Genomic DNA, 53,937 nt, shown 5'->3' on the forward strand with positions numbered 1-53,937 from the left:
GATCATCGAAACCCTCGCTGCCTACTGCACACGAATTAACGACTCAGGACACTAGAGACCTTGGAAGATCTCCAGCGCTATCGGTTGCTCTACGACCACGTTCAAGCATCGGCGCTGTCCGTCGCTCAGTCTCATGAGTACCTGAAAGACCTCGCCTCGAAGATCTAGAGGAGTGCTCTCCCGTGGAACTCAACTTCCGTAAGTCCAGCTTCAGCCAGGCGGAGTCGCAGGACTGCGTCGAGGTCGCGGATGCTCCTCGTGTGAGCGCCGTGCGTGACACCAAGCACCGTGAGCTCGGTGCCCTGTTCTTCGGCTCCCCTGAGTGGAGAGCCTTCGTCGACGCCGCCAAGGAGGACGCCTTCTAACGGAAGGGGCGCCATGAGACAGCGCCATTGGAGAGACTGGTTCACCTCGAGTTACAGCGGCTCGTACGGTGAATGCGTCGAGGTCGCCTACCTGGCCTCCCGTTCGCGTTTTCGCACGTCTAGCCATAGTGCGACCGAGAGCCACTGCGTCGAGGTCGCCGACGCCCCCGGTGCCAGTGCCGTGCGTGACACCAAGCACCGTGAGCTCGGTGCCCTGTTCTTCGGCTCCCCTGAGTGGAGAGCCTTCGTCGACGCCGCCAAGAGAGACCGGTTCTGACCTCTGCCGCTCCCCACCTTCCCTTCTCCACGGCCGGTGCGGCCGCCCCGAGGCGGCCGCACTGATGCGGACCTTGAAGATCTCGCAATGACCTGCGGTGCGTCGGTCAGGTCCGGTAAGAGAGAACGGGGCCACCGACCGGCCCCTCTGAGCCGCGAAACGTGCCGGAGATCTGCGGAGGAATCGGAATGGCCTACTCCCACGCCGCCGTCGAAGCAGTGGACGAGGTCCACTATCGCGGTGAGGACGGGCGTGCGGTCGTCCACACCACGCCTGCCGCAGTGATCGCCCGGCACCTTCGTGTGCTCGATGTCCGGCCGGGGATGCGTGTTCTGGAGATCGGGACCGGCTCAGGGATGTCCGCCGCGCTGCTGGCCGAACTCGTCGGGCCTGACGGCTCCGTGGTCATCATGGACATCCGTAGCTCGCTCATCGACCGTGCCGACGTGCTCCACCAGGAGGTCGGCTACGCCAACATCAGTTTCATCAGCGGCGACGGGATCACCGGCGCCCCCCGAGTACGCGCCGTTCGACCGCATCGTCGCCTGGACCACCCCCGACCGCATCCCCCGGACGTGGGTCGGGCAGGCGGCGGAAGGCGGCCGCGTCCTCCACCCCCTCGCCATGGCGGCCATGACCTACTCCACGGCGATGGTCTCCTTCGTCGTCGAAGAGGGGTGGCCCGCCCACCTGCGCTTGCACCGGGGCGCATACGTCCGAATGGCCGAGCCGGGCAATGAGCGCTTCGAGGCCGACGACGCCGCTGCGCGGGACACCGAGGCCGACGCCTACCTCTCGGCGCCGTGGTTGCACGACCACCCCGACCGCGCCGCCGAGCTACTCGGCACCCTCGTTCGCTCGCCTTTGTACGAGGCCGTTGACGGCTTGGACTGGCCGACCACCGACCATCTGCGCATGTGGCTCATCGCCCGCAACCCGGAGGGGCTGGTCTCCGCCGGTGTCGGGGACCGGGTCGGATACGGGGTCGTCGACGGCGACCACATCGCGGTCATGGGGGTGCTCCCGGACGCCCGGATCATCGCCGACGCCCCCGACTCACCGGCGTTGAAGCGCCTGCGCGACCTCGTGGAGGAGTGGAACCAGGCGGGCAGGCCGGAGACGGAGAACCTTTCTGTCGACGCCGTTCCTGAGGAGGGAGGATGGCGGGCGACGATTCGTGGCGCGTGCTGAGTTCTTCAGCGGGGTCGGGTGTGCGGAGGCTGCGCCGTGTCGCCGGATCACCGGTACCCGCGACACCGCGACCGGTGAACCGTGCTGGAGCGGGCAGGGCGGCAGGACCGCGCGAAGGGCGGCGACCTGTCCTCGTTGCCGCCATATCCCCCCGGCGGGCCGGGGAGCGTTCTCGTTCAGAGGCCGATGACCGTGCCTTCCGATTCCGGGGCGTGGAAGGCGAGAAAGCGGGCGGCCTCCGTGGCCAGGGCGTCGTGTTGTGGGCCGCTCAGCTCCACGAACGGGGAGACCTCAAGCGTCGCGCATGCCTGCTTCGTGTCGGTCGTCAGGGCCCACGTCCCCCCGACGAACCCGTCGATCAGGAGTGCGCTCCGGACGATGTTCCTCCCCGGCCACAGGTGCCCGCCGGCCTCGTCGGGGAGGATTCGCCGACGGTCCTTGTAACCGAGCACCACGTTGTCGAACTCGGGCAGGAAGCGAGGCGGCGCGGGGGTGTCGGGGTTCGGCCGCGGTGCGTCCGGGAGGTCGAACAGCTCGCTCCCGTCCTCGTCACGGAACACGACCAGCTCGTCCCGGTGGCGGTCGACGACCTCCCGCAGGCGGGTCAGTCCGCACCACGCCTGGACGTCCTTCACCGACGCCGGACCGAAGGCGGCGAGGTACCGCATCACCAGGCCGTCCGGGGCGTCGTCCCGCTCGATCGGGGCGGAGAGCCAGTGCTCGGCCGTGGTGTGCCGGGCCGCACCGCCCTGCCGCCACAGCCCCCGGGGCGGTACCTGCACCATCGGCAGCCGGTGCCGAGCCACCATTCCGAGCGACCGCGCGTCGCTCCCGGGCCATTCCGCGAGCAGCTCCTCGCCGATCTCGGCGAACGTCATCGGCCGCTCCCGGACCATTTCCCGCGCGCGCTCGGCGGCCTTGTCGACGTCCACCCCCTGCAGGTTCCGGCCGAAAGCGGACTTGAGCGTCCGGTCCTGTGGAACCTGGAGGACGGGACGCAGCGCGAGGCAGTCGCGCGCGGTCACCGTGTGGATCGTAGAGCGCTGCAGGCTGATCCGCACGATGCTCCGCTCCTCCATCTGCCGGGAGAACGCGTCGGCGTCGAAGTCCTCCACGCGCGACCACAGCGCCGTATACGGGTTCTGCGGAAGCTGCGCGTGCAATCCGACCAGGTGTTCCACGGCCTCGGCCGGGGACGCCGCCGCTCGTTCGAGGAGGAGCTGGCGCGAGAGCGCCGCCCTGTTGAGTTCGCGTCGGGTCAGGGTCCGGGGCAGGACCACGGCGGCCTCCTCATGGCTCTCCTGAGCTGTGGACGGGACCACCGTAGGACGTAACGCGGTCGGAAGGTGTCCGCGATCTCTGTCCGCGGCACCGGGGCGGCGAATCCGCTACTTCAGTTCCATGTACACGTCGGCGCGGTCGTAGTACCCGTCGTCCAGCGGCAGCCGGTCGCGGGTGGTGTGGACGAATCCGGCCTCCTCGTAGAGGTGGATGGCCGGGGCCAGTGAGCTGTGCGAGCCGAGGAACAGGCGTGCGCAGCCGAGCTCCCGGGCGCGGGCGATGGCCGCCGACAGGAGGCGGCGGCCCACGCCCCGCCCCTGCGCGGACGGGAGCACGCCCATCTTGGTCAGCTCGAACACGTCGTCCGGGTAGCGCAGCAGGGCCACGCCCCCGAGGACGGTGCCGTCGTCCGCGTCGCGTGCCAGGAGGACGTCCCCTCCCGGTTCGACGACGTGGCCGAACGGGTCTCCGAGGAGGACCCGGTCCCCTTCCTCCATGCTGAACAGGCGCGTGATCCATTCCTCGTTCAGCTCGCGGAAGGCGTCGGCGTCGTGCTGCGAGGCGATCGAGGAGATCTCGACCGCGGCGGTGGTGTGCGGCATCAGGCGGTCCCTTTTCATCTGCGTCGGCGGTGCCGCCAGCTTCGCCCCTCCGTCACTCATATGTCCAATACAGTGTTCGTGCGTGATCGATAAGCTGTGGCAATGGATCAGCGCGTCGAACTCCGCCACCTCCGGTACTTCCTGGCCGTCGCCGACGAGCTGCACTTCGGCCGCGCCGCCGAGCGGCTGCACATCGCCCAGCCCGCCCTCTCGCAGCAGATCAGGCAGCTCGAAAAGCTCATCGGCGTCGAACTGTTCAAACGCACCTCGCGGAGCGTGCGCCTGACCGACGCCGGGGCGGCGTTCCTGCCCCGGGCCCGGGACCTGCTCGGGCGCCTGGCGGCCGACCTGCACGAGGCGGGCCGGGTCGGCCGCGGCGAGGCGGGCCGCCTCGACATCGGCTTCATCTCCTCGGCCGTCGTCATCCTCAGCGAACGCCTCCGCGCCTTCGCCCGGCGCCGCCCCGATGTGCACGTCAAGCTGCACGACGGCTTCACGGTCGATGTGCTGTCGTCCCTGGAGCACGGCACCGTCGACGTGGGAATCGTGCGCGACGCCGAAGAGCGGGACGACATGGACCTGATCCCCTTGGAGTCGGAGCGGTTCGTCGCCGTCGTCCCCGCGGACCACCCGGTCGCCGGGCGGGAGCCGGTGGAGGCGGCGGACCTGGCGGCCGACCCGCTCATCCTGTTCCCGCGCTCCTACGGCCCCCACGCGTTCGACGTGAACACGGCCCCGCTGCGTGAGGCGGGCGTGGACGTCCAGGTCGCGCAGGAGTGCTCGAACTGGCACACGATCATCATGTTCGTGGCGACCGGGCTCGGCGTGACGATCGCCCCGTACAGCGTGACGAACCGGCTCCCCGAGGGCGCCCGCCGCCTGGAACTGGCCGGGCCTCCGGCACAGAGCCGCATCCTGATGGCGACGCGGCGGTCCGACGACCGCCCGCTGGTGGAGGCCTTCACCGGCGGCCGGTGACCGAGGGGGCCGGGCGCGGGACACCGAGCCGGACGGCTTCAGCCCATCGGGATCACGCTCGCCCCGACCAAGGTCACCAGCAGGGCGAACACCGACGCGGTCGACCATGTCGTCCATGACCTCGTGCGAGGCCTCCAACAGGATCCGGTGCCCCTGGTAGGCGTGGCCGACCTGCCAGGCACGCAGGCCGAGCCGGTACCGGCGGGTGCGGGGGGAGTGTTCGAGCCACCCGAAGTCGACGAGGGGCGCCGGCAGGCCGTGCGCGCTCGACTTGGGCGGCCCGGAGTCGACGACGTCCTGGAAGGAGACGCTGCCCTCCGCGACCACGAGGTCGATGATCTCCAGGGCCCTGCCTGCGGACTTCACCCTCGCCGGGGTGTTCTCCTCCGCGGCCATCGCCGTCCTCCCTTCGCGCCCGTCGCCGTGCGAACACTTCGGGAGGCGCGGCAGGACCGATGAGTCCGTCCCCCGCCGGGAGTCCCATCAGTGTCATCGCCCGGCGGTACCGTCACCGGGCACGCGGGCCGGCCACCGAGGAGGAGCACATGGGACAGCTGCTGAAAGTCCAGAACTTCACCGTCTCCAGCGACGGGATCGCCGCGGGCGAGGACCAGAGCCTTGAGCGCCCCTTCGGCGCGGACATCGAGCCGCAGAAGCTGTTCACCTGGGCGGGGGCCACGGCCAGCTGGCCGAACCGCACCGACCCGGGCGGCACCCGGGGCCTGGACGACTACTTCACGCGCGACTTCTCCCGCAACATCGGCGCCGAGATCATGGGGCGCAACAAGTTCGGCCCCCAGCGCGGCCCCTGGGAGGACCACGAGTGGCAGGGGTGGTGGGGCGACGAGCCGCCGTTCCACACCCCCGTGTTCGTCCTGACCCACCACCCGCGCCCGTCGTTCACCCTGTCCGACACCGCGTTCCACTTCGTCGGCGGCGAACCGGCCGAGGTCCTGGAGCAGGCGAGGGAGGCCGCCCAGGGCAAGGACGTCCGCCTCGGCGGCGGGGTCACCACCGTCAAGGAGTTCCTGGAGGCGGGCCTCGTCGATACCCTGCACGTGGTCGTCAACCCGGTGAAGATCGGGGAGGGCCTGCGCCTGTGGAACTCCCCGGAGGAGCTGGAGGACCGCTTCCACCACGAGGCCGTCCCCAGCCCGAGCGGGGTCACCCACCACATCTTCTGGCGCGACTGAGGGGCGCGCCCCTGCCCGGAGGGCACAGAGGCCCACTGCCCGGAGGGGTCAGAGGTCCACGCCCAGAACGGATGTCCTCCCGGGCTCGCGCTGCCCGGGCAGGGAGCCGACCTCCCCCTGAAGGCCCTGCGGGGTCACCTCGAAGACCTCGCCGTCGGCCGGGAAGACGATGTTCGCGTGCTCCGCGCGCACCACGTCGTCGTCCCGGTGCGTGGTCATCAGGGCCGCCTCCGGCCACCGCTCCGCGATCGCCTCGACGTCCTCCAGGCCCATGTGGCCGAAACGCCCCTCCCGGGGGAACGACGTGTCCAGAACCACCACCGGGCACTCGGACACCAGGCGGTCCACGGACGGGCAGCGGACCGTGTCGCCGGTGTAGCCCAGCCGGGCGCCGTCGGCGGCGGTGATCCGGTAGCCCATGGTCGGCACCGTGTGCTCCATGGGCAGCGCCTCGATGCCGTAGCCGCCCTCCGTGCACTCCCCGCCCCCGGACGGGTCGAACTCGACGAACCGGGGCCGCACCTTGTCCCGCAGGCCGTCGAGGACTCCCGGGTAGGCCTCCTCGAACAGCCGCTCCAGGCGCTCCTCGAACCCGGAGGGGCCGATCAGCACCAGGTCCTCGTCCCGGGACCGCCGCAGGCCCTGTTCCAGGAGGAGGAAGACGGCGTCGAAGAAGTGGTCGGCGTGGAAGTGCGTGATGAGGCACAGGTCGACCGTGCCCGGGTCGACCCCGGAGCGCCGCATCGCCTTCATGCTCCCGTTGGGGGTGTCGATGAGGAGCCTGCCGTCGACGAGCGCCGATGCGCTCATCCGCTCTGACAGGATCGACCCGGTGCCGATGAACTGCAGCTTCACTGATCAGGTCCTTTCGTCGCCGACGTCCTCGGGCTCACCGTAGACGGATCATCACTCTGTGCGCATGAAAAACGGCGATCCGTCGCTGGGAGCGGCGGAACGCGGCCGGAGCGTTCGCCGACCGGTGGTGGAGCCTGCACCCCCGCCGACCGGCGGGCGTGCGCCATATCGCCGGGGTCTGGCCTGCGCATAGATTTGTCCTGTCATGAGAACTCCACCCCGGAACCTGGGAGCCGCACATGTCCGTGACCCGAACGGGGACGGCGACGGCGGCGGGAGGGCAGCGGCGGGGCAGCGACTTCGCTCGGCTCTCCCGCCGTATCGAGCAGGCAGGACTGATGGAGCGCACCCCGCGCTACTTCGCGATCCGCCTGGGCCTGACCGGTGCCGCCTATGCCGCCGCCTGGGCCGCGTTCGCGCTGCTCGGTGACTCCTGGTGGCAGCTGGCCACGGCGGTGGCCCTGGCGGCGGTGTTCGGCCAGGTCGGCCTGGTCGCCCACGAGCTGGCGCACCGGCAGATCTTCGCCGGCCGCCGGCTGAGCGAGAACGTCGGCCTGGCCGTCGGCAACCTCGGCATCGGCCTGGGGTACGCCTGGTGGCAGGACAAGCACACCCGCCACCACGCCAACCCCAACCACGAGGAGCTGGACCCCGACGTCCAGCCCGACCTCCTCGTCTGGTCCCAGGACCAGGCGCGCGCCGCGAAGGGGCTGCCGCGGTTCCTCGGGCGCTCCCAGGCCGTCCTCTTCTATCCGCTGCTCCTCCTCGAAGGCCTGAACCTGCACATCGGCAGCGTGCGCGCGCTCTTCCGGCCGTCGACCAAGCGCAAGGGCACCGAGGCGACCCTGCTCGCCGCGCACTTCGTCCTCTACCTGGGTGCGGTGTTCACCGTGCTCGACCCGGTCAAGGCCATCGCCTTCATCGCCGTCCAGCAGGGCCTGTTCGGCGTGTACCTCGGGTGCATCTTCGCCCCCAACCACAAGGGGATGCCCACGCTGAAGAAGGGCGAGAAGCTCGACTTCCTCCGCAAGCAGGTGCTGACCTCGCGCAACGTGCGCGGCGGGTGGTTCACCGACATCGCCCTGGGCGGCCTGAACTACCAGATCGAGCACCACCTCTTCCCGAGCATGCCCAGCCCCAGCCTGCGGCGCGCCCAGCCGATCGTGCGGGCCTACTGCGAGGAGATCGGCGTCCCGTACCACGAGACCGGGTTCATCCGCTCGCACGCCGAGGCCCTCGCCCACCTCCACCGCGCCGGGGCCCCGATCCGGGAGGCGGCCTGACGGCACCGGCGACCGCCGCCGGCGCCGATGCGACCGGGTGGGGGGCGGGGAGGGCGGTCCCGCCGGCCCCGCCCCCCCCGGGGTCCGCCCCTCCTACCCCGCGGCGCGGCGGTAGACGTCGACCGTCGCCCCCTTCGGGCTGGTCGTGGTCGACACCAGCTCGAACTCCTGCTTGCCCCCGTCCTCGGGGAAGACGCCCTTCCCGCCGCCGAGGACCACCGGCATCCGCACCAGGCGCAGCTCGTCCACCAGGCCCTCGCCCATCAGGGCGCGCACGAGGCTCGCGCTGCCCATGACGACCAGGTCGCGGCCCTCGGCCTCGCGGAGCGCGCGGATGTCCGCCATCGCCTCCGCCCCCGGGATGCGGGTGGTGTTGTTCCAGGTGAGGTCGGACTCGCCCAGGGTGTCGGTGACGACGTACTTCTTGATGGAGTTGAGCGTGTCGGCGAGCGGGTCGCCGGCCCGCTGCGGCCAGGCGGCGGCCATCGTCTGCCAGGTAAGGCGGCCGTAGAGCAGGGCGTCGGCCTCGGCCGTCGCGTTCGCGAACGAGCCGCCGACCACCTCCTCGTCGAAGAAGGGGAAGGTCCACCCGCCGTGGGCGAAGCCGCCGTCGGTGTCCTCCTTGGGGCCGCCGGGGGCCTGCACGACGCCGTCGAGGCTGATGAATTCGATGACCAGGATGCGCATGGGGATCGCCTCTCTTCCGTTCGGAGTCTCGACAGTGAAGACCGGGGGACGGGCCGGAACTCATCGCGGCCGGCGGGCCCGATTCGCGGGAATTCTCCCGGTGACTCCGTCATGACCTGGGGTGATGTGGATCCGTGCGGTGGTGGGAGAGACTATGGGGATCCCGGCGGCCGTGGGAAGCCCTGCCGCCCTCGCCGCTCTCGGCGGCGCGGGGGTACCGTTCCCGCATGGTCCCCTCCACGGAACGGCACCGGCCGTTCACCCCCCTTCCCGAGCCCGCTGAGGCCTTCATCCGCGAGTTGCCCAAGGTCGAGCTCCATGTGCACCTCGAAGGCTCCATGAAGCCCGAGACGCTGCTGGAGCTGGCGCGGCGCAACGGGGTCGACGGGCTGCCCGGCTCGCTGGACGCCATCCGGGACTGGTACGCCTTCACCGACTTCCCGCACTTCATCGACGTCTACCTCGCCTCCGTCGCGGCCCTGCTGACCGAGGACGACTTCGCCCTGCTCGCCGGGGACGTGGCCGACACGCTGGCCGCCCAGAACGTCCGCTACGCCGAAGTGCACGTCAGCCTGTACGCGCACCTGATGCGGGGCGTCTCCGCCGGGACGGTGTTCGCCGGGATCGAGCGCGGGCGCGTGCGGGCCGCCCGCGACCACGGCATCGAGCTGCGCTGGATCCCCGATTTCCCCGGGGACTTCGGGGTGGAGAGCGGAGAGGCGACCCTGGAGGCGACGCTCGCCCACGGCCCGGACAGCGTCGTCGGGTTCGGCGTCGGCGGCATGGAGGTCGCCCGCGCCCCCTTCGCCGACCTGTTCGCCCGCGCGCGCAAGGCCGGTCTGCACAGCCTCCCCCACGCCGGTGAGGTCGGCGGCGTCCAGCGCGTCCACGAAGCGCTCGACGACCTGGCGGCGGAGCGCATCGGGCACGGCATCCAGGCGATGGCCGACCCGGAGCTGGTGGCGCGCCTGCGCGACGAGCGCGTCCCGGTCGACGTGTCACCGACCTCCAACCTGCGCACGCGCGCCGTCGACGCCATCGGCGACCACCCGCTGCCCCGGATGCTCGACGCCGGGCTGCTGACCACGCTCAACAGCGACGACCCCACGATGTTCGGCACCGACCTCACCGGTGAGTACCGCACCGCCCACCGCCTGGGGCTGGACCTGTCCACCCTCGCGCTCCTGGCCCGCAACGGCGTGGACGCCTCCTACACGGACGACACTGCAAAGGCGGGACTGAAGGCGGAGATCGACGCGGTGCTCGCGCGCTATACGGCCTGAGGGGGAGCCCCTCACCCGGAGGGGACGGCGGACAGCCCCACCATGCAGGTGTTCCGCAGCTCCTCCCACTGGGCGACGGCGGTGTCGGCCGCATCGCCCTCATAGGGAATGGGGATTCCGCCCTCCAAGCGCGCGGGCGCCCACTCGTCGCCGATCACCTCTCCGTCCTGCAGGGTCAGGGTGAGCACCCCGCTCTGCGCCGTCGGGCCGCGGTGGTTGTAGAAGACGAAGTTCCCCAGGCCGTAGTGGACATAGCCGCCGGGTGCGTACCCGCCGGGGGACAGCACGTGCGCGTGCCCGCCGACCACGGCGTCGGCGCCCGCGTCCAGGAGCCGCTGGGCCAGGTCGGGGGCGTGCGGGAGGGGGCAGTGGTCGGCTTCCAGCCCCCAGTGCAGGTAGACGACGACGGCGTCCGCCGTCTCCGCCGTGTCGGAGACGGCGCGCACCAGCCGGTCCTGCATGGCGTTCTTCGCCGACGCCAGGCCGGGACGGTCGCCGTCGGCCGTCCACTGCTCCATCAGGTGCGCGTCCAGCACGTCCGTCGCACCGAGCAGGGCGACGGTGTCGCCGCCGAGTTCCACGGTGTGCGGCGCGTACGCCGCGTCCTCATCGCTGCCCGCCCCCACCAGGGGGAACCCGGCGGAGTCGGCGTTGGCCAGGGTGTCCTGCAGCCCGTCCGGGCCGAAGTCCATGCCGTGGTTGTTGGCGACGGTCGCCACGTCCACCCCGGCCGATTCCAGGGCGTCGAAGGCGGTGGCCGGGGCGCGGAACCGGAACTGCTTGCCGGGGGCGGGGGTGCCGCCCCCGGTGACGGCGGTCTCCAGGTTCACCATCGCCAGGTCGGCTTCGGACAGCCGGGCGGCGATCGGCCCGAGCGCCGTGCCGGGGGAGGTGTCCAGCCGCTGCCGGAGCCCCCCTTCGAAGTGCACATCGCCGCCGAAGGCGATGGTGTAGGGCTCCTTGGCCGGTTCCTCGGGCTCGGCCGAGGGGGCGGAGTCGGCGCGTTCCAGGTCACCGGTCGCCGGGCTGCACGAAGCGGTGAGGGAGGCGGACAGGAGGAGGAGGGCAGTTGCCGTCGTGCGCTTCATAAGCGGTCCACACTTCGCGAATCTCGGGTGGGACGCCGATGGGGCCCGCGTTCACCGCCCACCGGCCTTCGTCCGGTGGGACGTGTTCGGACGGGGCGGGGTGTACGGCCGGTCGCGGCCACCGGCGGTCCGAGAACCGTACGCGCGGGGTAATGACGCGATCACGAAGGGTGCCGTTTCGTGTTCAACTCTTCACGGGGCGGAGTGCCGACCGTTATCGGGCGGGGTTGTCTGGATGCATTCGTTTTATTGAATTGATCAAGATCATGCCCTAGGGTGGAGCCTCCGGCGCTCCGCCCCTCCACCTGCACCTGGGGCGGCCGGGTCGGCCCCGGGGCACGGATCCGCGTCCGCGTCCCGGGGCCTTCGTGTGCGCGCGGAGCGGCTTCACCCGGCGGGCACGGCGCGCGGGGCGTAGGCGCGCAGGAACGCGTCGACGCCGTCCTCCACGCTGGCCCTGACCTCCTCCCGGTCCATGGGCACCGCCCCGTGCAGGGTGCGGTTCACCGTCTCGGAGGTGGCCAGCACCAGCAGGTGCACCGCGGCCCGGCGGCCGTCGCGCAGGTCCAGCAGCCCCTCCCCGGCCAACTCCTCCAGCCGCCGCCGCAGGTCCGCCTGGACCGTGCCCGGCCCCTCGCGCTGCCACTCGGCGAGCACGTCGGCGGGCAGGTGCCCGGCCTCGGCCTGGATCTGGCGCACCAGCGCGAAGTGGTCGGTGAACCGGTTCGGCAGCAGGCACCAGTCGTAGGCCAGGTCCACCAGGTCGGTGCACAGGTCGGCGACCTTGCGCAGGTGGGTGTCGAGCAGCGCGAGCTGGGCGTCGCGCACGCGCACCGTGCTGGGGTCCCCGGCCGGGGCCGCGCCGCTGGCCGTCCTGCTGGCCGCCTCCACCTTCACCGTGATGGCCGGGGCGATCATCAGCCCGGTGGTCGAGGTCATCCGCGGCGGCCTCGGGGTCTCCGGGACCGCCGCCGGGCTGGTGATCACCGGCCACGCCCTGGGCATCGCCCTGGCCAGCCCGCTCATCGGGCGCGCGATCGACCGCTGGGGCGCGCGCCGCGTCCTGGCGGCCGGGCCGGCCCTGTTCGGCGCGGCCGGCGGCGCGGGCATGGCCACGGGCGACTCCTACGCCGCCCTGCTCGTCACCCGGCTGGTCTTCGGCGTCGGGGCGGCCGCGGTGTTCAGCGGCACCACGGTCGGCCTGCTCGCGCTCTACCAGGGCGCCGCGCGCGACCGGGCGATGGGCTGGCGCGGCACCGCCAGCAGCCTGGGCGGGGTGGTCTGGCCGCTGCCGGGAGGCGCGCTCGGCGGGCTGAGCTGGCACGCGCCCTTCGCCATCTACCTGCTCGGCATCCCGCTGGGCCTGGCGGTGCTGTACGTCCTGCCCGACGACGCCCGGGGCGCGCGGGAGCGCGCCGGGGCCCAGCGCACGGGGGCGTTCGCGCTGCTCGCCCGCCATCCGGTGCTGCTGGCCCACTACGGCCTGCTCGCCTCCTCGGCCGTGCTGCTGTACGTGATGATGGTCTTCCTGCCGCAGCGCCTGGCGCAGATCGGCGTGGAGGCGCCGCTGGCGGTCTCGCTGTACTCGGTCTCCATGACCGTGGCGATGAGCGTGGTCGGGCTCGCCTGCGCCCGGGTGCGGGCGCGGTCGGGGTACGTCCGGATGCTGCGGCTGGCCGTGGCGAGCTGGGCGGCGGCGTTCGTGCTGATGGCGCTGGTCGACGTCCCGGCGGCGCTGGTGGCGGCACTGGTCCTGCTCGGGTTCGGGCAGGGCGTGGTCAGCCCGGCGGTCACCGTGATGATCGGCGAGGCGGTCCCCGAAGGACTGCGCGGGCAGGCCACGGCGCTGTCCGGGACGGCGGTCTTCGCCGGGCAGTTCGCCTCTCCGCTGATGCTGGGGCCCGTGGTCGAGGCGGCCTCCGTCCAGACGGGCTTCCTCGTCTCGGCGGGGTTCGCGGCCCTGGTGCTCGCCGCCCTCGCCGCCACCCGCTTCGGCGCGGGGGCCGACGCGGCGGCGCGGCGCTGACGCGATTCCCCCCGGAATGCGGATCCCATTCGCATTCCGGGGGCTTTTCCTGTTCTCGATCGATGAGGGTCGTTCGTCGGGAAGGTCTGTTTCGGGGAACAGGGGCCCAGGGAAAGCGGAGGTAAAGAACCGTGTTCCCGACGGATTCGGATCGGCCCGAAAATCAGGGCCGTACCCTGCACTTAGTTGCTCAGAGTAGTAACGGACATACGGTGTGCACACGCGGCAACCTCATCAATTTCCGAAAACCCCCGGCGGCCGCCGAGTACCTCCTCTAGCGTTGCCACGCAACGGAAAGGGCGGCCCCGCCCGCCGTTCGCGGCCCCGCATCCACCCCGCACGGCGGATGCGCCGCGAGGTGGGCCCCCGGGGACCGTCGTGTCGACGGTTCATCGCACCCGCTACTGCGTGCACTGCGGCAAGGAACGATCACTCTGTGTAATCACTCGTGAAAGGCCATCCCTCGATATGCGCAAGCGGCTGACCACCACGACCACCCTCGCGCTGCTCACCGCCGGATTCGCGGCCGTCCCGTTCGCGGCCGCGTGGGCCGGCCCGGTGACCGACGGCTCCGGCGGCGTGGCCTCGGGCAACCAGATCAACGTCCCCGCCGACGTGGAGGCCGAGCTCTGCGGCAACGCGCTGGCGGTGCTGGGCATCTCCAAGGCGGACTGCACCGAGGTCGCCAAGGCGGTCTACGCCGGGTCCGAGGAGGGCTCCGGTGGGCCGAGCACGGACGGGTCGGGCGGCGTGGCCTCGGGCAACCAGATCAACATCCCGGTCGACGCGGCCATCACGGTCTGCGGCAACTCGGTCGCGGTGCTGGGCACCTCGAAGGCGGAGTGCACCACCGTCGTCAACGTGATCAACACGTCGCCGGACAACGAGGAGGCGCCGCAGACCGACGGGTCGGGCGGCGTGGCCTCGGGCAACCAGATCAACATCCCGGTCGACGCCGCCGTGGAGATCTGCGGCAACGCCGTCTCCGTCCTCGGCGTCGCCAAGGCCGAGTGCCTGGAGAAGGTCGGCCACGGGGACCACGGCGACGACGGGTCCGACGGATCGGACGGCGGCGACGGGTCCGACGGCGGCGACGGCGACGACGGCAAGGACCACCAGAACGGCGACGACGGGTCCGACGGATCGGACGGCGGCGACGGGTCCGACGGCGGCGGCGGCAAGGACGGCGGGAAGGACGGCGGTGACGGCGGCTCCGGCAAGGACGGCGGCGACGGCTCCGGCGACGACCCGAAGAAGGAGCTGGCCTCGCAGGTCTCGGCCGAGGAGGACGACCTGCTGCCCGTGACCGGTGTCGCACTCGGCGGCCTGGTGGCCGCCGCGGTCGCGGCCCTCGGCGGCGGCGGGGCCGCGATGGCGCTGGCGCGCAAGAAGCGCCGCGCCGCCGCGCACGCCGCCGAATAGCCGCCTTGGACGGGCGACCGTCCGCGGCATGAGGTGTGGGCCCGCCCCGGGGGCGGGCCCACACGCGTATCCCCGGGCCGATGCGAGGCGGCCCGGGGCGTCTCATAGCCTCGAAGACGTGCACCGAGTCCTGTTGTCCAAGCGCATGCTGGCGTTCCACGCGCTGGTACTGGTCGTCGTGCCCTCCTTCGTCTGGCTCGGGTTCTGGCAGCTGGACCGGTGGGAGGAGAAGGCGGCCGCGGCTCGGCTCCAGGAGGAGAACCTCGCGGCCGACCCCGTTCCGGTGGAGGAGCTGGACGCGGTCGGTGCGCAGGTCGACCCGCAGGACCGGTGGCGCCGCGTGACCGTGGTCGGCACCTACGACTCCGACAACGAGCTGCTGGTGCGCAACCGGGACGGCTCCCAGGGAGTGGGGCTGCACGTGCTGACCCCCCTGGTGGCCGAGGACGGCACGGCGCTGCTGGTGAATCGGGGATGGATCGACCAGCCCCCGTCGTCGAAGGCGGAGCCCGAGGTGCCGCCCGCCCCGGAGGGCGAGGTCACCGTCACCGCGCGGCTGCACTACAGCGAGACCCCGGAGAACACCGGCGTCCGCCGGCGGGAGGGCCTTCCCGAGGGGCAGATCATGCTCATCGACGTCGACGCGATCGCCGAGGACCTGCCCTACCCGGTCTACGGCGGGTACGGGGATCTGACCGAGCAGGACCCAGCGTCCGACCCGGCACCCGAACCCGTGGCGGCCCCGGAGACGAACACCGGGATGAACCTGTCGTACGCGGTGCAGTGGTGGGTGTTCACCCTGACGGCGATCGTGGGATGGGTGTTCCTGATGCGCCGCGAGATCCGCGACGCGGCTCAGGGCGGCACGGCGGAGGGTCCCCAGGCGGAGAGCCCCAGGGAGCCGATCGGCCACCCCAGCGGGAGCTGATCGTCCGACCACCACGACAGCCAACGTAGCGCCCCTCCCTCCCCGGACGGGGCCCGGCGGTCCGGCACGTCCGCGGTCTCGGGGCGGTCCGAAACCTCCGATCGGGGGGAATGCATGGGAGCACTTGCCCCGGACATGCCCACGTGGGGACGGCCGCCCGATTAGAGTGTCCGCGTACCTGCGGCTTCGACGGAGGAGTGCCATGGGCGAGACGCACGCTCCCGGGACGGTGCGCCCCGGAGGCCGGACCGCCCGTACCCGTGCCGCCGCCCTCAGAGCCGCCGCCGACATCCTGGTCGAAAAGGGCTTCGCCGGGCTCGACCTGGCGGAGGTCGCCGGGCGCGCGAAGGTGGGGCGGACCACCGTGTACCGGCGCTGGGGCAGTGCCGCCGGGCTGGTCGTCGACCTGCTGGCCGACCTGCCCGTGCCGCCCCTGCCCGACGAGGCCGCCGACACCTTCGAGGGCGACCTGCGCGCCAACGCCCTCACCGTGCGCGAGCGCCTCGCCGACGCCCGGCAGGGGCCACTGTTCAAAGCCGTCGTCGCCGCCGCGACCTGCGACGCGCGCGCCGCCGAGGCGCTGCGCCGGTTCCACCGCGTGCGTGTGGCGGAGTGGGGGCCGTGCGTGACGCGGGCCGCCGAGCGGGGTGAGGTGCCGCACGGCACCGACCCCGGGGAAGTGGCGCTCGCGGTGTCGGCGCCCCTGTACCAGCGCCTGCTGGCGGGTTTGGGGCCGGTGGACGAGGCGGCGGCGGACCGCTCCGCGCGGGCCGCGGCCGCCGCGGCCAGGGCGGGGGCCTACGTACGATGAACCGGTGACGCATGACCCGTTCGTCCGAGTCCGCGGCGCGCGCGTGCACAACCTGCGCTCCGTCGACGTCGCCGTCCCGCGCGACGGCCTGGCCGCCTTCACCGGGGTGTCCGGGTCGGGCAAGTCCTCGCTCGCCTTCGGCACGCTCTACGCCGAGGCCCAGCAGCGCTACCTGGAGTCGGTCGCGCCGTACGCGCGCCGCCTCCTGCAGCAGGTCGGCGCCCCCGACGCGGACGCGATCACCGGGCTGCCGCCGGCGGTGGCCCTGAGCCAGCGCCGCGCCGCGCCCTCGGCCCGGTCGTCGGTCGGCACCATCGCGCTGCTGTCCAACTCGCTGCGGATGCTGCTCTCCCGCGCGGGCACCTACCCGGCGGGCGCCGAGCGCCTGGACTCCGACGCCTTCTCGCCCAACACCGCCGCGGGGGCCTGCCCGGACTGCGAGGGCATGGGCGAAGTGCTGGACGCCACCGAGCGCTCCCTCGTGCCCGACGCGTCGCTGAGCATCCGCCAGGGGGCGGTCGCCGCCTGGCCCGGCGGCTGGATGGGCAAGAACCTCCGGGAGATCCTGGAGGCGCTCGGGTACGACGCCGACGCGCCGTGGCGGGACCTTCCGCAGGAGGCGCGCGACTGGATCCTCTTCACCGACGAGCAGCCGGTGGTCACCGTGCACCCGGTCCGGGAGGCGCACCGCATCCAGCGCCCCTACCAGGGCACCTTCTCCAGTGCGAAGCGCCTGGTGATGAAGGCCTACGCGGCCTCCAAGAGCGAGGCGCGGCGGGAGAAGGCCGCGCGGTACCTCACCCGGTCGGCGTGCCCGGCGTGCGGGGGCCTCCGCCTCCGGGCCGAGGCGCTGGCGGTGACGTTCGCCGGGCGCACCATGCCCGAACTCGCGGGGCTCGCGCTGTCCGAGCTGGCCGACGTGCTCGATCCCTACGCGCGCGGGGACGAGGGCGCGGTCGCGGTCCTGGCGGGGGACGTGGTCGCGCGCATCCGCGTGCTGGAGCGGCTGGGGCTGGGCTACCTGAGCGTCGGCCGCCCCGCGCCGTCGCTGTCCGCAGGGGAACTGCAGCGCCTCCGCCTGGGGACGCAGCTGCGGTCCGGGCTGTTCGGCGTCGTCTACGTGCTCGACGAGCCGTCGGCGGGGCTGCACCCGGCCGACACCGAGGCGCTCATGGAGGTGCTCGCGGGGCTCAAGGAGTCGGGCAACAGCGTCTTCCTCGTCGAGCACGACATGGACGTGGTGCGCCGGGCCGACTGGGTCGTGGACGTGGGGCCGGGCGCGGGGAGCCGCGGCGGCCGCGTGCTCTATAGCGGGCCGGTGGAAGGGCTGGCCGGGGCCGAGGCGTCGGAGACCCGGCCCTACCTGTTCGCGCCGGTGCGCTCGGCGTCGCGCGGGCGGGCGCCGTCGGGCTGGTTGAAGCTGCGCGGCGTGCACCGCAACAACCTGCGCGGGCTCGACGCCGACGTGCCGCTGGGCGTGTTCACCGCGGTCACGGGGGTGTCCGGTGCGGGCAAGACGTCGCTGCTGCGCGAGCTGGCCGACGGCGTCGAGGGGTTCGAGGGCGTCGACCGGGTCGTGGAGGTCGACCAGCGGCCCATCGGGCGCACACCACGGTCGAACCCGGCCACCTACACGGGCATGTTCGACGTGGTGCGCAAGCTGTTCGCGGCGACGGAGCAGGCGCGTGAACGGGGGTACGGGGCCGGGCGGTTCTCGTTCAACGTGGACGGCGGCCGGTGCGCCACCTGCCAGGGCGAAGGGCTCGTCTCCGTCGAACTGCTGTTCCTGCCGAGCAGCTACGCGCCGTGCCCGGAGTGCAAGGGGGCGCGCTACAACCCGGACACGCTCGGCGTCACCTACAGGGGCAGGAGCATCGCCCAGGTGCTGGAGATGACCGTGGAGGAGGCGGCCGGCTTCTTCGCCGACGTGCCCGCCGCGGCGCGCCCGCTGCGCGCGCTCGACGAGGTGGGGGTCGGCTATCTGAGGCTGGGCCAGCCCGCCACGGAGCTGTCGGGCGGGGAGGCACAGCGGATCAAGCTGGCGTCGGAACTGCAGCGCGCGCGGCGCGGGAACACGCTGTACCTGCTGGACGAGCCGACCACCGGGCTTCACCCGAAGGACCGGGACCTGCTGGTCGCGCGGCTGCACGAGCTGGTGGACGGCGGGGCGACGGTGGTCGTCGCCGAGCACGACATGTCTGTGGCGGCCGGGGCGGATCACGTGATCGACCTGGGCCCCGGCGGCGGGGACGCGGGCGGGACGGTCACCGGCCAGGGGACGCCCCGGGAGGTCGCGGAGACGGGTGAGGGGAGGACGCCTCCCTTCCTGAGGGCCCACCTCTCTCCCGTCGCGCCCTCCGCTCTGTGAGGATGGCGCCATGAGCGACGAGGCGAGCCGGGTGACGCGGAGGACGGCGGGGCCTGAGGAGAGCGCCCGTGCCAGCCGGATCTGGTGGGAGGGGGCGGCCGACGAGTACCAGGGAGAGCACGGGGACTTCCTGGGGGACAGCGTGTTCGTGTGGGGGCCGGAGGGCCTCACGGAGGACGAGGCGGGACTCCTCGGCCCCCGGGAGGAGCTGAAGGGCGCGCGCGTCCTGGAGGTGGGCTGCGGTGCGGCCCAATGCGCGCGGTGGCTGCGGGCGCAGGGGGCGCACGTGGTCGGCGTGGACGTGGCGTTCAGGCAGTTGCAGCACTCCCACCGCATCGACGAGAACGAGGGGACGGCGCGGGTTCCGGTCGCCCAGGCCGATGTGCAGTACCTCCCTTTCGCCGATGCCTCCTTCGACGCGGTCGTCTCGGCCTTCGGGGGCTTCCCCTTCATCCCCGACGCGACGGCCGCCGTGGCCGAGAGCGCGCGCGTGCTGCGCCCCGGGGGAAGGCTGGTGTTCTCGGTGACGCACCCGGTGCGGTGGATGTTCCCGGACGACCCGACACGGGCGGGGATGACGGTGGTGCAGTCCTACTTCGACCGGAGGGCCTACATCGAGGAGGACCGCTCGGGGCGCGCGGTGTACGTGGAGCACCACCACACGATGGGCGACTGGATCGGGGCGATCGCCGGGGCCGGGCTGCGCCTGACGGCCCTGACCGAACCCGAATGGCCCGAGCACAACACCTCGATCTGGGGAGGGTGGGGCCCCTACCGCGGCCGCTACGTCCCGGGCACCGCGGTCTTCACCGCCGAGAAGTGACGAACAGGAGGCCCTTCGTGACCGACGTCCGGATCCGGGCCGCCCACCCGTCCGACCACGCACGCATCGTGGCGGTCTGCGACGAGTGGTGGGGGCGCCCGATGACGCACCTGCTGCCGCGCCTGTTCCTTGACCACTTCCACACCACGAGTCTCACGGCCGAGGCGGGGGAGGATCTGGCGGGCTTCCTCATCGGGTTCGCGTCGCCTTCGGACCCCGAGGCGGCCTACGTGCACTTCATCGCGGTGGGCCCCGAGCACCGGCGTTCGGGGCTGGCCGGTGAGCTGTACCTCCGTTTCACCTCCACGGCGCGCGAACAGGGGCGTTCGGTGGTCCGCGCGATCACGTCCCCGTCCAACGAGCGATCGATCGCCTTCCACCGGTCGATCGGCTTCACGGTCACGGGCCCGCACAAGGACTACGACGGCCCGGGCGTGGACCGGATGGTGTTCGAGCTGCGGTTGTGATCCCGGGCCCCTATCATCCGAAACCCGTCGGGCGGGAGGAGACGCGATGCGGCTGAAGCTGGACCTGCACGACATCTTCAACAAGGGCCGGGACATCGACCGGGCCCTCAACGAGATCATCGACGAGGCCGTCCGCAAGAAGGCCAAGACGGTCGAGATCATCCCGGGCAAGGGCTCGGGCCAACTGAAGAAGCGCGTCCTGAGGTTCCTCGACCAGAAGGAGATCAAGGCCAAATACCACCGCGTGGAGAAGGACGGAAAGAACTTCGGCCGGTTGTTCGTCCATTTCAAGCACTGACGGTGCCGTGCGGTTCATCGGTGATCGGCGGCCCTGAAATCCCGGAGGTCCTCCTCGGTGTAGGCGATCGGCTCGTCCTCGGCCAGACGTGCCATCACGTCGTCGAGTCCCGGGAGCGACGCCTCGTCCAGGATCAGCTCGCGAAGGTAGGCGGCGAGGGACAGGCTTCTGCGCTCAGCCCTCGCCCTGAGGATTTCCAGCGCTTCGGGCGGGACATCCCGGATTTCGAGTACCGACGTCTCGTCACTCATGTGAACAGCGTGACATGAGCCTGGTCTACGGCACCGAGTATGCGGCTCCGCTGTGCGGCGGTCCCGGGCGGTGCCAGTGCGGCCGGGACCGCCGCACACGTTCGTGACTCCTACTCCGCCAAGAAGTCGACCAGCGCGCCCGCCACCTCGTCCGGGGCGTTCTCCATGGGGATGTGGCCTGCCCCCGGTACGCGTACGAGAGTCGTCTCCGGCACCTCCGAGTCGAAGCGCTCCGCGTACTCCACCCTCTGGAACTCGTCGTCCTCGCCCCAGACCAGCAGCTTGGTCACCGGGGAGTCCTTCAGCGCCGGGAGCAGGTCGAGGGTGTACCGGCTGTCCGCCGCGCCCGCCAGGGCCATCCACGAGCGGCGCACGCGCGCCTCCGCCCAGGGGGACAGGTACTCGTCGATCAGCCCCTCGGTCGCGGCGCTCCCCAGTGCCGCCGTCACGACCCGCCGACGCGCGGACAGGAACTCCTCCGCCGTGGTCGACGCGACCACCTCCGGGTCCCGGAACCGCGCCACTGCCGGAACCGGCCACGAGTCGTAGGTGACCGAGTTGACCAGCGCCAGGCGGGACACCTCCAACGGCCCGTGCACCAGCAGGTGCTGTGCGACCGCGCCCCCGATGTCGTGGCCCGCCACGGCGACGGGGCCGGACACTCCCAGGGCCGACGCCGCCTCCGCCACCCGCTCGGCGAGGTCGGGCACCGACGCGGTCTCAAGGGTCGGCTCACCGCCCGACCTCCCCAGACCGGGGAGGTCGAGTGCCAATGGCCGCAGCCCCGCCCCCGCGAGCCGCGGCAGCACCGGGCGCCACACCCGGCTCCAGTACGTGCCGTGCAGCAGGAGCACCGGAACGCCGTCGTCCCGTCCCGCGGTCAGGTAGCTGACCACGGCATCCCCGACCCGGACCTCCGCCCGGCGCACGCCCGCTTCCGCACCCGTCGTCTCCGTGTTCGCGTTCATGCCCCCACTGTGGCCGCGCGGCCCACCTTCCGCCGAGAGTCCGGAAAGACACCTACAGGTACATTCGCGCCATGAGCCTGCACCGGGTGGTGGCCCTGATCAGTCCGCCGCAGTCGCCCTTCGAGCTCGCCTGTGCCTCGGAGGTCTTCGGCACCGTGCCGCCCGACGCCGAGCCCCGCTACGACTTCTCGGTCTGCGCCGAACGGCCCGGCCCCGTGCCGACCACCGTCGGCTACGCGATCCACGTCGACGCCGGGCTGGAGGCCCTCCAGGACGCGGACACCGTCGTCGTGGCGGCGTGGAACCCGGTAGGCGCGCCGGTGCCGCCCGGCGTCGCCGACGCCCTGCGCGCCGCCCACCGGCGCGGGGCGCGGGTCGCCGCCATCTGCACGGGCGCCTTCGCCCTCGCCCGCGCGGGCCTCCTCGACGGCCGCCGCGCCACCACCCACTGGCGCCGCACCGACCGCCTCGCCTCGGAGTTCCCGGAGGTGCAGGTGGACCCCGACGTGCTCTACGTGGACCACGGCGACGTCGCGACCAGCGCCGGAACCGGCGCCGGCATCGACCTGTGCCTGCACCTGGTCCGCAGCGACCACGGCGCGGCCTACGCCGACCAGATCGCCCGGATCATGGTGCTGCCCCCGCACCGGGAGGGCAGCCAGCGCCAGTTCGCCGTGCGGCCCGCCCCGCCCCGGCCGGACACGTCGCTGGCGCCGCTGCTGGAGTGGGCCGAGGGCCGGATGGACGCCCGGCTGACCGTGGAGCGGTTGGCCGAGCGCGCGGGGGTGTCCGGCCGCACCCTCGCCCGCCGGTTCACCGAGCAGCTCGGCACCAGCCCCGGCCAGTGGCTGCTCACCCGGCGCCTCGACGCGGCGCGCGTGCTGCTGGAGGAGACCGACCTCCCGGTCGAGGCGGTCGCCGCCCGGGTCGGCCTCGCCTCCGCCGTCAACCTGCGCCGCCGCTTCCGGGCCCGGTTCGGCACCACCCCCGGCGCCTACCGCCGCGCCTTCGGCCGGGCCAGGTAGCCGTCAGGCGTTGGCGGGGGCGCTGGGCCGTGTGGCGCAGCGCCCCCGCCCCTGTGCGCGGGGTCATGCGCACATCAGGACTTCCCGCGCCCCCTCCTGGCGTTGTCAAGGTTTCGTGCGCCCATTTCTCTGGGCTGACCTGCGCTTTACCGCACCGCTCCCGCCCCCGGCGCACCGGACCCGACCGTCTTGCGGCCGCTCCCCGCCTCTCTTCGGCGTGCGGTCGCGCATGTCCCCGCGAAGGAGGGCACCTTGCCCGTCGCCCTGTGGGCGCTCACTCTGGGCGCTTTCGGTATCGGCACGACCGAGTTCGTCATCATGGGCATCCTGCCCGAGGTCGCGGCGGACGTCGGGGTCTCCGTCCCGACCGCCGGGCACCTCATCTCCGGGTACGCCGCCGGCGTGGTCATCGGCGCCCCGCTGCTGGCCGTCGCCGGGTCCCGGCTGCCCCGCAGGACCTTCCTGCTGGCCCTCCTCGGGCTGTTCGCCGGGGCCAACGCCCTGTCCGCGGCCGCCCCCGGGTACGAGGCGCTGCTGGCCACCCGCGTGCTCGCCGGGCTGCCGCACGGCGCCTTCCTCGGCATCGGGTCGGTCGTGGCCGCCGACATGGTGGCCGGGCACCGGCGCGGCCAGGCCGTCGCCCGGGTGCTGCTGGGCCTGACCCTCGCCAACGTCGCCGGGGTGCCGCTGGGCTCCCTCATGGGCCAGGAGCTCGGCTGGCGCTGGGCGTTCGCCGCCGTGGCGGTGATCGGCGCCGTCGCCGCGGTGGTGCTGCGCGCGGCCCTGCCCGAGCAGCCGCGCCCCGCCCCCGTCCCGGTCCGCCGCGAGGTCAGGGTCTTCGCCCGGCCCCAGGTGCTGCTCGCCTTCGCGGTCGTGGTCTTCGGGTTCGGCGGCAGCTTCGCCGCCTACAGCTACATCAGCCCGGTGCTGACCGACGTGACCGGGTACGGGGCCACCGGCGTCGCCCTGATGCTGGCCCTGTTCGGTGTCGGCACCACCGCGGGCGCGGTGGCCGGAGGGCGCCTGGCCGACGCCGCGCCCATGCCGACCCTCTACCTCTTCACCGGAGCCCTCGCCGCCTCCCTGGGGCTGTTCGCGTTCACGGCGGGCGACCCCGTCCTCGCGCCGATCGCGGTCTTCCTCATCGGCGCGACCGGCTTCGTGGCCGTCACCAGCCTGCAGACGACCATCCTGGAGAAGGCCAAGGAGGCGCCGGGCCTCGCCGCCGCAGGGATCCACTCGGCGTTCAACATCGCCAACGCCCTGGGAGCGCTGCTCGGCGGTGCGGCGATCTCGGCGGGACTGGGCCTGACCTCGCCCGCCCTGGTCGGTGCGGTCCTGTCCGCCATCGGGCTCGGGCTCGCCCTGCTGCTCGGGCTGTCGGAGCGGCGCGCCGCACTCGTCCGGCGGACGGCGGTCGCGGAGCCGGCGCCGGCCGCGGTGGCCGCTCCGGTCCTCGGGGAGGCCGACGACGCGGTGCGGGAGGTCCCTGCCGCCGTGTGATGCGGCCCGGGCCGCGTTCAGACCGAGAACAGCCGGGCGCCGTTGCCGTACAGCACCGACCGCATCCACCCGTCCCCCAGTCCCAGGCCGGCGAGGGACCGGAGCTGGTGGACGTACGGGTAGGGGATGTTCGGGAAGTCGGTGCCGAGGAGGATGCGGTCCTCCAGGGCCTTGAGGCGGGGGACCTCCTCCGGGGGGAACGGCGCCATCCGCTCGGTGAAGTCGGTGAACACCATCGTCGTGTCGAGGTGGACGCCGTCGTACTGCTCCGCCAGGCCGAGGAACTCCGTGTACTCGGGCGACCCCGCGTGCGCGATGACCGCCTTCAGGTCCGGGTGGGCCCTCAGCACCTCGCCGAAGGGCCCCGGGCCGGTGAAGGGCCCCTCCAACGGGCCGGACCCGCAGTGCACGACGGCGGGGACCCCCGCGTCGGCCAGAGCCCCCCAGACCCGGTCGAGCAGCGGGTCGCGCGGGTCGTAGCCGCCCACCTGGAGGTGGGCCTTGAAGACGCGCGCCCCTGAGGAGAGCGCGTCCGCCACGTACCGCTCCGCCTCAGGCTCGGGGAAGAACGTGGCGCTGTGCAGGCAGTCGTCATGGGCGGCCGCGAACTCCGCCGCCCACCCGTTCAGCCACTCGGCCATCCCCGGCTTGTGCGGGTACAGCAGCGACGTATAGCGGACGACGCCGAACCGCCTCAGCAGGTCGGCCCTCTCGGCCTCGTCCTGCCGGTAGGTGATCGGCCAGACGCCCTCGCCCAAGGCGTCGAAGTACGCCCAGACCTTGCCGAGCACGCGCTGCGGCATGAAGTGCGTGTGCACGTCGATCAGGCCGGGGAGGCCGAGTCCCTCCCAGAACGCCCGGACGTCGGCGGTTTCGTCGGCTGATGCGGCGTATGTCACGCGGTCACTCTACGGAAGTGCGCTGCGCTCGCGCAGGTCCGGGGCACCGCTCCTGTGGAGCCGAGGGGGCACCGGATCACTCCGTTGGAGCACGCTCGCTCTCGCGGCTCCGCCGCCAGTACTCGTAGTCCCACGAGGCCGAGAGCGCTGCGAAGCGGTCCAGCGCGGCGGCGCGGGAGCGGCGTGCCACGTACTCGCGGAGAGCCAGGTCCACGGCGTCCGTCTCGGTCGCCGCGCCGGTCATCCTCATCACAACGCTGAGGACATCAGGGACGATGTCGATCCGAGTCACGGCCATCATCCACCTCCTTCACGATCACGCACGAGACGGCTGTTCGTGACCCGTCTTTCGCGGATCACACCGCCCCAGGAGCACCCGCTGCCAGGCCTGCGACCGGGGCCCTGGCCGCGCGGGCGGCGGGGGCCAGGGACGCCAGCAGACCGGCGGGGACGCCCGCCAGCAGCAGGACGGCCACCCGCGCCACCGGTACCGCGGGCACCATGTCGTCCATCGCCGCCCCTGCCGCCGCCAGGCCGAACAGCACGCCCAGGGCCGCCCCGACCGCCGTTCCGGCCGCGCCGACCAGGGCCGCCTCGGACGCGACCAGCCCGCGGAGCTGCCCGCGGGTCAGCCCCAGCGCGCGCATGAGGGAGAACTCGCGCCCGCGTTCCAGCACCGACAGCGCCAGCGTGTTCGCGATGCCCAGCACCGCGATCACGACCGCCACCGCCAGCATCCCGACCACCACCGCGAAGATCGTGTCGAACAGCCGCCCGTACTGTTCGCGCTGCTCCGCGCCGCTGACCACCTCCAAACCCGGGTGGGCGGCGGACGCGGCGTCCACGGCCTCCCGAACCCTCTCCGCCGGGGCGCCGTCGGCCCCCACCACCAGCAGGCCGGCGTCCGGCGTGTCCGGGAAGAGCTCCGTGAAGTCCTCCGGCGCCACCACCAGGCCCGGCATGCCCCCTTCCGACGCGGTCACCGCCGCCACCGTCAGGCCCAGGTCGGCCCCGTCCCCGGGCACCCGGACCGTGTCGCCGACGCCGACCCCCAGCCGCTCGGCGTCGTCCGCGTGCAGGGCCGCCCGCCCCGGCGCGACGTCGGCGAGGTCGCCTTCCGCGGTCTCCATCGCCAGGTCGGTGCCCAGGCGCGCGCCGTAGAAGGACGCCACCGGGGTCGGCTCGCCCCCCACGCGGGCGGCCGCGCGCCGGTCCCGCATCACCAGGCCGACCGCCGGGTCCTCCCCCAACTCGCGGGCGAGGGAGGCGGGGAGCGCGGACGCCTGGGCGTCCGTGTCGCCACCGTCTTGAGAGGTCAGGGGGCGCAGCGCGTAGTCGGCGGGCATCTCGCGCGCCATCACCACGGTGAGCGTGGACTGGATCGACGCGCTCGCCACCGCGTACCCCGACATCAGCGCCGCCCCGACGGCCAGCGCCGTCATCGCGGTCGCCGTGCGGTGCGGGGTGCGCAGAACGCCTTCCACCGCCAGACCCGGCGCCGTCCCCAGCCGCCGCATAGGGGTGCGCACCACCGCCGCGAACGCCCGCACCAGCCACGGCGCCGCCGCCATCGCCCCAGCGAACGCCGCCATGCCCGCGCCCGCCACGACCACCATCGGCAGCGGTCCCGGCTCAAGGGTCATCCCCGTCCACGCACCGGCGGCGGCGAGGGCGAACAGCGCGGCCGCCGCCAGGGCGCGCAGCCGCGCCCCGCGCCCGGCGCCCTCCTCGGAGCCGCCGTCCCCTCCGCTCTCCCGGAGTGCCGCCAGCGGGGCCGTGCGCATCGCCGCCGCCGGGCGCGCGGCCGCGGCGACGGTGGTCACCACCCCCGCCCCCGCCCCCAGCGCGAGCGAGACGGGGGACACCACCAGCGGCATCCCTTCGGCGCCGCCGGTCCCGAAGAAGGAGGCCGCCCCCGCCGACCGGCCGGCCAGCTCCACCGCCGCCGCGGCCACGCCCACCCCCAGCGCCGCCCCGGCCGCCGAGGCCGCCAGCCCGACGGCCAGCGCCTCGGCCAGCACCCCGCGCAGGATCTGTCCGCGGTCGGCCCCCAGGCAGCGCAGCAGCGCCGTGGAGCGCCGCCGCTGGGCCACCAGCACCGCGTAGGTGTTGCCGATGACCAGCGCGGCGGTGAACAGCGCCACCGCCGCGAACAGCGACAGCCCGACGGTGACCGACCGCGCCTGCACCCCCGCGTCCTCGGCGAGCACGGCGCCGTACCCGGGGCCGGTCATGGTCTGGGCCCCGTCGCCGAGCGCCGTCCGGACCGCCGCCGCGACCTCCTCGGGGTCCGTGCCGTCGGCGCCGAGCACGCGCAGCTCCGCGTACCCGTCGACCCCGGTGACCTCCGCGGCGGTCTCCGGGTCGAAGGCGATCGCGCCCGCGGCCGAGGCGGTGCGGTCCAGCCCGAAGCCGACCAGGCCGGTGACGGTGAACTCCCGCCGCCGCCCGTCCGCGCCCACGGCGGCCACGGGGTCGCCGGTCTCCAGCCCCCTCGTGCGGGCGGTGGCCGTTGACAGCGCCGCCTCGCCGGCGCCCTCCGGCGCGCGCCCCTCCTCGATCCGCAGGCGCTCGGTGGGCCCGCCCACGGACACGGCCATCGCCGGCGCACCGCCGAGCGGCCGCCCGTCCGGGCCGAGCAGCACGGCCGACCCGCGCACCGCGCCGTCGGCCTCCGCCACCTGCGGCAGCTCCCGCACCCGCGGGACCAGGTCGCGGGGGAGCACGCCGCCGTCCTCGGGCGGGAGGGCGACCGCGTCGAGCCGGTCGGCACCTCCCATGGCGGAGTCGGCGAAGCTCTGGCGGACGCCGTCGGTGAAGACCAGCGTGGCGGTGGCGAACATGGCGCCCAGGGCGATCGCCAGGGCGGTGGTCGCCAGCCGGGACAGCGGGCCGGTGCGCGCGCGTCTCAACGGAGGGTCTCCTGCCGGTGCGGAGCGGGCGGCGGGGTGGTCAGCAGCGGGCGCAGCCGGGTGTCCGCGGCCATCCGCACCACCAGCGCCTCGGCCGGGCCCCGCGCCGCGATGGCCACGGCGGCGGCGACCGCCGCCCCGACCAGCAGCCCAACCGCGACGTCGTGCGGGTAGTGCACGCCCACGAAGACCCGGGAGAAGGCCTCCAGCAGGGCCAGGGGCGCTGCGAACGCCGCCGACCAGCGCCACGCGATGAACGCCGCCGCCAGCGCCGCGCCCGCGATGGCGGCGTGGTTGCTGGGGAAGGACCAGTCCCCGTGCGGCGGGCACGCCGCGATCGTGACCGCGTCCGCCACCGCCCGGCAGGGGCGCTCCTCCTGCACGAGCGTCTTGGCGCCCTCGCTCACCAGATAGCCCGCCACCGTCGCGACGGGGGCCAGCAGCGCCGCGGCCATGGCGCGCGCGCCATGGCCGCGTGCCCTCCACCACAGGGCCAGGAAGAGCACGGCGAAGCCCAGCAGCAGCAGGTCGGTGGCGGCCTCGGCGAAGGACTGCAGCCAGGCGGGCAGGTCCTGTGCGAAGGAGGTGACGGCCCGGTACGCGTCGGTGCTGGGCTCGGGGATCAGGGTCATGGGGTGGTGGGGTCCCTTCCGGGGTCGTGGCGGTGGTCGTCGGTGGCGTTCATCGTTCTCCGGGTGGTCGCCCGGAGGACACCGTTGCGATGGCGCCCCGCAGGGTTTCGAGGCTAGAGGCGGACAAAGGCCCGCACATCGCCCTGTCGTGGCAGGCGCACCGGCACTTTCGGGGGAGGCCGCACGGCCGTCCGCGGGCTAAGGTCCACAGCGTGGGCAGAACGGAGGAGCGGCGCATCGCCGCAGGCCGGTGGGGCGGCTGGGCGCGTGAGGCGGTGCTCCTCGTGCTGCTCGCCTGGACCGTGCACGGGTCGGTGACCACCACCGGGCCGATCGGTCCGATATCGGTGTTCCTGCCGCTCCTGGCCGGTGCGGCCTTCGCCGCCGGGCGCCTGTCCGCCCACCGCTACCCCGCCCCGGCCGTGCTCGCGGTGGCCGTCGGGGAGAGCCTGCTGCGCGTGGTGGTCCCCCTCGCTATCGGCGCGGAGCCCTGGTCGGGCATGGCCGACGCGATCGTCACCCTCCTGTTCGGCGTATTCCCCTGGTTCACCGGCCGCTACATGCGCCAGCGGTCGGAGCTGCTGGACTCGGGATGGGAGCGGGTCGCCGCCCTCGAACGCGAGCGCGACGCCGTCGCCGAGCAGGAGCGCCTGCGCGAACGGGCCCGCATCGCCGAGGAGATGCACGACTCCCTCGGCCACGACCTCAGCCTCATCGCCGTCCGGGCGGGCGGCCTGGAGGTCGCCCCGGGGCTGTCGGAGGAGGACTACCGGGAGGGCGTCGGTGAGCTGCGGGCGCGGGCCTCCGAGGCCATCGGCCGCCTGCACGAGGTCATCGGCCTCCTGGAGCGCTCGCGCGGGCAGGACGGCGCCGGTGCGCCGCTCGGCCGCCTCATCGGGCGTGCACGCTCCTCGGGCATGGAGATCGCCTGGGACGGGACCGAGCCGCCCGGCGACCACGCCGCGCGGACGCTGCTCTTCGCGGTCGTCCGGGAGGCGCTGACCAACGCCGCCAAGCACGCCCCGGGCGCGGCGGTCACGGTGGAGGTCGGCGCGCGGCGGCGCGGCAGGACCGCCTTCGTGCGGGTGGCCAACGGCCCCGCGGACGCGGGCCTGCCGGTGTCCGCCGGGGGCGGGCGGGGGCTGAGCTCGCTGCGCGACCGGGTGGAGCGGGCCGGGGGCGCCCTGGAGTCCGGCCCGACCGGCGGGGGCGGCTTCGCCGTCGCGGCCCACCTCTCGGCCACCGCCGCCGCGGCGGCGCGCGAGCGCCCCGTCCGCGCCCGCCGGGAACTGGCGGTCGCGGTCGCCACGGCCACGGCCGTGCTCCTGCCGCTGGTCGTCGGCTGGTACGCCTACGGCGCCTATCTGACCGAGAACGCCGTGCTCACCCGGGAGGAGTTCTCCCGGCTGGCCATCGGGCAGGACCGGGCGGCCGTGGAGGAGCGGCTGCCCGCGGCCCGGCTGCCCACCGCGGTCGTCGACCCCGGTCTGGAGCTGCTGATGCCCGAGGACGCCGACGAGTGCCGCTACTACCGCTCCCCGCGGGGTCCGGAGTGGTCGCCCGACCAGGCGTTCCAGGTGTGCTTCTCTGGGGGCGAACTGGTGTCGGCGTGCGTCTACGACCGCCGTCCGACACCCGACCTGCACTGCAAGGAGGACGGGGACGCGTGATCAGGGTGGTGCTCGCCGACGACGAGGCGCTCATCCGGGCTGGGGTGCGGACGATCCTGACCGCCGACCCGGGCATCGAGGTCGCCGGAGAGGCCCAGGACGCCGCGGGGCTGGTGGAGCTGGTCGGCCGGGAGCGACCCGACGTGGCCCTCGTCGACATCCAGATGCCGGGCGGCGGCGGCCTGGACGCGGTGCGCGAGGTGCGCCGCGCCTCTCCGGGGACGGCCGTGGCGATGCTGACGACGTTCGGCCGTGAGGAGTACATGGTGCGCGCCCTGAGCGACGGCGCCAACGGGTTCCTCCTCAAGGCGGGCGACCCGCGGGAGCTGATCGCCGGGGTGAAGGCGGTGGCCGCGGGCGGCGCCTTCCTCTCCCCGGAGATGGCCCGCGGCCTGGCCGGGCGGTTGCGGGAGGAGGACGGCGGCCCCGATCCCCGGGCGGCCGCGGCGGCACGGGCCGAGGCGCTCTCCCCGCGTGAGCGCGAGGTGCTGGCGCTGCTGGGCCAGGGGCTGTCCAACGCCGAGATCGCGCGGCGCCTGCACCTGGTCGAGGACACGGTCAAGACGCACGTCAGTTCGGCGTTCACCCGGCTGGGCGTGTCCAACAGGGTCCAGGCTGCGGTGCTCGCCTATGAGGCGGGCCTCGTCCGCATGTGATCCCGGGCTCGGGTGTCGCCCCCCGCGCACCGGCTCCGAATGAAGGGGGCACGATCCGGCGACAGGGAGGGCGACATGGGCAAGTGGGTGCGGCATCCGCTGGTGTGGGGGGCGGCGGCGATCGCGGTCGTACTGGTGGCCGTGGGGCTGTGGGCGTTCCAGCCCTGGCGCCTGTACACGAGCACGACCGTGGACGAGGACCTGCCCGCGGTGGAGCAGAGCGACGGTGCGCAGGGCGCGCCGGATGCGGCGGAGGAGCCGGAGGGCGCAGAGGGCGCGGAGGGGTCGGCCGAGGCCGAGACCGGGGAACCGGCCGAGCCCGTCGTCCTCGCGGAGGGGGAGTTCGTCTCCCAGGAGCACGACACGACCGGCACGGCGCGTGTGCTGGAGCTCGCCGACGGGTCCCGCCACGTGCGGCTGGAGGGGCTGGCCTCCAGCGACGGGCCGGACCTGTACGTCTGGCTCACCGACCAGGAGGCGGGCGGCGACTGGTTCAAGTACCGGGACGGCCGCTACGTCGACCTCGGTGCGCTCAAGGGGACGCACGGCGACGCCAATTACGAGATTCCGGAGGACGCCGATATCGAAGGCATGACCAGCGTGGTCATCTGGTGCGACCGCTTCTCGGTGGCGTTCGGCTCGGCGCCGCTCGACCTCTGAGGCGCAGCCGAAGGCGGGCGACTCGCGCCACGTCCGGCATATCCCATTACACTGAGCGCTTCCGCGACCACTCTTTTCAATGGGGCGCCCGGCTCCCAGAATGACGGAAGTCCGGACGATCCGTGCCGAACAGGGGCGGGGTGCATGACCGAAACCGATCCCGGGCCCGCGCGCGACGCCGGGTCCGACGGCGCGCTCGCGGCCGGGCTCCGCGACGGCGGGACCGCCGGTACGCAGGCCCTCGACGAGCTGTACCGCCGCCACTGGAAGCCGGTGCTGGCCTACGCCCTCACCTGCTGCCGCGACCCGCACACCGCCGAGGACCTCGCCTCGGAGGCCTTCACCCGCACCCTGGAGGCGGTGCGCGCGGGGCACGGCCCGGGCGAGGCCTGGCGCCCCTACCTGTTGGCGGTGGTGCGCCGTACCGCCGCCGACTGGGCGGGCACCGAGCGGCGCACCGAGCTCTCCGACGACTTCGAGCGCTGGCTGGGCGCGGCCCCGGAGGAGAGCGGCGAGGAGCGGGTGCTCCGCCTGGAGGACGGCGGCCTGGTGCGCAGGGCCTTCCACTCCCTGCCCGAACGCTGGCAGGCGGTGCTCTGGCACACCGAGGTCGAGGGGGAGGCGGCCGAACGGGTGGCGCCGCTCCTGGGCATCGGCCGCAGCGGCGTGGGGTCGCTGGCCTCGCGCGCGCGGGAGGGGCTGCGGGAGGCGTACCTGTCCGCGCACATCGCCGGGGCCGAGGGGGAGTGCCGCCGCTTCGCCCCGATGATCGGTGCGCAGGCGCGCCGCGGCGGTCGCAGGACCCGGCGCGACCTGGGGCGCCACCTGGCCGAGTGCGAGCGGTGCCGGTCGGCCTTCGCCGAGCTGAGCGGGCTGAGCAGGCGCATGCGGACGGTGCTGCCCGCCGCCCTGCTGATGTGGGCGGGGCCGTTCACCGGTGTGGCCGGGCTGCAGACGGGGCTGTTGGCCGGGGCGACCGGCGGGTCGGCACCGCTGGCCGCGGGTGCCGCCGCCGTCGGGGCCGCCGCGGTGATCGGCGGCGCGGCCGTCCTGGGGGGAGTGCCCGCACCCGAGCAGGGGCGGTCCCAGGACACGGCCACCGCCGCCGTTCCGCGGGCGCCCCAGGAGCCGGTGCAGGATCCGCCCCGGCCGCCCGAAGAGCCGGTTCCGGGCCCCACCGTCGCGCCCGATCCCGCGCAGCAGGCCGAGGACGACACCGCCGAGGAACCGGAGGAGGAGCCGGAGGACGACGGAGAGGACGGGGACGGCGGCGGAGGGGGCGAAGAGGACACGGTGCGGGAGCGCGGCGACGACATCGGGCCGCGCGCGCAGTCGGCGCGCCTGATGAACGCGGGGACGGGCGCCTGCGTCGTGCCGGAGGGCGGGCATGTGGTCGTCGGGTACTGCAGCGGGGAGGAGGATGAGGTGTGGGAGACGTTCGCCCCTGCGCCCGGGGACGACCGCACCTGGCTGCGCAACGTCGGGACCGGCGGCTGCCTCGGCTACGAGCCGGAGGCGCATGAGGGCGACGCGGTCAGCCACGAGCCCTGCCGCGCGGACCGGCAGGGGCAGATGTTCCGCTTCCTGATGCACCCGGACGGCAGCTACTACCTGGTCACCGACGCGGCGGGGCCGCAGGGCGGCGAGTTCCAGCTCGGGGTGGAGGAGTGGAGCGAGTTCGCCCCGCCGCCGGAGGAGGGGGATCCGCTGGTGACGATCTACAACTACTACGACGCCTCCCGACTGCGATTCCTCGCCGCCGCCGAATGACGGCCGACGGGTGGTTCCGCAGGTGGCGGGGGACGCCTCCGGAAAATCAGGTAACGAAACGATAAACCTGCGGGACGCCGGGGCCCGTGGGGACTCATTGAGGGGTGACCGCCGCGGCGGCGGTAACCCCGCTCGATCGCCGCCGCGGCGGTCGCCACAATGGTGGTCATGGGCATCCCTCACGCGCTGGACCACATCGTGTACGCCGCCCCCGACCTCCCCGCCGCGGGTGCCGCGTTCGCCCGCCTCGCCGGGGTCGAACCCGCCGTGGGCGGTTCGCATCCGGGGTGGGGGACCCACAACCTGCTCGTCGGGCTGGGCCACGGCGCCTACCTGGAGCTGGTCGGTCCCGACCCCTCCCAGATCCCGCCCGCCGGGCCGCGGCCGTTCCGCATCGACGGGCTCTCCGCCCCCGGCGCCGTCACCTGGGCCGTGCGCCGCGACGGCCTGGACGCGCACGCGCGCCGCGCGCGCGGCGCCGGGTACGACCCGGGCCGCGTCCTGGCCATGAGCCGGTACCGGCCCGACGGCGCACTCGTCGGCTGGACTCTCACCGACCCGCTGGGCGCCCACCCGTCCGGCGCGGTCCCCTTCCTCATCGATTGGGGCCGCACCCCGCACCCGACCGCGTCGGGGCTCCCGGAGGTGCGCCTGGCCGGGATGCGCGTCCAGGCCCCCGACCCGGACGCGGTCGCGGGGCCGCTGGACGCGGTCGGCGCCGGGGTCCGCGCCGACCCCGGACCGGCCGGACTCGTCGTCGCCCTGGACACCCCGAACGGCCGCGTCGAGCTCACTCCCCCGCCGTGATCCGGTTGCGGCTCTGACCCCATCGGGTCTCCGGTCGGTCACAAGGGGATCTGTCGGACGTCCAGAGATCGCAGGATTGTCGGATGCCGCACCGGTTCGCCCACGCGGCGATCCCCCCCCCGATGGAATGAGGCCGAGAGATGACCTTTGTTCTGTTCGTTCTTCCCGTGCTCATCATCGCCGCGGCGGTCGCCGCCTATGTGTTCATGGGGCGGCGTGACGGGTCCGCGCCGCAGGACGGGGCGTCCGACTGACCCGGGGGCCGGTCAGCGGGGCCGGTCCGGCGTGCGGGCGATCCGTTCGGCCGTCCGCCGCAGGGCGTCCGCGTCCACCCCGGCCCGCTCAAGGGCCCAGACCGCCGTTCCGTCCGTGCGCAGCACCCCCAGCAGGATGTGGGCGCCGTCGATCCAGCGGCGGTCGAAGCGCAGGGCCTCGCGCAGGGACAGCTCCAACGCCTTCTTGGCCCGCTTCGAGAAGGGGATGTGCGTGCCGAAGAGCCGTCCCGGCCGGGGGTGCCGCCCGGGGGCGGGGGCGCCCTCCCGGGCCGCCCGGCGCACGGTGTCGGTGGTCGCGCCGTGTTCGCGCAGGGCGCGGGCGGCGGGCGCGGTCGGGGGCTCGTCCCCTGGGTCCAGCAGGCCCAGGAGCAGGTGGACGGTGCCGATCCGGCCGTGGCCGAGGCCGCGGGCCTCGTGCTGGGCCTGGACGACGGTGCGGCGGGCGTCGCCGCTGAAGCGCTCGAACATGGTGCTCACCCCGGTTCGCTCGACGGGTCGTCTACCGATCGCCAACGACCGTCAACCGATGTTGACGGTCAACTCATGTTGACGATAGGCGGTGCGGCGCGAGGTTGTCAATCAAAGTTGACGGACCGGGGGTGAAGAGGGCGCGGGCCCGGTACGGGCCCGCGCCTCCGTTCTCAGGGCCGTGCGCCGCCGACCCGGTCCAGCGGCTCAGTCCAGCGGCTTGCGCAGGTGGTGGATCCACGCCGGCGGGACGTTGGCGACGACCTTCTCCGTGGCCGTTCCGTAGCGGTTGACGTACTCCTCCACGACCCAGCCCGAGCGGGCCTGGCGCAGGTAGTCCTCCCGCGGGGCGATGACCGCCTTGACCTCCTTGGTGTACAGGTAGCCGAAGAACGACAGCCGCCCGCCCGGCTTGAGCACGTCGAAGTAGTGCTCGAAGACGCCCCGGACCTCCTCGGCGGTGAAGTTGGCGAACGGCAGGCCGGAGATGATCAGGTCGTAGCCGCCGTCGCGGGAGACCTCCTCCACCGGTGCGGCGTGCACGCGGATGCGGTCGCGGGCCCCGTCGAAGACGGCGTCGGACTCCACCAGGCCCTGCAGGTGGGCTGCCATCTCCGCGTTGGTCTCGACCAGGTCCGCGGTGTCCTCCGGCCCCATGTGCCGGGCGATGGCCCGGGAGACGGGGCCGGTTCCGGCCCCGCCCTCCATGATCGCCATGGGGGCGGGGCCGGGGCGGTCGGAAAGGTGGCGGGTCAGGGCCGCAGCCAGGGCCGGGCTGCTCGGCACGACCGATCCGGTCGCGCGGAACGTGCGCACCGCCTCCCTGAGGAAGAGCTGGGCGTCACGCAGCCGGGAGTCGAATCGGAGGGTGTGGGTAGGACTCTGTGTCGCTGCCATGCCTGCACGCTAGCGTGTGCGTGCTTAAGACACGGGTGAAGCGACCGCCCGTGTCCCCGCCCGGTTCACCGCACGATTCACGGCGCTACCGTTCCCGATCCCCCTCCACCGTGGCGAAGGCGTCCCTCAGTGCGGCGGCCACCGCCTCCTCCGCGCGCTTGGCCGACGGCAGGAACTGCCCGAACCCGAAGAGCCCGTGGAAGCCGTCGTTCACCCGCAGCGTCGCCGTCGGCACACCGGCGCCCGCCAGCCGCCGCGCGTACTCCTCGCCCTCGTCGCGCAGCGGGTCGAAGTCGGCCGTCAGCACCAGTGCGGGCGGCAGGTCCGCGAACGAGTCGGCGAACAGGGGCGAGGCGCCGGGCTCGCGCTCCTGTCCGTCGGACAGGTACTGATCGTTGAACCAGGCCATCGCCGTGCTGGTGAGGAAGTAGCCGTCGCCGTTCTCGGCACGGGAGGGGTAGGGGGCGCCCGAACCGTACCCGGTGAAGTCGGTGACGGGGTAGATCAGCGCCTGGTAGCAGAGCGCGGGGCCGCCTTCGTCGCGCGCCTTCTGCGTGACCACCGCCGCCAGGTTGCCCCCGGCGCTGTCCCCGGCCACCGCCAGCCGTGCCGGGTCGATCCCCAGGTCGGCCGCGTTGTCGGCGGTCCACCGCGCCGCGGCGAAGGCGTCGTCGACGGCCGCCGGGTAGCGGTGCTCGGGGGCCAGCCGGTAGTCCACCGCCACCACGACGGCGCCGGCGGAGGCGGCCAGGATGCGGCAGATGTGGTCGTGCGTGGCGAGGTCGCCCAGCACGAACCCGCCGCCGTGGAAGAAGACGATGCCCGGCGCCGACGGGTCCGCGGGGTCGGGCCGGTACTGGCGCAGCGGGATGTCGCCGGCGGGGCCGGGCGCCGCCAGGTCCCGGACCCGGGCGATCTCGGGCCCTTCGATGGGCGTGCGCTGCTCGCGCGCCGCGCGCAGCTCTGCGGGGTCGGCGCCGGGGCCGATCTCGGGCGTGGCGGCGGTCACCGCCTCGATGAACCGCCGGGTGTGGGGCGTCAATGCCATGGGGGGACCAGACCTTTCCCGGAGAACGATCGGGAGAGCGACCCTACCGGTCGGTCGGCCGGTTCCGGGGAGACGGGGTAGCATGCGTCACATGAGCGCCCCACCCCGTTCCAGGACCGCGCTCGTCACCGGGGCCTCCTCCGGGATCGGCGAGCAGTTCGCCCGCGACCTGGCCGAGCGCGGCTACGCCCTGGTCCTCGTCGCGCGCCGCGCGGACCGGCTGGACGCGCTCGCGGCCGAGCTGGCCGACCGGTTCGGGACGGCGGCCGAGGTCCTCTCCGCCGACCTGGGGGCGCCGGACGGCACCGCCGCCGTCGAGGAGCGGCTGCGCGCCGACGGCCCGGACGGCCCCGCCCCGGTGGACCTGCTGGTCAACAACGCCGGGCGCGGCGACGGCGGCGCGTTCGCCGAGCAGGACCCCGACGACGTCGAGCACATGCTGGACGTGAACGTGCGCGCGGTGCTGCGCCTCGCGCGCGCCGTGCTGCCCGTCCAGATCGCGCGCCGGGAGCGGGGGGAGCGCGACCCCATGGGGATCATCAACGTCTCCTCCATGGCGGGCGAGATGACGGTTAACCCCGGCGGATCGGTCTACGGCGCAACGAAGAAGTTCGTGACCCTGTGGAGCGAGAGCGTGGCCCTGGAGGCCGCGCCGCACGGCGTACACGTCACCGCCGTGCTCCCCGGCTTCGTACGCACCGACATGACCCGCGCCGTGCAGGAGAGCGGCACGCCCGACGCGGCGTTCGTCCCCAAGGAGCGCATCACCCGCGACGCCCTGCGCGCCTGGGCCGCCGGCCGCACGAGCGTCGTCCCGGGCGCACAGTACAAGCTGGCGGACGGCCTCCTGCGGGCCATCCCGCGCACCCTCTACAAGGCGGTGGCCGGAAGGCGCACGGTGCTGTAGACCCCCACCGTGCGGAACCCGAGCCGCTCGTAGGAGCGGACCGCCGGGTTGCCCTCGGTGACGGCGAGCCCCACCTCCGGGACGCCCTGCTCTGCCGCCCGCCCCAGCGCGCGGCGCAGCAGCAGCCCGCCCAGTCCCGCGTACCGCGGGTCCGGGCGCCGGAACACCTCGCCGATCCACGGCACCTCGTCGGGCCGGTCGTTCACCACGAGGGCCGCGCCGACGCGCACCGCGCCGCCGCCGCCGTCGTCGTCGACCACCAATCCGCTCAGGTCCATCGCCGGCCCCAGTGCCCTCCCGCCCACCAGGGCGGCGAGCAGCGCGAACTCGTCGGCTTCCGAGCGCTCCGGGCGGCGGTCGGGGTGGTCCTCGGGGAAGGCCGCCAGGAAGGTGGAGAACAGCTCGCCCAGCCCGTCCCCGCCGGTGCCGAGGGCGGCCAGCCGCAGTCCCGGGCCGGGCTCCTCGTCCGCCCACCCCTCCGGGGGCGGGTCGGCGGCCAGGTCGCGGCGCATCTCCCGGGCGCGGCGCACCTGCTGGCCGCCGCCCGCGACGAGCTCCCCGGCCAGGCCGTCGACGGCGGTCACCGTCCACCCCGCCAGGTGTTCCAGGGCCGCCCGCGCCGCGCCGGGGCCGTGCGCCCGCGCGTCGGCCGCCGTCGGCGCACCGGGCCGGGAGCGGTCCACATAGCTCATCACCGGCGTGCCGTCCGCACCGGTGAGAACCGTGCGCCCCGCCGTCGCTGCAGTGTCCACCGGTCCACGGTAGAGGGCCCGCGGTCACGACCGGGGTCCGGGTGCGCCTACCCTGGTGGGGCGAGTCGCCTGAGGAAAGTGATCATGAAGACCTTCGATGAGCTGTTCGCCGAGCTGACCGAGAAGGCCCGCACCCGGCCCGAGGGATCGGGGACCGTCGCGGCGCTGGACGCCGGCGTCCATGCCATCGGCAAGAAGGTCGTGGAGGAGGCCGCCGAGGTCTGGATGGCCGCCGAGTACGAGTCCGACGAGGCCGCCGCCGAAGAGGTCTCGCAGCTGCTCTACCACCTGCAGGTGCTGATGCTGGCGCGCGGTCTGCGCCTGGAGGACGTCTACCGCCATCTGTAGGCGGCCCCGGCCGCCCGTCCCCGACGCAGCAGACCGCGACCCGAAGGGGGATCCTCCATGTCCGACCAGCTCCGCATCGCCGTGCCCAACAAGGGCCAGCTCTCCGAACCGGCCAGCGCCATGCTGCGCGAGGCCGGGTACCGCCAGCGCAAGGACTCGCGCGACCTCGTCATGGTCGACCCGGACAACGGGGCCGAGTTCTTCTTCCTCCGCCCCAAGGACATCGCCGTCTACGTCGGCGAGGGCATCCTGCAGGCCGGGATCACCGGCCGCGACATGCTGCTCGACTCCGGCGCTCCGGTGGAGGAGGTCCTGCCGCTGGGCTTCGGCCACTCCACCTTCCGCTTCGCCGCCCGCGGGGGCGCCTCCATGGCGCTGGAGGACCTGGACGGCAAGCGCGTGGCCACCTCCTTCGAGGGGCTGCTCAAGCACTACCTGGACGACAAGGGCGTGGGCGCGCGCGTCATCCACCTGGACGGGGCGGTCGAGAGCTCCATCCAGCTGGGGGTGGCCGACGCCGTCGCCGACGTGGTCTCGACCGGGACCACGCTGCGCAACGCCGGGCTGGAGATGTTCGGCGACCCGATCCTGGAGTCCGAGGCGGTCCTCATCCGCCCGCAGGGCGCCGAGGACGACCCGCTGGTCGAGCGCCTGGTACGGCGCCTGCGCGGGGTGCTCGTCGCCCGCGACTACGTGATGATGGACTACGACGTGCACGCCGAGAAGCTCGACGGCGCCGTCGCCCTGACCCCCGGCATGGAGGGGCCGACGGTCTCCCCGCTGCACCGCGAGGGCTGGGTGGCCGTGCGCGCCATGGTCCCGCGCCGCTCCGCCCAGCAGATCATGGACGACCTGTGGCAGATCGGCGCCCGGGCGATCCTCGTGACCGACATCTACGCCTGCCGCCTGTGAGCCTGCCGGGCGAGGACCCCGGCGCCCCGGCGGTCGTGGAGCGGGTCGTCGGAGAGACCGGCGGTGAGCTGGTGCTCCGGCGCACCCAGGCGCACTGGGAGGTCTTCAGCAACGGCGTCTTCCTCATGGACACCCGCGACGGTGCCTCCGAGCGCGAGATGGTGCGGGCGGCCCTGGGCGGGCTGCCCGGGGGCCACCGCGGTGCCCGCGTGCTCATCGGCGGGCTCGGGGTCGGCTTCTCGGCGCGGGAGGCGCTGGACGACCCGCGGGTCGGCCTGGTCCGTGTCGTGGAGCTGGAGCCAAAGGTGGTCGAGTGGCACTCCGGCCCCCTCGGGGAGGTCGCCGGGCGGCTCCCCGAGGAGCACCGGTGCGACCTGGTCCGGGCCGACCTGGCCGACTGGCTGGAGGAGGCGGCGCGTTCGGCCGCCGCGGGCGGCGAGCGCTACGACGCCGTCTGCCTGGACACCGACAACGGGCCGGACTGGACGGTCCGGGAGGAGAACGGGCGGCTGTACGGCGCCCGGGCGCTGGACCTGCTCGCGTCGGTGACCGCCCCGGGAGGGGCGGTGGCGTTCTGGAGCGCCATGCGGTCCCCGGCTTTCGAGGACCTGCTGCGCGGGCGCTTCGGCGGGGTGCGCACGGTCGAGGTCCCGGCGCGCGCGGGCGGGCCGGACCTGGTCTACCTGGTGCGCGTGCCCGCGTGATCCGTGCCCGCCCAGGCGGGCGGTGCGTCCCCGTATTCCCAGGCCGGGGCCCTGGTATCTCACCTAGCGCATGCTCGATAATGCCCATATCCGACACTAGTATTCCTATTAGGAACACTTGCCCCCGCCCTGCGGGGCGGGGCCGGACGGAAGGGGAAGGCCATGGACACCGAGGTGATCGGACGCCGGTTCGCGGGCAGGGCGGGGATCCTCACCGGGGCCGCGTCCGGGATCGGGCGGGCCGCTGCGCTGCGCCTCACCGCGGAGGGCGCGCGCCTGCTCCTCGTCGACCGGGACGCGGAGGGGCTGAAGGAGACCGTGCGGCTCGTCGGGGAGCAGGGCGGGCGCGCCGGGGGAGCGGCGGCCGCCCACCCCGGCGACGTCGCCGACGAGGAGGCCGTGCGCACCGCCGTCGCCGCCGCCAAGGAGCGCTACGGCGCCATCGACCTCCTGGTCAACGTGGCCGGGTTCCACAAGGTGGTGCCGCTGGAGGAGGTCACGGTCGACTACTGGCACCGGCAGTTCGCCGTGAACGCCCTGGGCACCGCGCTGTTCTGCCGGGAGGCCCTGCCGCACCTGGTGGAGAGCGGCGGGGTGGTCGTCAACACCGCCTCCACGTCGGCCACCCACGCGCACCCGTACATGACCGCCTACGCCGCCTCGAAGGGCGCGGTGCTCGCCTTCACGCAGAGCCTGGCGGCCGAGGTGTGGGGCCGCGGGGTGCGGGTGCTGGCGGTCTCGCCCGGCGGCGTCGCCACCCCGCTGGCGGACTCCGTGGCCTTCCCCGAGGGGACCGACGGGTCCTACTACGCCCGCATCACCCCGCCCCGGGGGATGGGGCGCCCCGAGGACATCGCGGCGGCGATCGCGTTCGCGGCCTCGGAGGACGGGGCCTTCGTCCGCGGCGTCGAGCTGCGCGTCGACGGCGGCTCGCACGCCTGACCCCGCCGGGCCGCGACGCCGAGCCGTCGGCCTCCTGCTTGGCGATCTCCTTGCGGACCTCCTCCATGTCCAGCTCGCGGGCCTGATTGATCAGGTCGTCGAGGCTGTCCTTGGGAAGGGCGCCCGGCTGGGCGTAGATCACGGTCTTCTCCCGGACGACCATCAGCGTGGGGATCGACTGGATCTCGAAGCTCGCCGCCAGCTCCTGCTGGTCCTCGGTGTCCACCTTCGCGAAGACCAGGTCCGGGTTCTCCTCGGCGGCCTTCTCATAGACGGGGGCGAACTGCTTGCACGGGCCGCACCACTCCGCCCAGAAGTCGATGAGGACGAAGTCGTTCTCCGTCAGCGTGTCGTTGAAGTTGTCCTTGGTGAGTTCGACGGTGGCCACTGCTTCTCCTGAACATGCCGGGTGCATCGGTCGTCCCTCGTAGAGCGGTCCTGCCCGAGGATTTGTTCCGCAAGCATCCCGTGATCCATCGGACGCCCGCGAACCGCGCCCCGGAGGCCGTCCCGCCCGCCCCGCCGCCCGGCCTTTTCCCGACAAAACACCCGATGCATACCGACTTGGGAGGAAAAGCTGCAGGTCATTAAGGTCGTATGGAAGACGGGATCCGGCACGGAGGGAACGGAGGGAACGTGGGCGGAGCGGGGCCGAGCGGGCGGCACGGGGACGACCGCGGACACGGGGCGGGCGACGGCGAGCCCGACTACCGGTTCACCCTCGCCAACGAGCGCACCTTCCTGGCCTGGATCCGCACCGCGCTGGCCCTGGTCGCCGGTGCCGTGGCCGTGCTGCACCTGGTCCCGCTGGACTGGGGCGGCGCCGCGCGGCTGACCGTCGGGCTGGCCCTGACCGTGCTGGCCGTGGTCATCACCGCCTACGCCCCGCTGCGCTGGCTCCAGGTGCAGCGGCTGATGCGGCGCGGCCTGCCGCTGCCCCTGAGCGCGCTTCCGCTGGTCACCACCGTCGGCGTCGCCCTGGTGTGCGGCGCGGTGCTGGTCGGGAACTTCTGGGGATGAGCGGCCGCGACCCCGGGCTGCAGCCCGAGCGCACCCTGCTGTCCTGGCAGCGCACCGTGATCGTGCTGGTGGCGGTGGCGCTGCTGTACGTGCGCGACCCCTTCCAGGACGGCGGCGACGGGGGCCCCGGGGCGCTGCTGCGGGTGGCCGTCGCGCTGCTGCCGGTCGGTACCGCCGCCGTCGCGGCCGTGCACGTGCGGCGCCGGTGGCGGGCCACCGGGCACGGCGCGCACGGCGACGCCTCCGGGCGTGCGCCGGCGCCGCTGGCGCGGGCATGGGTGCGGGTCCTGGTCAGCGCGGTGACCGCGGTGCTGGCGGTCGTCGTGGCCGTGAGCGCGCTGGCAGGGTAGGCCTCGCCGGTGGCGGCGAGGGGGCCGGATGGACGGGAGGTCCGGCCCGTCGCGTGGCGCGGCCGCCTCAGGCGGCCGCTGCGGTGCGCGCGTCCGGGTCCCCGGAGCGCTTGTGGTCGATCAGGGACGCGATGATGTCGTCCAGGCGGCGCTGGGGCTCGTAGCCGATCAGCGAGTGCGCCAGCGAGGTGTCGGGCATGCGGCGCTGCATGTCCTCGTACCCCTCGCCGTAGGCGTCCTCGTAGGACACGTAGTCGATCCGGCTGGAGGACCCGGTCATCGCGGTGACCCGGTCGGCCAGGCCCTTGATCGACACCTCCTCCCGGCCGCCGAGGTTGACCGCCCGGTTGTAGGCCGCCGGGGTCTCCAGCAGCCGCACCACCGCCGGGACCACGTCGAACACCGACCCGAAGCAGCGGCGCTGGGCGCCGGTGCCGTAGACGGTGATCGGGTCGCCGCCCAGGGCCTGGGAGACGAAGCGCGGCACCACCATGCCGTAGCGGCCGGTCTGGCGCGGTCCGACGATGTTGAAGAAGCGGGTGATCACGCAGGGCAGGCCGGTCTCCTCGCCGTAGATGTAGGCGACGAGCTCGTCCAGGCCCTTGGCGGCGGCGTAGGACCACCGGCTCTTGAGCGGCGAGCCCAGGATGCGGTCGGCGTCCTCGGTGAGGCCGTCGGTGTCGTTCTTGCCGTAGACCTCGCTGGTGGAGGCCACCATGAACCGGGCCCGGCGGCGCGCCGCGGCCGCGACCACGTTCTCGGTGCCGTTCAGGTTGGTGTGCAGCGACTGCAGCGGCCGGTCGACGATGGTGTGCACGCCCACCGCCGCCGCCAGGTGGAAGACGGTGTCGCTCTCGGCGATCACCTCGTCCACCAGGCGCGCGTCCAGGATGGACCCCTTGACCAGTTCGAACTGCGGGTTCCCGGACAGCTGGACCAGGTTGGACTCGCTGCCGGTGGACAGGTCGTCGAGTGCGACGACCGAGTGCCCGTGGGCGATGAGATGGTCGCACAGGTGCGACCCGATGAATCCGGCTCCTCCGGTGACAACGGCCTTCACGGTAGCCTCCCCCTCCTGAGGGTCACGGTGCTGTGTACGCGCCGGCGGGCGGGGCGCCCGTCGGCGGGGTGCGCCGCTCAGGCGAGCAGGCGCATGGTGTGGAAGCCTTCGGCCAGGGCCACCCCCGCCTGCATGCCGCGGAGCACGGCCAGGCTCCGCAGCGTCGGTTCGGAGCGGGTGTGCGGGTGCTCGTGGATCTGGGTGCCGTACAGCCGCATCCCGGCCAGCTTGGCCTCCATGTCGGCCTCGTCCAGCTCCACCATGAGGCCGGGGGACTCGGCGGGCCCATAGCGCCACTGGTCGGCGGCCTCCTCGTAGGCCAGCACGGCGGCGGGGTGGTGCCGCTTGCGGTTGTCCGACGGGCGCAGGGCCGTGTGCACCGCCTCGGCGGTGACCTGGTGGTCCTGGTTGTAGCTGGTGCGGTGCGGGGCGATGACCACGGTCGGCTCGATGGCGGCGATGGAGACCGGGCTGTTCCGCTCGACGGCGTTGGCCAGCTCGAAGCGGGGGAGCGCGTCGAGCTTGAGGTGGTACTCGTCCCCTGGGAAGGCGATGTCCCAGCCGTCCCACCGGAAGTGGTCGGCCACCTCCTTGATCTCGGCATAGCGCTCGTTGGCCGTGGAGAACCCCCGGGGCGAGACGTCGGCGGTGTCGCCCACGGTCATGAACTGGACGTACACCTCGGCACCGGCGGCCTTGGCCCGGTTCATGAGGCCGCCGCAGCCCAGCGTCTCGTCGTCGGGGTGGGGGGCGAAGATCAGGATGCGGTGCTGTGACCAGTCGATCGTCATGCCTGGGGTCCTAACGCATCTGGGGGATCCTGTTCGGGGGCGCACCGTGCGCTTGCCACGGGGACGCCCCATCCGGTGTGTCGGTTGCCACACCGGGCACGGGTCGGCCGTGCCCCGGCGGGGCGCCGCGATGAGCGGGGAGGGGCGGGCCTCAGCCGGAGCGGGCCTCGCGGAGGATGCCGATCCCGTCGGGGCCGGCGTTCAGCAGCAGGTCGAGAGCGGCCATACGGGGCAGGAACTCCGCACCCCGCCTGCCGTGCTGCGGGTAGACCGGGTGGTGGAAGCCCTGCCACTCCACGGAGACCCCGTAGCGCTTGAAGATCTCCTGGTCGACGTAGTCGCGGGCGCCGTCGCCGGAGAGCATCGAGCCCGCGCCGACCTTCGCCGAGAGCTGGGCGAGCAGCTCGCTCTTCTGGCCCGGGAACTCGCCGAGCTCGCTGGCGCGGACCACGGGGGTGTCGATCCCGAAGGCGTCCAGCACCAGTTCGGTGGTGGCCCAGGCCAGGTCGGCCAGGTGCGTCCACTCGCGTTCGTAGACGGCGAGCACCCGCTCGCCGTAGGCGTCCCAGAACGGTGCGCCGCGGTAGCAGTGCTCCGCGAGGGTGCGGCGGTGCTTTTCCCGCCAGGGATGGGAGTCGTCGATCTCCTTGTCCAGAATGCGCTCGTCCCGGCTGCGCTGGATAACCGGGACCGTCAGTAGCACGGGGCCGTTCTTCGACGCGACGTAGTTGCGGTTCTGCCACCCTTTGCGCTCGTACTGGACATGATCGAGCACGACGAAAAGATCGCTCCTGTCGACCTTGTCGATGAGGCCCAGCCAAGGCAGATAGTGCGGCTGGTGCATGGCGACGCGCACTGGGGTTCCTCTCCGAGGCGGGGACTGCACGCTCTGTGCGGTGTGCTGCCGCGCGGCAGGGGACGTCTCTCCTGCTCGGCGGGTCGGTCCTGTGTCCTCTGGGGGATTCGAGGTCTAGGGGTAGGTTCTACAGCATCTGCGGATCGTCTCGCGGCAAAACGAAGAAAGTGCGTAGCGGGGGCGGTACCGTGCCGTCCCTCTCGTATTGCACCAACGGGGCTCACCCACCGCAAGGCCGACCCTGCGATTCGGGTGGCCTACTTAGGTCGCCCGAAGCGGTGAACTCCCGGCGTGCGGGAAACGTCAACCTAATGCTGGTCTTGTCGGTTATCGTCGGCCCGAAACGGGCCCGTGGTCCCCGACGAACGTCCCTTTCGGCCCACGTGTCCCCCCGGTCCACCTGGAGGCGTCCCCCGTGCGTACTGCTCGGTTCATCGGAAGCTGGGCGGCAGGGCTCATCGCCCTGACCCTGGCCGTGACACTGTTCGTGCAATGGCTGCAGTTCGCCCTCGCGGCGGCGGGCGGCGGCCCCACCCCGCTGTTCCTGTGGATGGCCTTCGGCGTGAACCTCCTGGTGTGGAGCCTGGTCGGGGTGGTCCGCCTGGGCGACGACACGGTCCGCGGCGTCGCCGCGCGGCGGGCGCTGCGGCGCGGCCGTCCGGGCCGCCGCCGCCCGGCCGTCGGCGGGACCGAAAAGGGCCGGGAGGAGCGGCGGGTGCTGGTCCGGGCCCGGCCCGCCGAGGGGGCGGCCGGCGGCCCGCCGACGGCCGGTTCCGGCCTCGGAAATGGGTCCCCCGGCGGCCCGGAGGGCGCCTCGGCGCCCGTGCTCCCGGACGGCGCCGTCCCCGAGGGGGCGCACGACCCGGGGTCGGGCGGGACCGCCGTGGCGGCCCCCGCCGACCCCGACCGGCTCACCCTGGCGGTGATCATCCCCGCGCACAACGAGGAGCCGGTGATCGACGGCGCCATCGCCTCGGCGCTGCGGCTGTTCAACCGGTGGGACATCTACGTGGTCTCCGACAGCTCCCGCGACGCCACCGCCGACATCGCCGCCGAGACCGGTGTCAACGTGCTGGAGCTGCTGACCAACCGGGGCAAGGCCGGGGCGATCGAGGCGGTCATCGAGGAGTTCGACCTGACCGGCGGCTACGACGGGGTGGTCATCCTCGACGCCGACACCGAGCTGGACGAGCGGTACGTCGAGGGGGCGCGGCGCCAGCTCGCCGACCCGTCGGTGGCGGCGGTCGCCGGGTTCGTCGTCGCCGAGTGGAAGCCCTGGGAGCGGACCATGGTCGGGCGGCTCATCTCCGCCTACCGGGACCGGCTCTACTGGATGCTGCAGTACCTGCTGCGGTTCGGGCAGACGTGGCGGCACACCAGCACCACCTTCATCGTGCCCGGGTTCGCCAGCGCCTACCGCTCCAGCGTGCTGCGGCGGCTCGACATCAACCCCAAGGGGCTGGTGATCGAGGACTTCAACATGACCTTCGACGTGCACCACAAGCGGCTGGGGCGCATCTCCATGCGGCCCGACACCCGGGCCTACTGCCAGGACCCCTTCACCATGGGGGACTACGTCAAGCAGGTGCGGCGGTGGACGCTGGGGTTCTGGCAGACGGTGCGGCGGCACGGGGTGTGGCCGAGCCTGTTCTGGTTCGCGCTGTTCTTCTACATCCTGGAGGTCCTGCTGGTCGCGGTCACCCTGATCGGGACCGCGGTGCTCGGGGTGTTCATGGTGCTGCCGGCGGCCACCGGCGGGGCGGTGCTCTCGGCCGGGTGGTACGCCTCGGCGTACGGGGCGGTGGGCGCGGTGCTGCCGCTGACCGCGATCGCGGTCGGGCTGTTCGTCCCGGACTACGTGCTCACCTGCGTGATGGCCACCATCCGGCGGCGGCCCAGCTACCTGCTGTACGGGCTGTTCTTCCTGCCGATGCGGCTGATCGACTCCTACCTGACGCTGCGCACCATCCCGCAGGCGTGGACGGCGTCGTCGGACGGCCGGTGGAAGAGCCCGACGCGGGCGGCGGGCCGGCTCTAGCGCGGCGCCCTCCGGGGCCGTTCACCCCCTCCCGCCTGCGCGGCCGATGGTGACCAACCCCGCGCGGGAGGGGTGCGATACAGCATTTAGGGTCGAAGGGCAAGAGGGGGCCCGGGGGCGCGGCCGCACGAGGCCGCCGCCGGGCCCGCCTTACCGTCCGAGCACACGAGGTGCCCTGTGGATTCCAAGAGCCTCCCCTTCACGCTGTACCGCGTGCTGAGCTACGTCACCGGTATCGCCCTGATCCTCCTGGCGTTCGTCGCAATGCCGGCGAAGTACCTGGTCGGCGAGGGTTCGGCGGTGGCGCTGGTGCCCGCCCCCGCGGGGATGGAGCACCTCTTCGGCCCCGAGTCGGTGCTGATGCTGTTCATCGCCATCCCGCACGGCTACATCTACATGGCCTACGTGCTGGTGGTGATCTGGCTGGCCCTGGGCCGCCGCTGGGGCGCGGGCAAGACCGTCGGCGTGGCGCTGGCCGGGACGATCCCGTTCGTGGGCATGGTCGTCGAGCACCGGCTGGCCAAGGCGGAGAAGGCGAAGATCCGGGCCGAGCGGGACGGGGCGGCCCAGGGTCAGGGGGCGGCCGCCGGGGCCTGAGGCTCCGGGGCGCGGCCGCCGTCCTCCCCCGGGTCCCCCGGCGGGGGCGGGGCGTCCTCCATCTCCCGGCGCATCAGGGAGATCCAGAAGACGATGACGGCGCCGCCGAAGACCGCCCACTGGGCGGCGTAGCTGACGTTCTTCCAGTTCCAGGTGGTGCCCTGCTCGGGTGCGGGCGGCGGGGCGGGCGCCATGGCGGTCCCGCCGGAGGGGACGGCCCCGTCGGAGGGGTCCTGGCCGCCGAGGACGACGTAGCCCTCGTAGAGCCGGTAGGGCCACCGGTTCACCAGGACCGAGGGCGCGATCCGCCCGATGTGCCCGGCGGGCACGTCCACGAGGACGACGCCCTCCTCGTTCTTCTGCGGGGGCTGGAGCCAGCCGGTGACGGTGACCTCGCCCCCGGGCGTCGGGGCGAGGCGGTCGGCGGCGCCCTCCTGCTCGGCCTCGTCGGCGGGGATCCAGCCGCGGTTGACCGCGACGGCGGTGTCCTCGCCGGTCACCAGGGGCGAGACCACGTAATAGCCGAACGCGCCGGGGTCCTCGGCGTCGGCGCCGTTCTCGTAGCCGGGGGCGAGCAGCGGCGCGGTGTCGGCGAAGGTGCCGGTCGCGGTGACGGCGGTGTTGCCCAGGGACTCGGGCATGTAGTCGGTGGGGCCGATGACCGAGTCGAGCTCCTGGGCCCCGGCCAGCTCCTCGGCCGGGTTGACGACCTCCCCGCGGTCGGGCTGCTGGGCCCGCTCGAACTGCCAGTAGCCCGCGGTCATGCAGACCGCGAAGGCGAGGAGCGCGAGCAGGTGGAGCCCGATCCACCTGGGCGTGAACAGTCGGAATCGCACGTTCCCCAGGCTATGTCCGCCCCGGAGGGGCCCGCCCCCGGCCCCCGGTCGTGGACCGCGCGCGAGGATCCCTGTCCGCTTGGTCCCGAGGAGAGGCATCGATGGTGATTACTTTAAGTAATTTTCTGTGACGGAGGGTTGTTGAAGGCGGGTGACGTGGGTAATCTATGTACCAGCGCGGGAGGGAAATCACCGAAAACGCGCTTCGCGAGCTTTAAAAGGCCGCGACTCCAGGGGGGAGGAGTCGCCGGCCGTTCCCAGGCGAGGGCCGCCTCCGTGATTTTGAGGGGGGACACGGAGGCGGCCCTCGCATTTTCCTGCGTAGGGGCGGTCCAGCGGTCGACAGGGCGACGAGGGTGGCGGTTCCACCACCCGATCCGCCCCACGATGGTCGACCCACTACCCAGGGCGCCCCGGAGCGGGTACGGCCCCCGCCCCGGCGGCACGCCGACCGCTACACCAGGAACCACGCACCGTCGCTGAGAGGGGTGGGGGCGCAGCGGCATCCCCACTGCGCGGTCCGAGACCGCTTCGCGGACCCACTCGCCAGCAGGGGCGCAGGGCGATCCTTCTCGACAGGTTGCAGCCGGTGTGGAGGCAGTTCGCCTCATGGCGGGGGTCACTGCGGCATCCCCACCGCGCGCCGCTCGGGCCAACGCTGCTCGGCGGGCCCACCCGCCCCCTGCGGACGTGGGTTCCGGTGGGCGGGCGGCTACCAGCTCGACTCGTCCACCGGCACCCTTCACCCCCTCCTCCTCAGTGGACCGGGCGATGGGCGGTCAAGGGGCCGCCGTAGCCCATGGGCGGGGCCTTCATCTGGGCCTCCAACCGCTCAGGTGTGGGCTCGTGGAGCGTCGGTACGGCCCGCGACACACCGATGTTCGTCGCCACCCAGGAAGCAGGCCGCCCCTGCCCGTCGGTCGAGCGCCACACCCGCCACAGGCCGGTGAACTCGGAGTTGAGCCGACGCAAGGTCGCCTCCTCCGGGGCGACCGGAACCCGGCATTCGGCGGTCGCGCGGTCGGCCCGGACGACGTAGACGTCGGCGGTCGGTGTCCGGTCGGCCAGTTCGACCTCCGTGTTCACGGCGATCGCCCAGTCGAACAGATCGGCCAGGTCGCCGAAGAGTAGGGGCTTGGCGGCGCTCATCGGACGACCGCCACGACTCCGCGCGGCCGGGGCCGATTGGTGCGCTGCCAGGCGAACAGAGCGAGGGCATCGACCGTCGGCCGCTCGTGGAGGCCGGTGGCGGCGACGGCGAAGAAGTGTCCGGAGGTTTCGCCGAACCAGATGACGAGGTTCGGGTACTGCGCCTGCAGCCGGGCGGCAGCGGCGTGGGCGCCGGCGTGCTCGGGCGATCGCCCCCAGCGCATCGCGGCGCGATCGCGGTAGCGGTTAGGGTCTGCCATGTCGTCAGCTCCTCTGTAGCTGGTGACCACGCCCCCGGACGCCTGATCCGCGTCGCGGGGGTCTTCGTGTCCACTCATGCTTGTTCGCTGAACGACCCGGCGGGAGTGTGACCGCGTTGCCTAGGCTGGGAGGCAACGGTCAACACCCCCGGGAGCGCTGCCCTATGACCGAGTAATAGCGGGTTGCCGCCGGTCCGAACGCGAGGGCCGCTCATTCACGCGGGTACCGACGCTCTAAGCGGAGCGTGAGTTTCTTGTGCCCGCAGGGAGTCTCACGTGGGTTGGCTTGGTCCTGTTCTCTCTGATCTGCTCCGCCTGATTGTGGTCGCCCTCGAAAGCTGGGGGCACACCGCTCGACTGATCACGAACCTCGCGGCCATCGGCGGAATCATCGTCGTCGTGGTGCTCGTGTTCCGGTTCTTCTAGTTGGTGAGGGTGCCCCATCTTCTGGTGGGGCGCTGTCTCTTGTGATCCCGGTGGCATCCCACCGCGCGCCTCGCGGCTCAAGTCGGCCCGGCAGTCCCACCCGCCCCCTGTGGGCGTGTCGTCGGCCCTCTCAGTCCATGAGCAGGCGTGACAGCGGTTCGCGGATGTCCGGGGGATACAGGTTCAGTTCCCCGAACGCGTCAGGGGGCGCCCAGAGCAGCTCGAAGCTGTTCTCAGGGCCGTGCGCGTGGGCCTCTGGGCCGGAGAGTTCGGCGCTGCCTCTCACATCCCGCATCAGGTAGTAGCCGACGGGGCGTCCGTGGTGGCGTCCCCTCCACAGCAGGCGGTCGATCCGCGCTTCGAGCGTCGTCTCCTCGCGGAGCTCCCGCAGGGCCGCCTCCTCGCCGCTTTCGCCGTCCTCGACGTGCCCGCCCGGCAGGACCGCGTAATGGTGCCCAGGGCACCCCGGCCCTTTCCGCCCGTCGTCGGCGCACTTCACGCAGTCCTCGGCCGATTCCTTCCGCAGATACCTCTTGATGACCAGCACTCGCCGTCCTTCGGCGACGACGGCGACCGCCCTGGGAGTCCTCACCCCTCGATCATGGCCGCGGACCCGGGCGGCCGGCCAGGCGGATCGGCGGGGAGGCCGCCACCGGTCACTCGGCCGGGGGCCCCGGTGAGCAGGTCGGCCAGGACCGACCTCAGCCCGGTGACGGCCTGCGGGTCCAACGAGTAACAGATCTGGTTGCCCCGGCGGACGGTCGTGACCAGGCGGGCCTCGCGGAGGACCTTCAGGTGCTGGCTGATCGTCGGCTGGCTCACGTCGAAGACCTCGGCGAAGTCGCATGCGCACGTGTCCGGTGTGCGGGCCAGCTCCCGGAGGATGCCCAGGCGCACCGAGTGGCCCAGGGCCCGGAACCGCTCCACGGCGAGGTCGGCGGGGTCGGCCGAAGCGGCGGTGTGGGCGGAGGGTGCGGAGGCCGGGGCGGAAGCGGGGGAGGCGGCGGTCGGCGGCATATTGACATCATATCGTCTCACGTCTATATAGTCAGATCACTAAATAGTCGATTCTCTATATTCGGGAGGCGCGCCATGTCCGCACCGGTGAACGGGGTCAACGAACTCGTACTGGAGGTCAGGGACCTGGAGGCGGCCGAGCGCTTCTACACCGATGTGCTCGGCTTCCCGGTCATCGAGCGGTGGGAGGGCCCACAGTGGAACGGCCGCAACGCCGTCTGGGTCCTCGCGGGCTGGACGCGCATCGGCCTGTGGGCCCCGCAGATCGGCATCTCACGCGGCCGCGGCGGCCTGCACGTCCACTACGCGATTCACGTCGACCCCGAGGACTACGCCGGGATCGTCGAGCGCATCCGCTCCCACGGACACACCGTCGACGAGGTCGAATTCGGCGGTCGGGCCCACTCCGCCTACGTCACCGACCCCGACGGCAACGTCGTGGAGTTCTGGGACTGGGACGCCCGCGACGGCAGCCCGGGCGCCCCGAAGGCCGTCACCGAGGGGATCTACGGGGTGTGATCCCCCGGGACCGGGCGCGTGATCACTCCAACCGCCCCTCGGCCAGGATGTCGTCCATCTCCTCGATGCCGTAGTTGTCCACGACGAGGATCTCCGACTCCGGTAGGAACCAGTACCGCTGGCCGTATCCCCGCATGATGGGGCGTCCATCCGCCGCCGTGCTGTTCTCCGGGTCGATGCACAGCGCCGTCACCTCGGCGTACGCCGCCTTCTTGTCGCCCACCGGGCGCGTCGTGAAGGCGGCGTGCGCCTCCGGCTGCGGGAACTCCGTCTCCCGCGTCTCCACGCCCATCGGGCACGGGGCCGGGTTCGTCGACGGGTCGTAGGGCAGCGCCGGGCCGTCGGGGGCCAACGGCGCGCCGTGGCCCGCCTGGGAGATGGCCTTCGGGCCCAGGACCTTGATGTGCGGGCACGGCGCCTCGTCCGAGTTCCCCCAGTTCAGCCTGTCGGCCCCGCACTCCCCGGGAACCAGCGCCGTCCACTCCTCGCTGCCCAGGCCCGTGTCCCCGGGGCTGCTGAAGTCGTCCTCGCGGGAGCGGACCTGCCAGCCCTCGGGGACGGTCACGGCCAGGGTGCGGTACTCCACCTCCGTGCCGGCGGGCGGGGGAGGCGAGGAGGAAGGCGGGGAAGGCGAGGGCGAGGAGCCGGACGCGCAACCGGCGGCGGTCGTCAGCAGTGCGAACAGCAGTACGGCGGCGGCCGCCTTGGGACCTGGCATGGTGACCTTCGCGGGAGGGGGGATCGGGGCGCGGGGTGTCCGCGGAGCGCATTGTCCCGCACCGCCCGCTCCCACTTATAAGTACGCCTACTCATGTTCTTCCGCCCCCGCATGGCGGATGATCGGTGCATGGACGAGACCACGAAGAGCGCCACCCCGACCACCCTCCTCGCGGCCGGTGCGCTTCTTGTGGGCGCCGCCCCCGCCGCCTGGTGGGCGGTCCGGACCCCGCCCGACGCCATCCCCGACGCCGACCACGCCATCGCCGCCCCGACCCTGCCCGACGGCGCCGCCGCCGTGATCGGGATCGCGGGCGCCGCCTTCGCCCTCGCCGGGCTGGCCCTTCTCATCCGCCTCACCGTGGCCGGGCGGATCGGCGGCCTCCACCTGTCCACCGCGCTGCTCCTGGCGCCCCCGTCGGCGCTGGCGGGCGTCTGGTGGGCGATCGCCACCGCCCCCGTCATCGGCGCTAACATCGGTTTCGGCATGGCCACCGTCGTGTTCCCGCCCGTCGCCGCGGTCTGCCTCGCGGCGGCCCTCACCACCGGGCTCCTCGCGCGCCGCAAGCGCGGGGCGAGCCGCTCCGGAACCGTCCGCGCCGGCGACTGAAGCCGCCGACCACCCACCGATCCCCCGAGGACGACACCGACGATGACCCCCAAGAGCAGAACCCCCGCCATGCTCCTGCCCGCCGCCGCGCTGGCGGTCGGCACCGCCCTCGCCACGTGGCGGGTGCTCTACCGGCCCACAGAGGAGGTCCTCGCCGACTGGGCCGACCGGGAGGGCGCCTCGGGCCCCGGCAGCATCGAGCCCGCCTACCTGATCGGTCCCCTCCCCCTCTCCGATGGAGCGATCACCGCGATCGGCGTGGGCGGCGCCGTGCTCGCGGCGGCCGCCCTCACCGTGCTGGCCGTCTTCACGGCGACCCGGCGCATCGGCCCCCTCCACCTGGTCACGGCCCTGCTCCTGATTCCCCTGAGCGCCGTCGTCGGCGGCTGGTGGATGATGGCCACCGCCGTCTACCTGGACCGCGGCTACGACCCCGGCTACCACCTCACCTTCAATTCG

At 73.3% G+C, this 53,937-nt stretch carries 60 protein-coding genes and 3 pseudogenes (1 of these 63 only partly in view); 37 read left to right on the forward strand and 26 right to left on the reverse strand.

The genetic code is table 11. The features are described from left to right. Window positions 1–182 precede the first annotated feature (182 nt). The 5 genes and pseudogenes from O4U47_RS14655 (at window position 183) to O4U47_RS14675 (ending at window position 1,833) form a co-directional block, all read left to right on the forward strand. Complete coding sequence (locus tag O4U47_RS14655) at window positions 183–365, forward strand: DUF397 domain-containing protein (protein ID WP_270678409.1); 183 nt, start codon at window positions 183–185, stop codon at window positions 363–365. Window positions 366–456: 91 nt separating this feature from the next. Beyond that, entirely contained in the window at window positions 457–642 is a 186-nt protein-coding gene (locus tag O4U47_RS14660; protein WP_333563649.1) for a DUF397 domain-containing protein, read from the forward strand. A 323-nt stretch (window positions 643–965) separates the two neighbouring features. Then, window positions 966–1,082: pseudogene (locus O4U47_RS14665) on the forward strand (hypothetical protein); the annotation flags it as partial. Then, window positions 1,081–1,209 (forward strand): annotated as a pseudogene (locus O4U47_RS14670) (hypothetical protein); the annotation flags it as partial. The pseudogenes O4U47_RS14665 and O4U47_RS14670, both read left to right, overlap by 2 nt. A 66-nt stretch (window positions 1,210–1,275) precedes the next feature. Next, window positions 1,276–1,833 (forward strand): hypothetical protein, encoded by a 558-nt coding sequence (locus O4U47_RS14675; protein WP_270678491.1) that lies wholly within the window; start codon window positions 1,276–1,278, stop codon window positions 1,831–1,833. 176 nt (window positions 1,834–2,009) lie between these two features. Here O4U47_RS14675 and O4U47_RS14680 read toward each other — a convergent pair whose 3' ends face one another. Together O4U47_RS14680 and O4U47_RS14685 are read right to left on the reverse strand one after the other, a co-directional pair. Continuing rightward, a complete protein-coding gene (locus O4U47_RS14680) occupies window positions 2,010–3,113 on the reverse strand; it encodes a winged helix DNA-binding domain-containing protein (RefSeq protein WP_270678411.1) in 1,104 nt (367 codons plus the stop codon). Window positions 3,114–3,221: 108 nt separating this feature from the next. Continuing rightward, window positions 3,222–3,776, reverse strand: a complete 555-nt coding sequence (locus tag O4U47_RS14685) for a GNAT family N-acetyltransferase (RefSeq protein ID WP_270678412.1) — start codon at window positions 3,774–3,776, stop codon at window positions 3,222–3,224. 42 nt (window positions 3,777–3,818) lie between these two features. Between O4U47_RS14685 and O4U47_RS14690 the strand changes: the two genes are divergently transcribed. Beyond that, window positions 3,819–4,694, forward strand: coding sequence for a LysR family transcriptional regulator (locus O4U47_RS14690; protein ID WP_270678413.1), 876 nt, complete (start codon window positions 3,819–3,821; stop codon window positions 4,692–4,694). A gap of 545 nt (window positions 4,695–5,239) precedes the next feature. Then, window positions 5,240–5,887 carry a dihydrofolate reductase family protein gene (locus tag O4U47_RS14695; RefSeq protein WP_270678414.1) on the forward strand — a complete coding sequence of 216 codons (648 nt, stop codon included), beginning with the start codon at window positions 5,240–5,242 and terminating at the stop codon, window positions 5,885–5,887. Between the two features lie 48 nt (window positions 5,888–5,935). Here O4U47_RS14695 and O4U47_RS14700 read toward each other — a convergent pair whose 3' ends face one another. Further along, window positions 5,936–6,742: an MBL fold metallo-hydrolase gene (locus tag O4U47_RS14700; protein ID WP_270678415.1), complete on the reverse strand. Its 807-nt coding sequence runs from the start codon at window positions 6,740–6,742 to the stop codon at window positions 5,936–5,938. Window positions 6,743–7,080: 338 nt separating this feature from the next. On the opposite strand from O4U47_RS14700, the gene O4U47_RS14705 reads away from it, so the two are divergent. Further along, complete coding sequence (locus O4U47_RS14705) at window positions 7,081–8,025, forward strand: fatty acid desaturase family protein (RefSeq protein ID WP_270678486.1); 945 nt, start codon at window positions 7,081–7,083, stop codon at window positions 8,023–8,025. Between the two features lie 93 nt (window positions 8,026–8,118). Here the strand turns inward: O4U47_RS14705 and O4U47_RS14710 are convergent, their stop codons facing one another. Beyond that, window positions 8,119–8,712: a dihydrofolate reductase family protein gene (locus tag O4U47_RS14710; RefSeq protein ID WP_270678416.1), complete on the reverse strand. Its 594-nt coding sequence runs from the start codon at window positions 8,710–8,712 to the stop codon at window positions 8,119–8,121. Between the two features lie 227 nt (window positions 8,713–8,939). On the opposite strand from O4U47_RS14710, the gene add reads away from it, so the two are divergent. After that, entirely contained in the window at window positions 8,940–9,995 is a 1,056-nt protein-coding gene (gene add / locus O4U47_RS14715; protein ID WP_270678417.1) for an adenosine deaminase, read from the forward strand. An 11-nt stretch (window positions 9,996–10,006) separates the two neighbouring features. Here add and O4U47_RS14720 read toward each other — a convergent pair whose 3' ends face one another. Beyond that, a complete protein-coding gene (locus O4U47_RS14720) occupies window positions 10,007–11,083 on the reverse strand; it encodes a CapA family protein (RefSeq protein WP_270678418.1) in 1,077 nt (358 codons plus the stop codon). Between the two features lie 387 nt (window positions 11,084–11,470). Continuing rightward, a complete protein-coding gene (locus O4U47_RS14725) occupies window positions 11,471–12,022 on the reverse strand; it encodes a TetR/AcrR family transcriptional regulator C-terminal domain-containing protein (protein ID WP_270678419.1) in 552 nt (183 codons plus the stop codon). Between O4U47_RS14725 and O4U47_RS14730 the strand changes: the two genes are divergently transcribed. From O4U47_RS14730 to O4U47_RS14765, 8 genes are all read left to right on the forward strand, one after another. Further along, window positions 11,985–13,109, forward strand: coding sequence for an MFS transporter (locus tag O4U47_RS14730; RefSeq protein WP_270678420.1), 1,125 nt, complete (start codon window positions 11,985–11,987; stop codon window positions 13,107–13,109). The genes O4U47_RS14725 and O4U47_RS14730 overlap by 38 nt on opposite strands. 468 nt (window positions 13,110–13,577) lie before the next feature. Beyond that, a complete protein-coding gene (locus tag O4U47_RS14735; RefSeq protein ID WP_270678421.1) occupies window positions 13,578–14,531 on the forward strand; it encodes a chaplin family protein in 954 nt (317 codons plus the stop codon). Window positions 14,532–14,649: 118 nt separating this feature from the next. Continuing rightward, window positions 14,650–15,459, forward strand: coding sequence for an SURF1 family cytochrome oxidase biogenesis protein (locus O4U47_RS14740; protein ID WP_333563647.1), 810 nt, complete (start codon window positions 14,650–14,652; stop codon window positions 15,457–15,459). A 202-nt stretch (window positions 15,460–15,661) separates the two neighbouring features. Next, entirely contained in the window at window positions 15,662–16,270 is a 609-nt protein-coding gene (locus O4U47_RS14745) for a TetR/AcrR family transcriptional regulator (protein ID WP_270678422.1), read from the forward strand. 4 nt (window positions 16,271–16,274) lie between these two features. Then, window positions 16,275–18,638 (forward strand): excinuclease ABC subunit UvrA, encoded by a 2,364-nt coding sequence (locus tag O4U47_RS14750; protein ID WP_270678423.1) that lies wholly within the window; start codon window positions 16,275–16,277, stop codon window positions 18,636–18,638. Between the two features lie 10 nt (window positions 18,639–18,648). Then, complete coding sequence (locus O4U47_RS14755) at window positions 18,649–19,461, forward strand: class I SAM-dependent methyltransferase (protein ID WP_270678424.1); 813 nt, start codon at window positions 18,649–18,651, stop codon at window positions 19,459–19,461. A 17-nt stretch (window positions 19,462–19,478) separates the two neighbouring features. Further along, window positions 19,479–19,928, forward strand: coding sequence for a GNAT family N-acetyltransferase (locus tag O4U47_RS14760; protein ID WP_270678425.1), 450 nt, complete (start codon window positions 19,479–19,481; stop codon window positions 19,926–19,928). A 46-nt stretch (window positions 19,929–19,974) separates the two neighbouring features. Further along, window positions 19,975–20,226 carry a Smr/MutS family protein gene (locus O4U47_RS14765; protein ID WP_270678426.1) on the forward strand — a complete coding sequence of 84 codons (252 nt, stop codon included), beginning with the start codon at window positions 19,975–19,977 and terminating at the stop codon, window positions 20,224–20,226. A 14-nt stretch (window positions 20,227–20,240) separates the two neighbouring features. On the opposite strand, the gene O4U47_RS14770 is transcribed toward O4U47_RS14765, so the two are convergent. Then, window positions 20,241–20,477: a hypothetical protein gene (locus tag O4U47_RS14770; RefSeq protein ID WP_270678427.1), complete on the reverse strand. Its 237-nt coding sequence runs from the start codon at window positions 20,475–20,477 to the stop codon at window positions 20,241–20,243. Window positions 20,478–20,587: 110 nt separating this feature from the next. Continuing rightward, window positions 20,588–21,445 (reverse strand): alpha/beta fold hydrolase, encoded by an 858-nt coding sequence (locus tag O4U47_RS14775; RefSeq protein WP_270678428.1) that lies wholly within the window; start codon window positions 21,443–21,445, stop codon window positions 20,588–20,590. 71 nt (window positions 21,446–21,516) lie between these two features. Between O4U47_RS14775 and O4U47_RS14780 the strand changes: the two genes are divergently transcribed. Next, on the forward strand, window positions 21,517–22,470 hold the full coding sequence (locus O4U47_RS14780) for a GlxA family transcriptional regulator (protein WP_270678429.1): 954 nt from the start codon (window positions 21,517–21,519) through the stop codon (window positions 22,468–22,470). A 252-nt stretch (window positions 22,471–22,722) separates the two neighbouring features. Then, window positions 22,723–23,973 carry an MFS transporter gene (locus O4U47_RS14785; protein WP_270678430.1) on the forward strand — a complete coding sequence of 417 codons (1,251 nt, stop codon included), beginning with the start codon at window positions 22,723–22,725 and terminating at the stop codon, window positions 23,971–23,973. 17 nt (window positions 23,974–23,990) lie between these two features. Here O4U47_RS14785 and O4U47_RS14790 read toward each other — a convergent pair whose 3' ends face one another. The 4 genes from O4U47_RS14790 to O4U47_RS14805 all read right to left on the reverse strand — a co-directional run bounded on the left by O4U47_RS14790 (window position 23,991) and on the right by O4U47_RS14805 (window position 28,416). Beyond that, entirely contained in the window at window positions 23,991–24,872 is an 882-nt protein-coding gene (locus O4U47_RS14790; RefSeq protein WP_270678431.1) for an amidohydrolase family protein, read from the reverse strand. A 76-nt stretch (window positions 24,873–24,948) separates the two neighbouring features. Further along, entirely contained in the window at window positions 24,949–25,173 is a 225-nt protein-coding gene (locus O4U47_RS14795; protein WP_270678432.1) for a type II toxin-antitoxin system VapB family antitoxin, read from the reverse strand. 55 nt (window positions 25,174–25,228) lie between these two features. Beyond that, window positions 25,229–27,784 (reverse strand): FtsX-like permease family protein, encoded by a 2,556-nt coding sequence (locus O4U47_RS14800; protein WP_270678433.1) that lies wholly within the window; start codon window positions 27,782–27,784, stop codon window positions 25,229–25,231. Further along, window positions 27,781–28,416, reverse strand: coding sequence for a phosphatase PAP2 family protein (locus tag O4U47_RS14805; protein WP_270678434.1), 636 nt, complete (start codon window positions 28,414–28,416; stop codon window positions 27,781–27,783). Before O4U47_RS14805 ends, O4U47_RS14800 begins: the two co-directional genes overlap by 4 nt. A gap of 212 nt (window positions 28,417–28,628) precedes the next feature. Here O4U47_RS14805 and O4U47_RS14810 point away from each other — a divergent pair, with 212 nt between their 5' ends. The 5 genes from O4U47_RS14810 to O4U47_RS14830 all read left to right on the forward strand — a co-directional run bounded on the left by O4U47_RS14810 (window position 28,629) and on the right by O4U47_RS14830 (window position 33,979). After that, window positions 28,629–30,086, forward strand: coding sequence for a sensor histidine kinase (locus O4U47_RS14810; protein ID WP_270678435.1), 1,458 nt, complete (start codon window positions 28,629–28,631; stop codon window positions 30,084–30,086). Then, window positions 30,083–30,742, forward strand: coding sequence for a response regulator (locus tag O4U47_RS14815; protein WP_270678436.1), 660 nt, complete (start codon window positions 30,083–30,085; stop codon window positions 30,740–30,742). The genes O4U47_RS14810 and O4U47_RS14815 overlap by 4 nt, the downstream gene beginning before the upstream one ends. A gap of 75 nt (window positions 30,743–30,817) precedes the next feature. Further along, entirely contained in the window at window positions 30,818–31,402 is a 585-nt protein-coding gene (locus O4U47_RS14820; RefSeq protein WP_270678437.1) for a DM13 domain-containing protein, read from the forward strand. A 144-nt stretch (window positions 31,403–31,546) separates the two neighbouring features. After that, complete coding sequence (locus tag O4U47_RS14825) at window positions 31,547–33,172, forward strand: sigma-70 family RNA polymerase sigma factor (protein ID WP_270678438.1); 1,626 nt, start codon at window positions 31,547–31,549, stop codon at window positions 33,170–33,172. Window positions 33,173–33,340: 168 nt separating this feature from the next. Further along, entirely contained in the window at window positions 33,341–33,979 is a 639-nt protein-coding gene (locus O4U47_RS14830) for a VOC family protein (protein ID WP_270678439.1), read from the forward strand. Between the two features lie 266 nt (window positions 33,980–34,245). Here O4U47_RS14830 and O4U47_RS14835 read toward each other — a convergent pair whose 3' ends face one another. The 3 genes from O4U47_RS14835 to O4U47_RS14845 all read right to left on the reverse strand — a co-directional run bounded on the left by O4U47_RS14835 (window position 34,246) and on the right by O4U47_RS14845 (window position 36,667). Continuing rightward, complete coding sequence (locus tag O4U47_RS14835; RefSeq protein ID WP_270678488.1) at window positions 34,246–34,722, reverse strand: Clp protease N-terminal domain-containing protein; 477 nt, start codon at window positions 34,720–34,722, stop codon at window positions 34,246–34,248. 207 nt (window positions 34,723–34,929) lie between these two features. After that, entirely contained in the window at window positions 34,930–35,538 is a 609-nt protein-coding gene (locus tag O4U47_RS14840; protein WP_270678489.1) for a class I SAM-dependent methyltransferase, read from the reverse strand. 166 nt (window positions 35,539–35,704) lie between these two features. Further along, window positions 35,705–36,667 carry an alpha/beta hydrolase gene (locus O4U47_RS14845; protein WP_270678440.1) on the reverse strand — a complete coding sequence of 321 codons (963 nt, stop codon included), beginning with the start codon at window positions 36,665–36,667 and terminating at the stop codon, window positions 35,705–35,707. A 91-nt stretch (window positions 36,668–36,758) separates the two neighbouring features. Between O4U47_RS14845 and O4U47_RS14850 the strand changes: the two genes are divergently transcribed. Beyond that, the gene (locus tag O4U47_RS14850; protein ID WP_270678441.1) at window positions 36,759–37,574 is read left to right on the forward strand and encodes an SDR family NAD(P)-dependent oxidoreductase; all 816 of its coding nucleotides are present in this window, start codon (window positions 36,759–36,761) and stop codon (window positions 37,572–37,574) included. On the opposite strand, the gene O4U47_RS14855 is transcribed toward O4U47_RS14850, so the two are convergent. Beyond that, window positions 37,538–38,326 carry a GNAT family N-acetyltransferase gene (locus O4U47_RS14855; RefSeq protein WP_270678442.1) on the reverse strand — a complete coding sequence of 263 codons (789 nt, stop codon included), beginning with the start codon at window positions 38,324–38,326 and terminating at the stop codon, window positions 37,538–37,540. The genes O4U47_RS14850 and O4U47_RS14855 overlap by 37 nt on opposite strands. An 84-nt stretch (window positions 38,327–38,410) precedes the next feature. Here O4U47_RS14855 and O4U47_RS14860 point away from each other — a divergent pair, with 84 nt between their 5' ends. From O4U47_RS14860 to O4U47_RS14875, 4 genes are all read left to right on the forward strand, one after another. After that, the gene (locus tag O4U47_RS14860) at window positions 38,411–38,674 is read left to right on the forward strand and encodes a phosphoribosyl-ATP diphosphatase (protein WP_017623694.1); all 264 of its coding nucleotides are present in this window, start codon (window positions 38,411–38,413) and stop codon (window positions 38,672–38,674) included. A 57-nt stretch (window positions 38,675–38,731) separates the two neighbouring features. After that, on the forward strand, window positions 38,732–39,586 hold the full coding sequence (hisG, locus tag O4U47_RS14865) for an ATP phosphoribosyltransferase (RefSeq protein ID WP_270678443.1): 855 nt from the start codon (window positions 38,732–38,734) through the stop codon (window positions 39,584–39,586). Next, the gene (locus tag O4U47_RS14870; protein ID WP_270678444.1) at window positions 39,583–40,290 is read left to right on the forward strand and encodes a spermidine synthase family protein; all 708 of its coding nucleotides are present in this window, start codon (window positions 39,583–39,585) and stop codon (window positions 40,288–40,290) included. The genes hisG and O4U47_RS14870 overlap by 4 nt, the downstream gene beginning before the upstream one ends. Before the next feature lie 162 nt (window positions 40,291–40,452). After that, entirely contained in the window at window positions 40,453–41,232 is a 780-nt protein-coding gene (locus O4U47_RS14875; protein ID WP_270678445.1) for an SDR family NAD(P)-dependent oxidoreductase, read from the forward strand. A 13-nt stretch (window positions 41,233–41,245) separates the two neighbouring features. Here O4U47_RS14875 and trxA read toward each other — a convergent pair. Continuing rightward, a pseudogene (gene trxA / locus O4U47_RS14880) lies at window positions 41,246–41,620 on the reverse strand (thioredoxin); the annotation flags it as partial. Window positions 41,621–41,868: 248 nt separating this feature from the next. Here trxA and O4U47_RS14885 point away from each other — a divergent pair. Beyond that, entirely contained in the window at window positions 41,869–42,252 is a 384-nt protein-coding gene (locus O4U47_RS14885; RefSeq protein ID WP_408638976.1) for a YidH family protein, read from the forward strand. After that, window positions 42,249–42,602: a DUF202 domain-containing protein gene (locus O4U47_RS14890; protein WP_270678447.1), complete on the forward strand. Its 354-nt coding sequence runs from the start codon at window positions 42,249–42,251 to the stop codon at window positions 42,600–42,602. The genes O4U47_RS14885 and O4U47_RS14890 overlap by 4 nt, the downstream gene beginning before the upstream one ends. 67 nt (window positions 42,603–42,669) lie before the next feature. On the opposite strand, the gene O4U47_RS14895 is transcribed toward O4U47_RS14890, so the two are convergent. The 3 genes from O4U47_RS14895 to O4U47_RS14905 form a co-directional block, all read right to left on the reverse strand. Then, window positions 42,670–43,662: an NAD-dependent epimerase/dehydratase family protein gene (locus O4U47_RS14895; RefSeq protein ID WP_270678448.1), complete on the reverse strand. Its 993-nt coding sequence runs from the start codon at window positions 43,660–43,662 to the stop codon at window positions 42,670–42,672. Window positions 43,663–43,739: 77 nt separating this feature from the next. Further along, window positions 43,740–44,453, reverse strand: coding sequence for a PIG-L deacetylase family protein (locus O4U47_RS14900; protein WP_270678449.1), 714 nt, complete (start codon window positions 44,451–44,453; stop codon window positions 43,740–43,742). A 151-nt stretch (window positions 44,454–44,604) separates the two neighbouring features. Then, complete coding sequence (locus tag O4U47_RS14905) at window positions 44,605–45,309, reverse strand: WbqC family protein (RefSeq protein WP_270678450.1); 705 nt, start codon at window positions 45,307–45,309, stop codon at window positions 44,605–44,607. A gap of 415 nt (window positions 45,310–45,724) precedes the next feature. On the opposite strand from O4U47_RS14905, the gene O4U47_RS14910 reads away from it, so the two are divergent. Then, window positions 45,725–47,347 (forward strand): glycosyltransferase, encoded by a 1,623-nt coding sequence (locus O4U47_RS14910; protein WP_270678451.1) that lies wholly within the window; start codon window positions 45,725–45,727, stop codon window positions 47,345–47,347. A gap of 177 nt (window positions 47,348–47,524) precedes the next feature. Further along, the gene (locus O4U47_RS14915; protein ID WP_270678452.1) at window positions 47,525–47,944 is read left to right on the forward strand and encodes a DUF3817 domain-containing protein; all 420 of its coding nucleotides are present in this window, start codon (window positions 47,525–47,527) and stop codon (window positions 47,942–47,944) included. Here O4U47_RS14915 and O4U47_RS14920 read toward each other — a convergent pair. The 3 genes from O4U47_RS14920 to O4U47_RS14930 form a co-directional block, all read right to left on the reverse strand. Continuing rightward, window positions 47,920–48,780, reverse strand: a complete 861-nt coding sequence (locus O4U47_RS14920; protein ID WP_270678453.1) for an SURF1 family protein — start codon at window positions 48,778–48,780, stop codon at window positions 47,920–47,922. The genes O4U47_RS14915 and O4U47_RS14920 overlap by 25 nt on opposite strands. A 756-nt stretch (window positions 48,781–49,536) precedes the next feature. Further along, window positions 49,537–49,929, reverse strand: a complete 393-nt coding sequence (locus tag O4U47_RS14925; RefSeq protein WP_270678454.1) for a hypothetical protein — start codon at window positions 49,927–49,929, stop codon at window positions 49,537–49,539. Continuing rightward, window positions 49,926–50,189: a hypothetical protein gene (locus O4U47_RS14930; RefSeq protein ID WP_270678455.1), complete on the reverse strand. Its 264-nt coding sequence runs from the start codon at window positions 50,187–50,189 to the stop codon at window positions 49,926–49,928. Before O4U47_RS14930 ends, O4U47_RS14925 begins: the two co-directional genes overlap by 4 nt. A 276-nt stretch (window positions 50,190–50,465) precedes the next feature. Between O4U47_RS14930 and O4U47_RS14935 the strand changes: the two genes are divergently transcribed. Then, on the forward strand, window positions 50,466–50,615 hold the full coding sequence (locus O4U47_RS14935) for a hypothetical protein (RefSeq protein ID WP_270678456.1): 150 nt from the start codon (window positions 50,466–50,468) through the stop codon (window positions 50,613–50,615). A gap of 130 nt (window positions 50,616–50,745) precedes the next feature. Here O4U47_RS14935 and O4U47_RS14940 read toward each other — a convergent pair whose 3' ends face one another. Then, window positions 50,746–51,207: an NUDIX domain-containing protein gene (locus O4U47_RS14940; protein ID WP_270678457.1), complete on the reverse strand. Its 462-nt coding sequence runs from the start codon at window positions 51,205–51,207 to the stop codon at window positions 50,746–50,748. Then, entirely contained in the window at window positions 51,204–51,632 is a 429-nt protein-coding gene (locus tag O4U47_RS14945; RefSeq protein WP_270678458.1) for an ArsR/SmtB family transcription factor, read from the reverse strand. The genes O4U47_RS14940 and O4U47_RS14945 overlap by 4 nt, the downstream gene beginning before the upstream one ends. 75 nt (window positions 51,633–51,707) lie before the next feature. On the opposite strand from O4U47_RS14945, the gene O4U47_RS14950 reads away from it, so the two are divergent. Next, a complete protein-coding gene (locus O4U47_RS14950; protein WP_270678459.1) occupies window positions 51,708–52,151 on the forward strand; it encodes a VOC family protein in 444 nt (147 codons plus the stop codon). Between the two features lie 22 nt (window positions 52,152–52,173). Here the strand turns inward: O4U47_RS14950 and O4U47_RS14955 are convergent, their stop codons facing one another. Next, window positions 52,174–52,869, reverse strand: coding sequence for a hypothetical protein (locus O4U47_RS14955; protein ID WP_270678460.1), 696 nt, complete (start codon window positions 52,867–52,869; stop codon window positions 52,174–52,176). 129 nt (window positions 52,870–52,998) lie between these two features. Between O4U47_RS14955 and O4U47_RS14960 the strand changes: the two genes are divergently transcribed. Both O4U47_RS14960 and O4U47_RS14965 read left to right on the forward strand, forming a co-directional pair. Then, window positions 52,999–53,478, forward strand: coding sequence for a hypothetical protein (locus O4U47_RS14960; RefSeq protein WP_270678461.1), 480 nt, complete (start codon window positions 52,999–53,001; stop codon window positions 53,476–53,478). A 42-nt stretch (window positions 53,479–53,520) separates the two neighbouring features. Further along, on the forward strand, window positions 53,521–53,937 hold the 5' portion of the coding sequence (locus tag O4U47_RS14965) for a hypothetical protein (RefSeq protein WP_270678462.1). The gene runs 132 nt beyond the window's last position; 417 of the gene's 549 nt are visible here — the first part of the coding sequence; its start codon is at window positions 53,521–53,523; its stop codon lies off the right edge, out of view.

The organism is Nocardiopsis suaedae, from assembly GCF_027706745.1.
Classification (GTDB): Bacteria; Actinomycetota; Actinomycetes; order Streptosporangiales; family Streptosporangiaceae; genus Nocardiopsis_A; species Nocardiopsis_A suaedae.

Excerpts from the sequence above, each read along its gene's own strand:
- O4U47_RS14675 (WP_270678491.1), top strand. The coding sequence starts at position 1,276 with ATGACCTACTCCACGGCGATGGTCTCCTTCGTCGTCGAAGAGGGGTGG.
- O4U47_RS14685 (WP_270678412.1), bottom strand. The coding sequence starts at position 3,776 with ATGAGTGACGGAGGGGCGAAGCTGGCGGCACCGCCGACGCAGATGAAA.
- O4U47_RS14690 (WP_270678413.1), top strand. The coding sequence starts at position 3,819 with ATGGATCAGCGCGTCGAACTCCGCCACCTCCGGTACTTCCTGGCCGTC.
- O4U47_RS14695 (WP_270678414.1), top strand. The coding sequence starts at position 5,240 with ATGGGACAGCTGCTGAAAGTCCAGAACTTCACCGTCTCCAGCGACGGG.
- O4U47_RS14705 (WP_270678486.1), top strand. The coding sequence starts at position 7,081 with ATGGAGCGCACCCCGCGCTACTTCGCGATCCGCCTGGGCCTGACCGGT.
- O4U47_RS14710 (WP_270678416.1), bottom strand. The coding sequence starts at position 8,712 with ATGCGCATCCTGGTCATCGAATTCATCAGCCTCGACGGCGTCGTGCAG.
- add (WP_270678417.1), top strand. The coding sequence starts at position 8,940 with ATGGTCCCCTCCACGGAACGGCACCGGCCGTTCACCCCCCTTCCCGAG.
- O4U47_RS14720 (WP_270678418.1), bottom strand. The coding sequence starts at position 11,083 with ATGAAGCGCACGACGGCAACTGCCCTCCTCCTCCTGTCCGCCTCCCTC.
- O4U47_RS14730 (WP_270678420.1), top strand. The coding sequence starts at position 11,985 with ATGGCCGGGGCGATCATCAGCCCGGTGGTCGAGGTCATCCGCGGCGGC.
- O4U47_RS14725 (WP_270678419.1), bottom strand. The coding sequence starts at position 12,022 with ATGACCTCGACCACCGGGCTGATGATCGCCCCGGCCATCACGGTGAAG.
- O4U47_RS14735 (WP_270678421.1), top strand. The coding sequence starts at position 13,578 with ATGCGCAAGCGGCTGACCACCACGACCACCCTCGCGCTGCTCACCGCC.
- O4U47_RS14745 (WP_270678422.1), top strand. The coding sequence starts at position 15,662 with ATGGGCGAGACGCACGCTCCCGGGACGGTGCGCCCCGGAGGCCGGACC.
- O4U47_RS14755 (WP_270678424.1), top strand. The coding sequence starts at position 18,649 with ATGAGCGACGAGGCGAGCCGGGTGACGCGGAGGACGGCGGGGCCTGAG.
- O4U47_RS14765 (WP_270678426.1), top strand. The coding sequence starts at position 19,975 with ATGCGGCTGAAGCTGGACCTGCACGACATCTTCAACAAGGGCCGGGAC.
- O4U47_RS14770 (WP_270678427.1), bottom strand. The coding sequence starts at position 20,477 with ATGAGTGACGAGACGTCGGTACTCGAAATCCGGGATGTCCCGCCCGAA.
- O4U47_RS14775 (WP_270678428.1), bottom strand. The coding sequence starts at position 21,445 with ATGAACGCGAACACGGAGACGACGGGTGCGGAAGCGGGCGTGCGCCGG.
- O4U47_RS14780 (WP_270678429.1), top strand. The coding sequence starts at position 21,517 with ATGAGCCTGCACCGGGTGGTGGCCCTGATCAGTCCGCCGCAGTCGCCC.
- O4U47_RS14795 (WP_270678432.1), bottom strand. The coding sequence starts at position 25,173 with ATGATGGCCGTGACTCGGATCGACATCGTCCCTGATGTCCTCAGCGTT.
- O4U47_RS14805 (WP_270678434.1), bottom strand. The coding sequence starts at position 28,416 with ATGACCCTGATCCCCGAGCCCAGCACCGACGCGTACCGGGCCGTCACC.
- O4U47_RS14820 (WP_270678437.1), top strand. The coding sequence starts at position 30,818 with ATGGGCAAGTGGGTGCGGCATCCGCTGGTGTGGGGGGCGGCGGCGATC.
- O4U47_RS14825 (WP_270678438.1), top strand. The coding sequence starts at position 31,547 with ATGACCGAAACCGATCCCGGGCCCGCGCGCGACGCCGGGTCCGACGGC.
- O4U47_RS14830 (WP_270678439.1), top strand. The coding sequence starts at position 33,341 with ATGGGCATCCCTCACGCGCTGGACCACATCGTGTACGCCGCCCCCGAC.
- O4U47_RS14835 (WP_270678488.1), bottom strand. The coding sequence starts at position 34,722 with ATGTTCGAGCGCTTCAGCGGCGACGCCCGCCGCACCGTCGTCCAGGCC.
- O4U47_RS14845 (WP_270678440.1), bottom strand. The coding sequence starts at position 36,667 with ATGGCATTGACGCCCCACACCCGGCGGTTCATCGAGGCGGTGACCGCC.
- O4U47_RS14850 (WP_270678441.1), top strand. The coding sequence starts at position 36,759 with ATGAGCGCCCCACCCCGTTCCAGGACCGCGCTCGTCACCGGGGCCTCC.
- O4U47_RS14860 (WP_017623694.1), top strand. The coding sequence starts at position 38,411 with ATGAAGACCTTCGATGAGCTGTTCGCCGAGCTGACCGAGAAGGCCCGC.
- hisG (WP_270678443.1), top strand. The coding sequence starts at position 38,732 with ATGTCCGACCAGCTCCGCATCGCCGTGCCCAACAAGGGCCAGCTCTCC.
- O4U47_RS14875 (WP_270678445.1), top strand. The coding sequence starts at position 40,453 with ATGGACACCGAGGTGATCGGACGCCGGTTCGCGGGCAGGGCGGGGATC.
- O4U47_RS14890 (WP_270678447.1), top strand. The coding sequence starts at position 42,249 with ATGAGCGGCCGCGACCCCGGGCTGCAGCCCGAGCGCACCCTGCTGTCC.
- O4U47_RS14900 (WP_270678449.1), bottom strand. The coding sequence starts at position 44,453 with ATGACGATCGACTGGTCACAGCACCGCATCCTGATCTTCGCCCCCCAC.
- O4U47_RS14925 (WP_270678454.1), bottom strand. The coding sequence starts at position 49,929 with ATGAGCGCCGCCAAGCCCCTACTCTTCGGCGACCTGGCCGATCTGTTC.
- O4U47_RS14930 (WP_270678455.1), bottom strand. The coding sequence starts at position 50,189 with ATGGCAGACCCTAACCGCTACCGCGATCGCGCCGCGATGCGCTGGGGG.
- O4U47_RS14945 (WP_270678458.1), bottom strand. The coding sequence starts at position 51,632 with ATGCCGCCGACCGCCGCCTCCCCCGCTTCCGCCCCGGCCTCCGCACCC.
- O4U47_RS14950 (WP_270678459.1), top strand. The coding sequence starts at position 51,708 with ATGTCCGCACCGGTGAACGGGGTCAACGAACTCGTACTGGAGGTCAGG.
- O4U47_RS14955 (WP_270678460.1), bottom strand. The coding sequence starts at position 52,869 with ATGCCAGGTCCCAAGGCGGCCGCCGCCGTACTGCTGTTCGCACTGCTG.
- O4U47_RS14960 (WP_270678461.1), top strand. The coding sequence starts at position 52,999 with ATGGACGAGACCACGAAGAGCGCCACCCCGACCACCCTCCTCGCGGCC.